The following is a 56,233-nucleotide window of genomic DNA, read 5'->3' as shown; positions in this document are numbered from 1 at the left end:
CCTGCCGATCGGTCTGCAGGGCCCGTGGCTGGACGGCAACGACCCGGACTGGATGGGCGACTACCACAGCGACGTCAACATCCAGATGACCTACTGGCCGGCCGACCGGGCCGGCCTCACCGACACCTTCGACGCGTACGCGGACTACTGCGTGTCGCAGTTGCCGGTCTGGACCGAGGTCACCCAGCGGCTCTTCAACACCTCGACCAACCGGTTCCGCAACACGAGCGGCCGGGTCGCCGGGTGGGCGGTCGCCTTCTCCACCAACCCGTACGGCGGGAGCGGGTGGTGGTGGCACCCGAGCGGCAACGCGTGGCTCTGCCAGAACCTGTTCGAGCACTACGAGTACACCCAGGACCGCGCGTACCTGGCGAAGATCTACCCGGTCGTCAAGGGTGCCGTGGAGTTCTGGGAGACCCGACTCGTCACCACGACCGTCACCGACGCGTCCGGCGTCGAGCGCGAGGTGCTGGTCGCCGACCGGGACTGGTCGGCCGAGCACGGGCCGCAGGACACCCGGGGCAACACCTACTCCCAGGAGCTGGTGTGGAACCTCTTCGAGAACTACCACACCGCCGCCCGGGTGCTCGGCCGCGACGCCGACCACGCCCGGAGCATCGACGCGCTCCGCAAACGCCTCTACCTGCCCGAGGTCAGCCCCACCTCGGGGTGGTTGCAGGAGTGGATGTCACCGGACAACCTCGGTGAGACCACACACCGGCACCTTTCCCCCCTGATCGGTCTCTTCCCCGGTGACCGGATCCGCCCGGACGGCTCCACCCCCGCCGAGATCGTCGCCGGTGCCACAGCCCTGCTCACCGCGCGCGGCATGAACAGCTTCGGCTGGGCCAACGCGTGGCGCAGCCTGTGCTGGGCGCGGCTGAAGGACGCGGAGAAGGCGTACCAACTCGTCGTCAACAACCTGCGGCCGTCGACGAACGGCAGCAACGGCAGCGCCATGAACCTCTTCGACATCTACGAGACGAACCCCGGCCGGGGCATCTTCCAGATCGACGCGAACCTCGGCACGCCCGCCGCGATCGTCGAGATGCTGCTCTACTCCCGGCCCGGTCACGTCGAGTTGCTGCCGGCGCTGCCCGCCGCCTGGGCGTCCGCCGGTTCAGTGGCCGGTGTCGGCGTACGCGGTGGTTTCACCGCCGACCTCAGCTGGCGCGACGGGCGGGTCACCCAGGCGCGCCTGACCAGCGTGGGTGGCCGCACCACGACCGTGCTGGCCAACGGTCGGTCCCGCCAGGTCACCCTGCGCCCCGGCGAGTCGGTCACCCTGGAGAACCTCTGATGCGGGCCGGGTTCGCCCGGCGCGGGGCGGCCGTCGCCGTCGCCGCGCTGCTCTGCGTACCCCTTGTCGCGTCGGCGGGGCAGGCGCGGACGCGGCACGACCCGGCGGCCGGTGACGACCGGCACTTCGCGGTCACCTGGGCCGCCAGTGCCGACCGGCAGGGCGTCGGGCCCGCCGAGCGCAGCTACCGGCTGGTGGTGCGCACCAGCGTCGGCGGGGACGCGCTGCGGATCCGTCTCACCAACGCCTTCGGCGACCACCCGGTGACCTTCACCAGCGCGTACGCCGGGTTGCAGCGGCAGGGTGCCGAGCTGGTCCGGGGCAGCAACCGGCGGCTGACGTTCGGCGGGCAGCCGTCGGTCACCGTCGCGGCCGGGGAGACGATCCTCAGCGACCCGCTGCCCGGCAGGCTGGCCGCCCAGGCCAATCTCGTGGTGAGCCTCCACGTCACCGGCGCGCAGGGCCCGACGAGCGGGCACGGCATGGCCATGCAGACGTCGTACGCGACCGCCGGGGATCACGCCGCCGAGGAGGCGGCGACCAACTGGACCGACTCGATGACCTCCTGGTACTGGTTGGACGCGGTGAGCGTGCGGACGTCCACCGCGACCCGCTCGGTGGTCGCCCTCGGCGACTCCATCACCGACGGGTGGGCCTCCAGCACGGATGCGAACCGGCGCTGGCCCGACTACCTCTCCCGGCGGCTCCAGGCGGCGCCGGACAGCCCGGTCAGGGGCGTGGCCAACGCCGGCATCTCCGGCAACAAGGTGCTCGCCGACGGCGCCGGGGAGGCCGCGCTGCGCCGGTTCGACCGTGACGTGCTCTCCCAGCCCGGGGTCGACACGGTCTTCGTGTTCGAGGGCATCAACGACATCAAAGCCCACAGCGGCGTGACCGTGGACGACCTGACCACCGGTTATCGGCAGCTGGCCGACCGGGCGCACGCGACCGGCAGGTGCGTCGTCGGTGCCACGGTCATGGCGTACAAGGGCTGGCCGGAGTACGACGCCGCAGGTGAGGCCGTGCGGCAGGGGGTCAACGACTGGATCAGGCACAGCGGCGTGTTCGACGCCGTTGTCGACTTCGACCGAATCACCCGCAGCCCGTACGACGGGCAGGCGCTGCTGCCGTTCTTCGACAGCGGAGATCACCTCCACCCGAACGACAAGGGCATGCAGGCGATGGCGGACGGCGTCGACCTGGCCTCGTTGCGCTGCGACCGCTGACCGGTCGGCGTACCTCCGTCCGGCCGGTCACCGGCGTGGCTGGCCGGACGGACGCCGCAGAAGCAATCTTGGGGGCTGACACACCAATGCGGTACCGATAGCGTCCACCCCCGGACGATCGACGTCCGGCCGACATCAGGAGGAGCCGCCGATGTTCGAGGAGTTCATGGGCATCCCCGCCCACCCTCTGCTGCTGCACGCCGCGGTCGTGTTCGTGCCGCTGCTGGCCCTGCTGACGATCGGCTACGCGCTGGTCGCGCCGATCCGGCCGCACACCCGCTGGGTGCTGGGGCTGCTCGCCGTGGGCGCGCCGGTCGCCGCCCTGCTGACGAAGCTCTCCGGCGACGCCTTCCTTGCGCGCATGCGGGCGGCCAACCGGGTCACTCCGGAATTCCTCCCGAGACTTCAGACGCATAAGGACTTCGGCGACCTGACGCTCTACGCGACGATCGGGTTGGCGGTCGTGGCGCTGGCACTGGTCTGGTTCGTGGCGCCCAGGGCCGCCGGGACCAGCGCGGAGGGGCGGCCCGGTCGACCACTGACCCTGGCGTTGCAGGTGTTGTCGGTGGTTGCCGCCGGCGTCGCCGTCTACTACGTGTTCCGCACCGGCGACTCCGGGGCGAAGGCGGTCTGGGAAGGTCAGTGACGGTCAGGCCACCTCGGCGCGCGCGTGCCCACGAACGCGATGACCTGCAACCAGCCCAGGTCACCGAGGGTGAGTGAGCTGACCGCGTGCCGGCGCAGGTCGAATCCGGAGCGGGTGAACGCCTGCCCGAACGACAGGACGGGAAAGAGCAGGCCGGCGACCGTGCCACAGCCCAGCAGGAAACGGGCTCGGCGCAGCGGTGTCTCGGCGACGGACGTCATGGGCGTGCCTCTCGTCGTCGGCGTCACGGTTCACCGTCACGACGAACGAGGTGGGGCCGGATCGACACCGCGACAAAAAACGGTGGTGCGGCCGGCCGGAGCCGCGCCGCACCACCGCGTCGACGGTCAGCCGGCGTGGTACGCCCGGATGATCGTCTGGTCGATTCCGCTGCCGCCGTTGGCGGCGGCCTTCACCCGCAACGACACGGGCTGCCCGGCGGTGGCCTTCGGCAACTCGACCCGGTAGCCGTCGCCGCTGCCGGTGACCCGGGCCGACGTCCAGGTGGCACCGTCGTCCGTCGAGGTCCAGACCTGGAACGACGTCACCTTCTGCGTCTGCACACCGTGCGCCTGCCGGACGGTCAGCTCGGCCGTTCCGTCGACCGGGTGGTTGTCGTGGTCCATCGGCAGGGCGTAGTCGACAGCGAGCAGCGGCAGCGGCACGCTCCCGGTTCCGTCCGGGCCGGCGGACCGGAACGTCCACGAGGTATTGACCCTGGTCGAGATCGGCAGGATCAGGCTCGTGTCGACGTCGAGGGTCACCCGGTAGTCGGCCATCGACTGCGGGACGGTGAAGTCGCCGTACGGGCCGGACCGCTCGTCGACCAGCTTGCCGTTGCGGTACAGCGACAGCTTGCGCTTCACGCCGATCGCCTCGCCCCGCAGGCAGTCGGCCCGCTGGTGCTGGTCGGTCAGCGACACCAGGTCGAGGTGCAGGTTGCCCCGGGTCCGTGACGGCGCGGTGGCGCAACTCCAGTCGGCGCCGGCCGGGTCGTCGTACCAGTCGGAGTGCAGGGGTTGACGTGCCCAGATCTTGGTCTGCCGGCTACCCGGCTGGTAGCTGCGGGGTGCCTCGTCCGCGGCCAGCCCGCCGTAGACGCCCTGGTCGGCCCAGAGGATGTCGGGCGAGAGGTAGTCGGTCCGGTATGGCGGCAGGTTCCCCTCGTGGGTCTGGGTCACCCCCACCCCGTCGCGGGTCATGCCGGTACGGACCAGTTGGGTGAACATCCCCTCCGAGTCGGTCTGGTGGAACCGCTCGTCGATCCGGGCCAGTGTGGCCTGCTCGGCCTCGCTCACTCGGAAGGCCGGGTCGGCCGGTACGCCGCCCGCGTACTCGTGCACCAGGTTGTAGCGGTACGGCTTGGCGGTGCCGGCCGGCGAGTCCAGGTTGACGGCCGCCCAGGTGCGCCGGGAGCCGACGGTGGGCTTGGGCAGCGCTGTGGTGCGGACCGTCGTCTTGGCCCCGTACCCGCTGACCTGGTGCCACCAGGACAGGCCGTTCGGCGCGGTCTGCACGTTTGTGAAGTCGGTCCGGGTGGGCGTGGTGGGCACCCCGTCGACAGTCGCGGTCACCGGCTTGGCCCGCGCCGGGTCGAGCGTCACGCTTCGGGCGCTGCGCACGTCCAGGTCGGCTTCGGCGGCGAGCGTCGTCTCCAGCACGTCACTGTCGACGTAGTAGGCGACCGAGGAGCCGAGGATCGCGTACCGGCCGGCCGGTACCCGCAGCGTGAAGGTGTCTCCGGGCGTACCGCCCGCGCCGTCGTAGTAGATCACCGGGTCGGTGAGGTTGGTGACCATCAGGTTGATCCAGCTCTCCGCGCCGTCCTTCAGGCCCGGCAGCGGCTTCGTCTGGATCGTCAGGTCGTAGCTGGGCTGCTCGACGTAGAAGCTCACCGGGGTGGTCGAGACCAGCTTGCGACCGGAACGGGCGGTGACGGTGGCCAGGTAGAAGCCGGGCCGGGCGGCCAGCGCCGCACGGTTGACCCGGAGGGTCGCCGCCGCGGTGGTGCCGTGCTTGAGCGTCAGCCGGCTCGTCGAGAGCGACGCCGCGCCGCGCGGCACCGGCTGGCCGTCGTGGTTGACGAGCGACACGTCGAGATCGAGGGCGCCAGTCGACTCACCGGTCCAGCGCAGCGTCGTCTCGCTGGTCCCGGACTGCGGGTAGGCGAAGGTGCCGAGGTTGACCACCGGCTGGTTGCTGGTCGGGCCGCCGAGGGCCCGGGCCGCGTTGAGCCGGCCGGCGCCGACGGCGTACGGGTCGATGCCGGCGAGCGGGTCGGCGGCACCGACGAGGGCGGCCTTGAGCCACTCACCGGTCCAGTCCGGGTGGCGCTGGGCAAGCAGCGCGGCGGCGCCCGCCACGTGCGGGCTCGCCATCGAGGTGCCGCTGATCGCCTCGTAGTACCTGTCGATCGGGTCCTGGAGGTTGGTGCCGGCGGCCCGGGCGGCGACGATGTCGACACCGGGGGCGACCAGTTCCGGCTTGGCCACGTGGCTGGTGACCAGCGGCCCACGGCTGGAGAAGTCGGCGAGCTTGTCGTTCCGGTCGACCGCGCCGACGGTCAGCGCGCTGGCGGCCGAGCCGGGCGAGGAGATGGCGCCGCCGCTGTTGCCGGCGGCGATGACGAAGAGCGCGCCGGTGGACTTGCTCAGACCGTCGACGGCGAGCGACATCGGGTCGTTGCCGTCGTCCGGGTCGCTGCCGCCGAGGCTCATGTTGATGACGTCGGCCCGGGTGGCGGCCCACTCCATCGCGGCGATGATGCCGGAGTCGTCGCCGTAGCCGTGGTCGTCGAGGACCTTGCCGATGACCAGTTTGGCGTCCGGCGCCACGCCGCGACGCTGGCCGTGGGCGGCCGCGCCGGTGCCGGCGATTGTCGACGCGACGTGCGTACCGTGGCCGTTGTGGTCGACGGCGTCGCCGCCGTCGGCGGTGAAGTCGGCCCGGTCGGCGACCCGGCCGACCAGGTCCGGGTGGGTGAAGTCCGCGCCGGTGTCGAGCACCGCGACCCGGACGCCCTTGCCGGTGTAGCCGGCCTTCCAGGCGTCCGGCGCGGCGATCTGGCCCAGGTTGCGGTCCAGGCCGGCGGGTCGCCCGCCATCGGTCAGGGCGGTGGCCCGGACCTTGCGGTCGAGCCAGACCTTCTTCGCACCGGCGAGCAGCGAGTTGGTCGCGAGCTTCGCGGTGGCCGGGCTCTTCTTGGGTACGCGGCCGGCGACCGCGCCGATGCTGGCCAGCGGCAGTACGTCACCGAGCGCGGCCACCCGGGCGGACGCGGTGGCGGGCTGCACGATGAGCGGCAGCTCGGCGGAGTTGTCGTCGTCGTAGCCGTCGGCGATCAGCGTGGTGACGTCGAACAGGTCGGGGTCGAGCACCGAGCCGAGCTGGGACGCGACGCGGGCGGGGACGACGTGCAGGTGACCGTCGGGGCCGCAGCTCTGGTGGATCACCGCGTTCTCGTCCGCCGGCCGCACCGTGGCCTGTGGGCAGCCCGATCCGGTGTCCCGTACGGTCACCACGTCCCCGGTCAGCAGGGTGACGGTGTGCGTCTTCGGATCGGCCGAGGCTGCGGGTGCGCCGGTCTGACCGATGTCGTTGGGACCGGCCGTGGCCGCGCCGCCCGGTAGGGCGGTCAGCGTCGTGGCCGTGACGGCGACGGCTAACAGCCACCGCGTTTTCCTGAGCATGTCGCTCCTCGTCTGATGTGGACGAACCCGCCTCTTCGGGCGACTTCCTGCAAGATCATATGCAGGGAAAGGATCATCGGGGCACCCTTCGACGAGGGGTTTTCCGGCCCGCACAATAAGGATTTCGACGCTGTTTCGCCGCCGGGCTCAGTTCGATGTCGGTTCGATTGCCGCCCGCCGGACCGGCGGCGACGGCGTGAACGACAGGTGCCTCCCTGGCCGGAGGGATCGACGGGACGCCGGCCCGGACCTAGCATGGCGACGAATGGATCTTCGAGATCGGCCCCTGCCGACCCCGGCAACCAGCCCAACCGAAGGGAGACGCGCATGCGTCGACCCCGTCATCTGGCACTCCTGAGCGTCGGCGTGTCCGGCGCTCTGGTCCTCAGCGCAGCCCCACCAGCGGCTGCGGCTCCGCCCACGCCCACCACGCCCACCGGCATCGTGGTCAGCGACGGCATGACCCAACCGGTGTTCTCGCTCGCCGACGCGATCGAGGAGCGGGTTTTCGTCCAGACCCCTGTGGACACCGACCACGACGGACGACCCGACCGGGTGGCGATCGACATCTCCCGCCCCCGGGAGACCGCCACGCAGGGCTTCAAGGTGCCGGTCATCTTCGAGCACAGCCCGTACCGCAAGGGCACCTGGGGCGACGTGCCGTACCCGAGCGTGCTTGTCGACGACCTCCCGCAGAACGGCCTGACCGACCGCAACGGACGCCGCGCCCTCGACGCCGGTGCACAGCGGGCCCAGGCCAAGGCCAACCTGCCCGGCTCGCTTGACGACTACTACGTGCCCCGCGGGTACGCGGTGGTGCTCGGCCAGAGCGTCGGCACCGGCGACTCGGACGGCTGCCCGACCAGCGGGGACCAGGCCGAGACGCTCGGCACCAAGGCGGTCATCGACTGGCTCAACGGGCGGGCGAAGGGGTACGACGCGAACGGCGCCCCGGTCACCGCCGGCTGGACCACCGGCGCGGTCGGCATGACCGGTGTCTCCTACAACGGGACGCTGCCCAACCAGGTGGCCACCACGGGCGTCAAGGGGCTCAAGACCATCGTGCCGGTCTCCGCGATCAGCAGCTGGTACGACTACTACCGGGCCAACGGTCTGGTGGTCGCGCCCGGGACGTTTCAGGGCGAGGACCTCGACATCCTGGCCCAGTACACCGCCGGGCAGGCCCGCGCCGAAGGACCCTGTGCCGACGAACTCGCGGAGATCACCGCGAGGCAGGACCGGATCACCGGCGACTACTCGACGTTCTGGCGCGACCGCGACTACCTCGACGCGAGCGACGTCAAGGCCAGCGTCTTCGTCGTGCACGGCCTCAACGACTGGAACGTGAAGACCGAGCACTTCGCCGGCTGGTGGGACGAGCTCGCCAAGCGCGACGTCCCCCGCAAGATCTGGCTGCACCAGGGCGGGCACGGCGGTCCGGGCAGCAGCGCGTCGGTGACCCTGCCCAGCGGGCAGACCTGGACCTACAAGCAGACCGAGAACCGCTGGTTCGACTTCTGGCTGTGGAACGTGCGCAACGGCATCATGGACGAGCCGACGGCGGTGCTCCAGCGCGAGGACCGCGCCTACACCACGTACGCCAACTGGCCCGACCCCGCCGCGCGCGAGGTCGGCCTGCGCTTCGCGGCCACCGACACCACCACCCCCGGCGCGCTCACCACCGGCAAGCCGCCGAAGGCCAGGATCGAGCAGAGTTTCGTCGACGAGGGCCGGACCATCCACCCGGACACGCTGGTGTCCAACCCGGACACCGCGAGCGCCAACCGGCTCGCCTACCGCTCCCCTGAGCTGACCCAGAGCGTACGCATCTCCGGGCGTCCGGAGATGCGACTGCGGATGGCGATCGACAACAAGCCGGACGCGAACCTCACCGCGTACCTGGTCGACTACGGTCCGGCCGGGTCGACCGCCGCTCCGACCGTTGTGACGCGAGGCTGGATGGACCCGCAGAACCGCAAGAGCGCGGCGCGCACCCAGCCGGTCAAGCAGGGCAAGCTGTACGACTACCGGTGGACCATGGAGCCGAAGGACTACATCTTCCCGGCCGGGCACCGGATCGGGGTCGTCGTCTTCTCCAGCGACCAGGAGTACACACTGCTGCCGTTGGGCGGCACCGAACTGCGGGTCGCGCCGAACGACAGCGAGCTGCGACTGCCGGTGGTCGGCGGGCGGAGCGTCCTCGGCTTCTGATCAGCTCTGCGAACGGGTGGGGCGGTCCGACGACTCGTCGGGCCGCCCCACCCGCACGTCTGGACCGCTCTGCCCCCGTGGCACCGCGCGTGCTGCCGAACCGCGCCGGCTTCGTGCGGCGCTGCCTCTGGCCGGTCCCGCCCTGCCCCCGAGTCGGCCCGGTCAGGCGGCGCGAACGACGCAGACCGGCATGATCCACTCGACTTTCATGATGTCGGGGTATCCCCGGCACCCGGACACCGCGACTTCCAGGAAGCCGAGTCGATCACCCAAGCTGGCCGCGGTGTCTGTTTCGCCGCGTCGGCAGGCTGGGAGGATTGTCCGGTTTGCCGTTGGTGTCGAGTGGCCGGGGCCACCCCGGCTGCGGAATCGCGGGCCGGGCACTGTCGTTATACCTGGCAGGCCACCGCGACTGTCCAGGTCGTGGGGCGCGGGGCAGCCGCCGGGAACATCCGGCAGGCCACCCCGGTTACATCCCCCGCAACGCCGAGCAGGTCCCCCGGATCGCCGACGTTGCCGTGAACTTCCCCCGCATCACCGCCCGCCCCCGGGTGTTGTGGTGTGGGCACCCCCGATGCAGAGGAGCACGCCATCATGCGTACCGATCTGATCCGTAAGACCGCTCTGACCGCTGCCGGCCTCGCTTTCACCGGTGGCGCCATCGCCGGGCCGGTGACCGCCGCGTACGCCGCGTCGGACGCCAAGCCGGCCACCCAGACCCAGAGCGACCGCAAGCCCTCCGGTGAGCGTCAGCTCGGCGTGCGCTACGAAGCGCAGCCGAACTTCTACTACTGCGGCCCGGCTGCCACCCGTAACGCCCTGTCCGTGCAGGGCAAGGACATCAGCGTGGATGCCATGGCCAAGGAGATGGGCACCACCGAGGCCGGCACCAACTCGATCAACGACATCACCCCGGTGCTCAACAAGGAGACCGGCAAGAACGACGCCTACCACAGCGTGGAGATCTCCAGCCCCAACGCTGACGGTAAGCAGACCGACCGGCTGCGCGCCGACATCGTGCGCACCGTGGATGACGGCCGGGCCGTGGTCGCGAACATCGCCGGCACCAGCGTCGACACCGACGGTGGAGTGCACTCCTTCGAGGGCGGGCACTACATCAGCGTCGTCGGGTACCGCGACGGCGGGAACGTGGTGAAGATCGCCGACTCCGCCGATCCCAACACCGCCTCCTACGAGGTCACCGTCGAGCACCTCGCCGACTGGATCGCCACCCGCGGCTACGCCACCAGCTGACCCAGCACCACCAGGAAGGGCCGGACCCCACAAGGGTCCGGCCCTTCGTCGTCGTCATTTCCACCAACTGCTGTACGTATTGACAAGTTTCGACGTAGGGGCGAGGCTTGGACTGCTGAGAGCGCTCTCTCGCAATGGCCTCCACCGGCCACCACCAGTCTGGCCAGGACACACTCCGCTGTCTTCGGCGGCGGCGCCGGAGTTGCCCCTGACCCGTCCCCCGACAGGAGTCACGATGGACAGGGCCGCACCCCTCTCCGGCATCCCCCGCCGACTGCGCCTCGCCACGGCGATCGGCGCGCTGCTGGTGCTACTCGGCACGTACCTGGTATCCGCCACCGACCGGGCCGACGCCGCCCCCGGCCGAGCCGGCGCTGACTTCGGCGCCAACGTCATCCGGGTCGCCGAATTCCCCGCCGACTGCACCTACAGCCACCGGCTGCCGGACGACCCGATCGTCTTCCCCGGGCTGCCCGGGGCCTCGCACATGCACAGCTTCTTCGGCAGCACGGTGACGAACGCCAGGACCACGCTCCCCGACCTGGTCAACTCCCCCACCACCTGCAACCCCCAGGTGGACGTCTCCTCGTACTGGGTGCCGACCCTGTACCGGGACAACGTCGCCGTGGAGCCGGCGATCGCCACCTTCTACTACCTGGGTGAGGGCGTACGCGCCGACGTCGTCGCGAACACCCAGCCGTTCCCGCAGGGGTTGCGGCTCGTCGCCGGCAACGCGAAGGCCACCGGGCCGAACGACAGCATCGCCCGCTGGTCCTGCCTGCACGCCGGGCAGGTGCCCCCGTCGAAGGACTTCGTCAACTGCCCGTCCGGCACGATGCTGGAGTCGTACCTGGACTTCCCGCAGTGCTGGAACGGCCGCGACCTCGACTCACCGGACCACAAGAGCCACCTCGCGTACCCGGTGAACCAGGCCTGTCCGAGCACCCACCCGGTGCACGTGCCGAAGTTGCGCCAGGTGCTCCGCTATCCGGTCACCGGTGACCCGTCACGGTTCCGGCTGGCCTCCGGCCCGGGCTACACCATGCACGGCGACTTCTTCAACGCCTGGCCGGTGGCCGAGCTGGCCCGCCGGGTCCAGGACTGCATCCGTCCCGTCATCAAGTGCGGCCACGACGGCCGACCGATCTGAGCGACAGACTCACACCCCGGCGGCGGGTCCGGTTCCCCCGGGCCCGCCGCCCCCGGGCGGAAGGAGGTCGGATGCGTCAGCCCACGGCGTCCACACTGCTCGCTGCCGTGGTGCTTGTCGCCGGCTGCCGCGCCGGGCCACGGGACACGGCCAACACCACCACACCACCCGTGACCGCGCCAGCGGTGACGACCGCAACGACACCCACGGGTACGGCGGGATCGTTCAACCCCACCGACATCGCCTGGCTGCAACTGACGGTGGCGATGACCGAACGCCTGCTGCCCGTACTCGATCTGGTGCCGGCACGGACCACCGACCCGGTCTGGCGGCGGACGGCCACCCAGCTCGCGACCGCCCAGCGCGCTGACCTGGACCACGCCCGCCGGCTGCTGGCCGACGCCGCCGCGCCGACGACGAACCCGCACGAGGGGCACGACATGCCGGGCATGGTCACCGCGCAGGAGATGACCGCGCTGCGAGCGGCCAGCGGACGGCCGTTTCACCGCCTGCTCGCCGGGCACCTGCGGGCGCACCTCGCGCAGGCGGTCCGGATCGCCACCGCGGAGCAGCAGAGCGGAGTTCAGCCGGCCACCGTCGCGCTGGCGGCAGCCGTGGTCCGAAATGGCGCCGCCGACCTCGCACGACTCGATCACCTCGACCCGGTGTGACGGCGGGGGGTGGACCGGGCCGGACTCAGCCGCGAGCGGTGCGCGCGCGACCGGACGGGACACCGCCGGCGAGGCTCAGGCGGCGTAGCGGGCGGCGAGGTCGACGACCCGTCGGGCGGCGGCCACCATCGCACGGTCGGCGAACCGGCCGTCGGGCAGGACAACGGTCCCCGAGTCGCGCTGGTGCGCGTCCGCCACTGCGGCCAGCAGCTCCGTGGCGCGGGCCACCTCCCGCTCGGCCGGCCGGAACGCCTCGACGATCACCGGAAGCTGGCGGGGGTGGATCGCCGCGCGGCCGAGGAAGCCGAGCCGTCGACCCGCCGCGCAGGACGCGGCCAGACCGGCGAGGTCGACGACATCGGCGTAGACCGACATGGCCGGCGGGGCCAGACCGGCCGCGCGGGCCGCGACCACCACCCGGCCGCGCGCCCAGAGCAGCCCGTCGTCGTCGCTCACCCCGAGGTCCGAGCGGAGGTCGGCCTCACCGAGCCCGATCGAGGCCACCGCCGGGTGCGCAGAAGCGATCGGGTACGCGGCCTCCAGCCCGGCCGCCGACTCGATCAGCGGGTGCAGTGGCACGTCGACCCGCTCGGCGAGGGCCGCCAGTGTCACGGCCGACTCGACCTTCGGCAGCCGCAGCCCGGCCAACCCGGGCCGGCCGGCCACCGCCGCCAGGTCGGCGTCGAGGTCCGGGCCGGTCAGCTCGTTGACCCGGACCTGCACAGGCACCGGGTGCGCCTCGGCGAGGAACTCGGCGACCGCGTCCCGGGCGTACGCCTTGCGCCCGGCGACCACGGCGTCCTCCAGGTCGAGGATGACCGCGTCGGCGCCCGAGGCGACCGCCTTGGCGAACCGGTCCGGGCGGTCGCCGGGCACGTAGAGCCAGCTCAACAGCATCAGAGCACCCCCCGTTCGCGCAGCGCGGCCAACTCCTCGGCGCTCAGGCCGAGCGCGCCGAAGACCGCGTCGGTGTCCTGGCCGTGTCGCCGGCCGGCGTGCCGGATCTCGCCCGGTGTCTCGGCGAGCCGGAACGGCACGTTCTGCATCCGTACCTCGCCCAACTCCTCGTCCGGCACGGTGCGCACGGTGCCCAGCGCCGCGTACTGCGGGTCGGCGAGGATGTCGCGCACGTCGTACACGGGCGCGACGGCGGCCTGCGCCTCCTCGAACGCGGCCACCACCTGGTCGCGGTCCCGTTGGGCCACCCAGGCGCTCACCGCCGCGTCCAACTCGTCGGCGTGCGCGGCCCGGCCGCTGCCGGTGGCGAACCACGACTCGTCGATCAGCTCGGGGCGGCCGACCAGCCGCAACACCCGCTCGGCGATGCTCTGCGCGCTGGTGGAGACCGCCACCCAGCGCCCGTCGGCGCACCGGTAGGCGTTGCGGGGGGCGTTGTTGTTGGACCGGTTGCCCAGCCGGGGCTGGACGTAGCCGAGCTGGTCGTACCAGGTGATCTGCGGCCCGAGCATCGCCATGATCGGCTCGATGATGGCGAGGTCGACCACCTGCCCGGTGCCGGTGACGTCGCGGGCCCGCAGGGCGAGCATCACCGCGTACGCGGCGGCCAGCGCGCTCACCGAGTCGGCCAGCCCGAACGGGGGCAGCGTGGGCGGCCCGTCCGGTTCCCCGGTGGCGGCCGCGAACCCGCTCATCGCCTCGGCGAGGGTGCCGAAGCCAGGCCGGCGGGCGTACGGGCCGACCTGCCCGAACCCGCTGATCCGGGTGATCACCAGCCGGGGGTTGACCGCGTGCAGCTCGGCCGGGCCGAGCCCCCACCGCTCCAGTGTTCCGGGGCGGAAGTTCTCCACCAGCACGTCGGCGTCGGTGAGCAGCCGGCGCAGCAACGCCGCGCCGTCCGGGTCGGAGAGGTTGAGGGTGACGGTGCGCTTGTTGCGGCCGAGCACCTTCCACCAGAGCCCGACGCCGTCGCGGGCCGGGCCGTGCCCCCGTGACGGGTCCGGCTTGGCCGGATGCTCCACCTTGATCACGTCGGCGCCGAAGTCACCGAGGAACGCCGCCGCGAGTGGCCCGGCGAAGAGGGTGGCCAGGTCGACGACAGTGACCCCGTCCAGTGGCGCGGTCACCGGGTCACCTCCGGCAGGTCGGCCGCGCAGCGGAAACCCACCTGTTCGGAGCGGGCCAGACCGGCGCCGGTGAGCAGCAGCTTCACCGAGACGTCCGCCGGTTGCGGGCCGCCGTCGAGGTACCAGTCGGAGCCTTCCGCCCGGTACTGGGCGCCGCCCTTGAGGATGGCGAACCGGGTACGTCCGTCGGAGTGCTCGCTCTCGGTCAGGTTCCACACCAGCGGCTCCCGCCGCACCAGCAGCCCTGCCTCGGCGGCGACCTGCCACTCGTCCTCGGTGGGCAGGCGCAGCCCGGCCCACGCCGCGTACGCCCGCGCGTCGGCCAGCTCGACGCCGGTGACCGGGGCGCCGGCCGGACCAGAGCCGGCGGTGAACCGCTCCGGGCGCACCGGGACGTAGCCGCTGGCGCGCAGGAACTCGGCGTACTCGCCGTGGGTGACCTCGTGCACGGCGATGGCGAACCGGCCGAGTCGCACACTGCGCCGCAGCGTGCCGGGGTGGTGCAGCCGCGGCGGCAGCGGCTTCCACTCGTCGACGTAGGGCGCCTCGCCGTACAGCCCGGTCTCCCGTACCCGGTGCCGGACGACCAGGTCGTGCCGGCCGCCCTCGACGGCGACCAGCCCCGGCGGCACCTGCGGTCGGGGTGCCCACGGCGTGCGGAGGCGCACCGCGGCGCGGGCCGGGAAGGACGGGTCGCCGGTCGGCGGTTCGTGCCGGTGCGCGGCGGCGACACCACGCGCCACTGCCGCGATCGCGCCGGCCGGCAGCGGGCCACCCACCGCCAGTCGACCGTCGGCGGTCTCGGTGACGGTCAGCTCGGCACCGGCGACCAGGTCCACGAAGTGTCGGCCGGCGCCCGGGTCGGTGACCAGCCACGGGCCGTCGTGGTCCGCGCCCCGGTTCACCACAGTCCACAGCGGCTCGTCGTCGTGCGTCCAGCGGGACGCGTACACCTGGCCGTCGCCGGGATGGTCGGCGAGCGGCACCCAGTCCTCGGCGCGCAACCACGCCGCGTGGCTGGTCTGCACCCGGCGCATCGCCCGCAGCACCGCGCGGTCCCGCTCGTTCCAGCCCACCCAGACGCCGAAGACGCTCTCCCAGACCAGCACGCCGACCCCGTTGAGCCAGGCGGAGTGCAACTCGTCGAGGTGGTCGCGGTGCCAGCGCCGGGTGTGGTGCAGCACGTGCCGCCGCTCGAACCACTTCGCCCGCAGCACGCCGGGCACCTCGGAGTCGGCGAACCACTGCGCCCAGGACATCGCGTGGTCGGCGATGCGGGCCAACGGAACTCGGCTCTCGCCCTCCAGGACCAGGCCGGGGCGCACCGCGTCCAGCGCGGCCCGCAACTCCCCGGCACCTTCCTTGAGGGTGTCCAGGAAGACCCCGTCGACGCCGAGCTTGCCGGCCAGCGTGGCGACCTCCTCGGCGTCGCTGCCCGACTCGCGCCGGGTGCCGGTGTCCCACGGGTTGTAGTCGACGAAGACCCGCACCCCACGCCGCTGGAACGCGCGCACCACAGCGGGCAGCTCCGGCACGTCCCGGTACCAGTCGAACTGGTTGCGGTCGTCGAGGCCGATCACCGGGTACGCGTGCCACAGCACCACCCCGTCGAAGCCGCCGAAGTCCCGCCCGGCCCCGTCGAGGAACTCGTCGACGGTGAAGACGCCCCGCTCGTGGTCGTAGAGCGTCTCGTCCCAGAGCCAGGCCAGGCAGACGCTGAAGCAGTCAACGGCGATCTCGTCGTAGTGCTCGCCGACGTAGCCGATCCGGTCGCGGGCGTCGACCCGCCACCTGGCGATCTGCTCCCGCCAGGCCGGCCAGTCGGCCGGGTCGGTCGGGGCGGCGAAGATCTTCGCCTCGTCCAGGGTGCTCAGGTCGGCGTGCCCGCCCAACGGCACCTCGGTCGGCCTGTCGATCGGGCGTGGGACGTACGGGTTGAAGCTCACGGTGCACCTCGGTAGGTCGCGTCGTAGAGGGCGTCGATGGCCGGCCGGTCGGGCAGGGCGGTGGACGCTCCGGGCCGCTGGGCGCAGGCCGCACCGGCGGCGCAGGCCCAGCGCAGGCTTGCCGTGACGGTGTCCTCGCTGCTGGCGCCGCCGCGCTCGGCCCAGCCCACTGCGAGCGCGCCGGTGAACGCGTCACCGGCGGCGGTGGTGTCCACCGCGTCGATCCGCGGCGCAGGGACCGTCGCGCGAAGGCCGTGCCGATCGGCGTACGCGGCGCCGCGCGCGCCGAGGGTGAGCACCACCCGGGGCACCAGCTTCAGCAGGGCGTCGAGCAGCACCGGGGGGTCGTCGGAGGCGACCTCGGCGACGACCGCCGCCTCATGCTCGTTGACCACCAGCACGTCGACCAGGTCGAGCAGCGCGGCGGGCAGCGCGGCGGCGGGCGCGGCGTTCAGCACCACTGTGGTGCCGTCGACCCGGGCCCAGCCCGCCGCCTGGATCACGGCGGCCAGCGGCACCTCCAGTTGCAGCAGCAGCACGTCCGCCGCCGCGATGGTCGCCCGGTCGTCCGCGTCCAGCTCGGTCAGCGTGCCGTTGGCGCCGGGCGCGACCACTATGCAGTTCTCCGCGTCCCGGTCGACGGCGATCAACGCGACACCGGAGGGGCCGGCGACGGTCCGCAGGCCGCGTACGTCCACGTTGGCGTCGACGAGGCTCGCCCGCATCCGGGTACCGAACTCGTCGTCGCCGACCGCGCCCACGAAGTCGCAGGCCGCACCGGCCCGGGCGGCGGCGACGGCCTGGTTGGCCCCCTTGCCGCCGGGCACGGTCCGGAAGTTCTCCCCGAGCACCGTCTCACCGGGGCGAGGCAGCCGCGACGCCGTGACCACCAGGTCCAGGTTGCTGCTGCCCACCACCGCCACGCGCGCGCTCATGCCGCACTCCCTTCCGTGCCGCTCCCCGGCTGCGCCAGGGCGAGGGTCCGCTCGGCCAGCTCGTCGAAGCCGATCCCGTCGAAACCGGCGATGCTGCTGGCCAGCCGGTTGCGCAGCGGGGCGACCCAGCGGGCCGGCAGCCCGGACGCGCCGGTGAGCGCTCCGGTCACCGCGCCGACCGTCGCGCCGGTCGAGTCGGTGTCCCAGCCGCCGCTGACCACCGCGGTGATCGACCGCTCCAGGTCCCCCCGCCCGTACGCCAGGGCCGCGGCCACCAGCGCCGCGTTGTTGCGGACGTGCACCCAGTGCAGGTGGCCGTGTCGTGCGTACAGCTCGTCGACCACGCGCTCCCAGTCGTCGGTCTGCGCGCCGAGGGCGCGTGCCTCCCGGACCGTGGCGGCGAACCGGCTTCGCGGCGGCAGCACCGCCTCGGCAGCGTCCAGCACCTCGTCCACCGTGTCGGCCACCGGCGCGGCGGCGGACAGCGCCGCCGCCCAGAGCGCGCCGTGCACCCCACCCCGGACGTGGCTGACAGCGGCGTCCCGCACCGCCAGCTCGGCGGCGCGGTCCGGCCGGCCGGGGTTGACCCAGCCGTACACGTCGGTGCGGATCTGCGCGCCGATCCACTCCCGGAACGGGTTGTGCCGGCGGGCGCTCTGCGGCGGCGCGTACCCGAGCAGCAGGTTGCGGTAGGCCACCCGCTCGGCGGTGAAGACCCGCCCGCCGGGCAGCCAGTCCAGCCACGCCTGCGCCACGTCGGCGCTGGTGAAGCCCCGACCGTGCGTCTCCAGCACGCGCAGGGCCAGCAACGCGTAGTTCAGGTCGTCGTCCTCGGGCATGCCGTCGATGTTCTCGGCGAGGCTGGTCGGCGCGCTGCGCCGGTTCCATGGCCAACGGGCGGCGACGTCGGCCGGGAGCCCCTTCGCGGTGAACCAGTCACGCAGTGGCCACCTGTCGGTCGCGGTGAGGATCTCCCGGATGCCCTCGCGGGGGATCTTCTCCACCGGCTTGCCGAGCAGACACCCGACCGCCCGGCCGAGCCACCCGCCGTGCAGCCGGTCGTACGCCGCCTCGGACGGCAGCGACCAGGTGGCCGGCCAGCCGGCGCGCAGCGTGGCCAGGTCGTCGACCTCGTCGGCGGTGTCGACGGCGGGCACCGCGTCGGCGGCGTCCAGCAGCTCGGTCGCGAGGGCCCGCAGCCGCGGCGACGCCGGGGTGGCCGACGCCCCGCTGACCGGCGGGGTCAGGTCCCCGCCGGCCGTCGTCCACCGTTCGGCGAGGGCGGCGACGTCGCGCCCCTCGTCCCGGCTGGCCGCCAGCTCGTGCGGCAGCAGGTCCTCCGGTTGAACCCAGGTGATCCTCACCGGGTCTCGCCCCCAGCCTCCCGGGTGGCACCGGCGGCCAGCCCGGCGAAACGCTCCGCCCGGCGGGCGAACCGGGCCTGGTCGCGTTCGAAGACCTCGCCGGCCACCGTGGCGAGCACCCGGGCCGGCTCCACCAGGTCGGTCCTGGAGGCGGTGGCGACCACCTCGGACCACTCCGCCGGCACCGCGTCGGCGCCACCGAGCGCCCCGGCGATGGCGGCGGCCATGGTGGCTGTGGAGTCGGCGTCCCGGCCGTAGTTGACCGAACCGAGCACCGCGGCCCGGAAGTCACCGCCGGCCACCACCAGCATGCCGAGAGCCACTGGCAGCTCCTCGATGGCGTGCAGGCGACTGGGCCGCCGCGCGCCGAGGCCAGGGCTGCGGTACTCCTCCCCCACCGTGTCGTAGGGGGCGACGGCGGCCCGCAGCGCCGGGATGGCCTGCTTCCAGTCGTGGTGGCCGCGGGCCTCCTTGACCACCGCGTCGATGGCCGCGCGGGTGCCGTCGCGGGCCAGGTCCAGCGCTGCCGCGACGACGTCCTCGACGCCCGCGCCGGGGGTCGCGGCCGCCGCGACCGAGGCCGCGAAAACGGCTGCGGCTTCCCGCCCGTAGCTGTGCTGGTGCGCGCCGGCGATCTCCACCGCCTCGGCGTACGCCCCGGCCGGGTCGCCCGCGTTGACGATGCCGACCGGGGCCATGTACATGGCCGCGCCACAGTTGACGATGTTGCCGACCCCGGCCTCGCGCGGGTCCGCGTGGGCGTGGTGCAGTCGGGTGACCAACCACCGCTCGGCGGCCGCGAGCCGGTGGAAGGTCACCCCGTCGCGCTCCAGGTCGGGGATGTACACCACCCGCTCGATCAGGTCGGGCACCAGCAGCTCCACCACGTCGTACGCGTCGAGGTGGTCCCGTTTGGCCGCGTACGCGCGGACCAGGGCGTGGGTCATCAACGTGTCGTCGGTGATGTGCCCGTCGCCCTTGTGGTACGGCGCGAGCGGCCGCGCGGTGGCCCAGTCGGCGTGGTACGGGGGCACGATGCCCTCGACCCAGCCGCCGAAGCGGGTGCGGATCTGCTCGGGCAGCGCCGTTTCGGTGGCGCCGCCGAGGGCGTCTCCGACCGCGGCGCCGACCAGGCAACCAACCGATGTGTCGAGCAAGAGTGACATGTCGTTACCTCAGAACCTGCTTGCCACCGTCGACCAGCTGCGTGCCGAGCTGATCGAGGGTGATCTTGTTGGCGAAGTACTGCTGGAGGGCCGGGGTGGCGTACTTGGTCTTCCACTCCGGGTAGCCGTCGGCCTGCTGGAACGGGGCGACGGTCAGGTCCGTGGCGCTGTCCGCGGCGACGTCCCAGCCCTGCTTGCCGGCGGTGAGCTTGACCAGTTCCTCGTTGGCCTGCTTGCCGGTCGGCACCAGCCAGTCGCCCTTGGCCAGGGCGGCCATGTTGGTCGGGTTCAGGAAGTACTCCAGGAACTGCGCGGCCTGCTTCTTGTGCTTGCTGTCCTCGGAGATCGACAGCGTCTGCGGGTTGGCGGCCTGCTTGGTGGAGAGTCCCTTGACCGGGGGCAGGGTGACCCACTCGAAGCCGGCCGGCGCCTGCTCGACCATTTGCTGGCGCAGCGACACCGAGCCGGGCAGCATCGCGTACTTGCCGCCGAAGAAGCCGGGCAGGGTGTCCGCGCCGCTCATGCCGAGCGCCTCCGGGGAGGCGGACTTGGCGGTGTAGAGCATGTCGTGGATCCGCTTCGGGACCTCCTTCTCCGCGTCGCCGACCTTGACCTCGGTGCGCCCGCCGTCGTCGTAGAAGAACTTGCCGTCGTAGTTCAGGGCCAGGTTCAGCACCCGGTTGGTCGGCGACTTCAGCGCCCAGGCGGCGCCGTACTGGCCGGGCTTGGTGAGCTTCTGCGCGTTGGCCTGGAACTCGTCCCAGGTCCAGCCGCCGTCGGCCGGCGGCACCGCGACACCTGCGGCGTCGAGCAGCTTCTTGTTGGCGATGACGACCTGCGACTCCAGCAGGAACGGCACACCGGTGACCTTGCCGTCGACGGTGGCGGTGTCCCAGATGCCCTTGTCGATCTGGCCCTTCAGGTCGTCGGAGACCAGGTCGGAGAGGTCGGCCAGGTAGCCCTGCTTGCTGAACTCGCCGATGGCGGACGCCTCGTAGTGCACGATGTCCGGCGCGTCGCCGCCCTCGAACGAGGTGAGCAGCTGGTCGTGCACCGAGTTCCAGTCACCCTGGACGTACTCGACCTGGATGTCCGGGTGCTCGGCGTTCCACTTGCCGACCAGATCCTTGTTGACCTGCAACGACTCCTTCTGCCAGGCGAGGCTGAGGAAGCGTAGCTTGACCGGGCCGGAGGTGGCCTCGTCGTCGTCGCCGGCACCGCACGCGGTGAGCGCGCCGAGGCCGATGACCGCGACCGCGGCGGCCGCCGCGAGTCGACGGAATCGGGTACGGAGCATGGGGGGTTACCTCCTTGGTGGTGGTGGTTGGGGGACGGGTCAGCCCTTGACCGCGCCCGCGAGCGACCCGGACGAGAGCCGGCGCTGCATGAACGCGAAGAAGATCAGGCTGGGCAGCGTGGCCAGCAGTGAGCCGGCGGCCAGTGGTCCCAGCCGGGCGGTGCCCTCGATGCCGACGAACCGGGCCAACGCCACCGGCAGGGTGGCCAGCTCCGGGGTCTTGATCAGCACCAGGGCGAAGAAGAACTCGTTCCAGGCGGAGATGAAGGAGAACAGCGCGGTCGCGACCAGGCCCGGGGCGAGCAGCGGGAAGACCACCCGCCGCAGGACCTGCACCCGGGTCGCGCCGTCGACCGAGGCGGCCTCCTCCAGCTCCCTCGGGATGTTGCGGACGAAGCCCTGCAGCATCCACAGCGCGAACGGCAGCGCCCAGACCACGTAGATCAGCACCAGCCCGGCGTGCGTGTTGGCCAGGCCGACCTGCCGCAGCACCAGGAAGATCGGGATGATCAGCAGCACGAACGGGAAGAGCTGCGACAGCAGTACCCAGCCCAGCGCGGCGGTGCCGAGCTTGGAGCGGAACCGGGCCAACGCGTACGACGCCGGCATGGCGACCAGCACGGTCAGCACCGCCGAGGCGAGGGAGACCTGGAGGCTGTTGAGCGCCGCCCGGCCCAGTTCCTGCTCGGTGAAGGCCTGGACGAAGTTCTGCACCGTCGGGTTGTCCGGGATCAACGTCGGGTGCAGGCGTACCAGCTCGCGCGGCGGTTTGAACGCCGTGGAGAGCAGCCAGACCAGCGGGAACCCGAGGAAGATCAGGTAACCGGCGAGCGCCAGGTACTGCAGCGTCCTGCTCGTGCGGCTCGGTTTTCCGAACATGTCAGTTCGCCTCCCTGAGCCGGCGACGGAGATAGACCGCGAGCAGCGCGATGATGATCACGACCATGACGTTGCCGAGCGCCGCCGCGTAGCCGTAGTTGCCGTAGCGGAACGCCTCCTCGTACGCGAAGAGCATCGGCAGCATCGTCTTGCCGCCCGGTCCACCCGCGGTGAGCACGTAGACCAGGCCGAACGAGTTGAAGTTCCAGATGAAGTCGAGCGAGGTGATCGCCACGATCACCGGTGCCAGCGCGGGCAACGTGACGTGCCGGAACCGGTGCCAGGTGCTGGCCCCGTCCACCGCGGCGGCCTCGTGCAGCTCGCGACCCACACCCTGCAGACCGGCGAGCAGGACGACTGTGGTCTGCGGCATTCCCGCCCAGACCCCGACGATGATCACGGCGGGCAGGGCGGTGCTGAAGTCGCCCAGCCAGTTCGTCCGCAACCCGTCGGCGCCGATGCGGTGGAAGAACTCGTTGATCAGGCCGGCGTCGGGGTGGTAGACGAGCTTCCACAGGATGCCGACCACGACCGGCGGCATCGCCCACGGCACGACGGCGAGCACCCGCGCCACACCTCGGAACCGCAGCTGCTGGTTGAGCAGCAGCGCCAGCCCGAGGGCGAGCAGGAACTGCAACACCGTCACCCCGACCGCCCAGAGCAGGCCGATCTTGAAGGAGTTCCAGAACAGCTCGTCGCCGAGGAGTTCGCGGTAGTTGGCCAGGCCGGTGAAGCTGACCTCGACGTTGCGTCCGGCGCGGGCGTCGGTGAAGCCGAGGTAGATGCCCCGCAGCAGCGGGAACACCGACAACAGCAGGATCGGCAGCAGCGACGGCAGCAGCAGAAGGTAGATGGTGGTGCGGTCGGAGCGGAACGGGTTCGGCCGGCGGGCCGACTCGGCCCGCTCGACGTCCGGCCGCTCGGCAAGGGTGGTCATGCGGTCACCCCTTCGCTGGACGGGTGGGTGGTCGGTGGGCCGGCCGGTCCGGTGGCGGGTCGGGGGGCCGGCAGCGTCGCGGCGCTGGACGCGCGTACGACGAGGCTTGGCGGCACCTGCTCGCGCCGTGGCGGCAGGGTGGCGTCGGCGATGCGTTGCAGGAGCAGTTCGGCGGCCCGGCGACCACGCTCGGCCGAGCCGAGCGAGACGCTGGAGAGCTGGGGAAACATCATCCGGGCCAGTTCGGTGTCGTCCATGCCGACCACTGCGACGTCCTGCGGGACCCGACGACCGGCGGCCAGCAGGGCGTGCAGCGCGCCGACCGCGATGAGGTCGTTGGCGCAGACCAGGGCGTCCGGGTCGGCGCGGGCGAGCAGTCGCTCGGTGGCGGCGCGGCCGGCCGCGTACTGGAAGTCGCCGACCTCGATCAGCTCGTCGTCGAGCGGGATGCCGTGTCGGGTCAGGGCGGCCCGGAATCCGTCGTCGCGGGCGGCGCCCGGGACGGTGTCGAGGGGGCCGTTGACGAAGCCGATCCGCCGTCGGCCGGTGGCGACGAGATGGTCCACGGCCAGCGCCACACCGTGCCGCGAGTCGGTACGCACGTTGTCGATCGGGGCGTCAGCGCCGAGCTGGCCGACGACCACCACCGGCACCGGGCTGTCCACCAGCGCGGTCAGGTGGTCGTCGGTGACCCGGATCGGCGAGACGATCATGCCGTCCACGTAGCGGTTGGCCAGCCGTCGCAGCAGGGCGGTCTCGTTGTCGATCCGCCCGCCGGTGGCGTGCACCAGCAGTTGCCGCCCGGAGGACGCGACCACGGCCTCGATGGCCCGCATCATCTCGACGTAGACCGGGTTGCCGATGTCCTCCACCGCGAGCGCGACGAGCCCGGTGCGCTGGGACTGCAACGACCGGGCGATCGCGTTGGGCACGTAGCCCACCTCGGCCGCCGCCTCGCGAACCTTGCGGATCGTCTCGGGGCTGCCGCCGACGCCGTTGAGCACCCGCGAGGCGGACGCGATGGAGACGCCGGCGCGGGCGGCGACGGTGTGCACAGTGGGCCGGCCGTCCGCCGGTTCCTGTAAACGTTTACGACCCACGTCCGGCACCTCCACCCGATAGCTGTAAACGTTTCCGGGGAGTCTGCTCCGCAGGTGGCGGAGAGGTCAAGGGCCCGTTACGAAAACGTTTCCAACCCCCGTGCTCCCGGGAGCGAAAGCTCCCGACCTGGCCAGCGGGAGCGGAGTCTGCGGTCGTGGCTGGCCACGACGACGGCACCCGGGCCGGACCCCAGGGCGTCCTCCAGCTCGTCGCAGAGCGTCGGCGAGAGGTGGTTGGTGGGCTCGTCGAGCAGGAGCAGCTCCGGCGGGTCGGCGACGAGCACCGCCAGCGCGAGCCGCCGGCGCTGTCCGACCGACAGGTCGGCCACCGGGCGGTCGAGGTCCACCGGGGCGAGAAGTCCGAGCGACGACAGCGGTACGACAGCGGCCCGCTCCAGCCCGACAGCCGCGTCGAAGACCTGCCGGGCCGTCCGCCGCGCATCCGCGAAGACGCTGTCCTGGGCGAGCAGGCCGACCCGCAGCCCCGGTCGTCGCCAGAGCGCTCCGAGACCGGTCAGGTGGCCGGCGAGCACGGCCAGCAGCGTCGACTTGCCCGCGCCGTTGGGGCCGGTCACCAGGAGCCGGTCACGGGCCTTGATCTCCAGCCGCGCCACCCGCAGTCGGCCCGGAACCTCCAGCCGGTCCGCCGTGACGACGGCCTCGTCGCTGTCGCCGACCGCGAGCGCCCGCGCGTGGAAGCGCATCGGCTCCGCCGGCACCGGAACGGGGTCGCGCTCGATCGTCTCCAGTCGACGGGTGGCGTCGCGGACGCGACGGGAGATCTGGTTCTGGACCCGGCCGGCAGTGTGGCCGTACCCCATCTTCTCGCTGTCGCGCGGGCCGCGGCCGTGGGCGACCTGGTGCCCGGTCACGGCCGCGGCCTCGCGCAGGTCGGCGAGGAGCGCCTGCTCGTCGTCGTAGCGCCGGCGCCACCGTTGCGCCTCGGCGCGCTTCGCCGCGAGGTACGCGCTGTAACCGCCGCCGAAGCGGACCGGCCCGTCGACCGCCGGGTCCAGGTCGATGAGGTCGGTGCAGACCGCGTCCAGGAAGGCCCGGTCGTGACTGGCCACCACGACCACCCCGGGCAGGGCACGGAGCTGGTCCTCGCAGAACGCCGCCGCCGCGTCGTCGAGGTGGTTGGTGGGCTCGTCGAGCAGCAGCGCGCTCGGACGGCGGATCAGCATGGCCGCGAGAGCGAGCCGGCCACGTTGCCCGCCGGAGAGCGCGCCCACCGTCCGATCGTGAGGCAGCCCGCCGAGGCCGAGGCCGTCGAGGACCGTCCCGGCACGCCGGTCGGCGTCCCAGGCGTCGCGGTCCTGCGCCCGCTCCAGCACCTCGCCGTACGCGGCCAGCAGCTGGTCGTGCCGCTCGGTGCCCTCCGGCGAGTCGGCGAGCGCGACGCCGATCCGGTCGAGTTCGGCGAGGTCGGCACGGGCCTCGCGCAGCGCGTCGTCGAGGACCGTGGCGATGGTCGTGGATGGACCGAAGGGCAGCTCCTGGTGCAGGAAGCCGACGTCCGGCGGGCTCGTGACGGTGCCGGAGTCGGGTACGTCGACGCCGGCCAGGACCCGCAGCAGGGTCGTCTTGCCGGTGCCGTTCTCACCGATCAGGCCGATCCGGTGCCCGGGTGCGGCGGTCAGTGAGACGCCGTCGAGCACGCGGCGGTCGCCGCGAACCCGGACCAGGTCATGGGCGATGAGAGCAGGTCGAACAGACATGGGGAACCTCGGAGACGACGACCGGGGCGCACACCGGCACCCCGGCGGGAGCAGGGCATGACGACGGAGGCCGCGGCGACGGAGGCGCGATCACGCGCCCGTCGGCGGCCGGTCCGGGTGCTCACCCGGAGATGTCGTCGTCACCTGCCACGTCTGCTCCGATCTCCGGCAACTCGGGCGCAAGAATAACTCGACGGTTGTCGGCCCGACTCAGCTCCCGCCCGTGCGGGCATCCGCACGCAGCGAGTCGATGGTGAGGTCGAGGACGGCCTCAAGGTGGTCGATCTTTCCGGTGGAGAGCAGCAGCAGCACCCCGCCCTGGATGCCGGCGAGCAGAGCCGCGGCGGCCCGGTCGGCGTCGATGCCCGGGTCGATGTCGCCGGTCGACTGCATGTGCCGGATGCCCTCGGTGATCGCCTTCTGCCAGCGCCACATGAGCCCGGTCACGATTGCCTGCGCGCCGGGCGCCCGCCGGCCGGTCTGGCCGAGCAGACCGTTGAGGGGGCACTTCACCCCCTGCGCGAGGTATCGCTCGATCAGTCGGTCGCGCCAGGCGAGCCAGGCCGGCCAGGACGTCAGGTTGCTGAGCATCGGCTCCTGGTCGCTCAGGACCTGGTCCGCCTCGTGCTGGGCCACCGCGAGCAGCAGACCCTCCTTCCCGTCCGGGAAGTAGTGGAAGAGCTGACCCTTGCTGGTGCCGGTGTGGGCCATCACATCCTCGAGGCGTACCTCGTCGACGCCGCGCTCGCGGATCTCGGAGGCGGCGCCGGCGATGATCCGCGCCCGGGTCGCCTCGCCCTTGCGGGTCAACGCCCGTGTCATGAGACCTCCTGGTCTGGACCTGCGGGTCCAACACTACCTCGGTTTTTGGACTTGCAGGTCCATTTTCGTCGAGCAAGAGTCGGCAACGCGCGGCCCGCAGCGGGCCGACACCACGATCGGGAGGGCACCACGGTGAACCACTACTACCTGCTCGGGCGGTCCGGTCTACGGGTGAGCCGGCTGGCGCTGGGCACGATGAACTTCGGCGTCGACGGGTTCCACGCGGCGTACGGCAAGACCGAGGAGGAGGCCGAGCCGATCTTCCGGAAGTACCTGGAGGCGGGCGGGAACTTCATCGACACGGCGGACTTCTACACCGCCGGCGAGAGCGAGAAGATCCTCGGCCGGCTGATCGACCGGGCCGGCGTACGCGAGCGGCTCGTGCTCACCAGCAAGGCCACCAACACCGTCGACCCGTCCGACCCGAACGCCAGCGGCAACGGCCGCAAGCACATCATGCGGGCCGTGGAGGCGTCGCTGCGCCGGCTCGGCACCGACTACATCGACCTGTACCTGCTGCACACCTGGGACCGGATCACCCCGGTCGAGGAGGTCGTGCACACCTTCGACGACCTGGTCCGCTCAGGCAAGATCCGGTACGCCGGGCTCTCCGACGTACCGGCCTGGTACGCGGCTCGGGCGCAGAGCTACGCCGAGGCGCACGGGCTGGCCCCGATGATCAACGTGCAGCTGCCGTATTCCCTGGTCGGCCGGGGCATCGAGGCGGAGTTCGTGACGATGGCCCAGACCCTGGGGATGGGACTCACCGCGTGGAGCCCGATCGGCGGGGGCTTGCTCAGCGGCAAGTACCGGCGGACCGGCGAGGGCCTGACAGGGACCGGCCGCCTGACGAACCCCGACGCCGCGGGTCGGGAGATCAGCCCCAGCGACTGGCAGGTAATCGAGGCACTGGAGAGCGTGGCCGCCGACCTGGGTCGCAGCATGGCGCAGGTGGCGATCAACTGGGTGGCCACCCAACCCGCCGTCGGTTCGGTGATCATCGGAGCGAGCAGCCCCGAACAGCTCGCCAGCAACTTCGGTGCGCTCGACTTCGAGATCCCGGTCGACGCCCGCCGTCGGCTCGACGAGGCGAGCGCCCCGACGGTCGGGCTGCCGTACGGCATGTTCACCCCGCAGTACCAGTCCTGGGTGGTGAGCCCCGGCCTCGGCATCGGCGACAAGCCGGCCGGCTACGCCCCACCGGTGTTCAACGGCGCCACCTCGCCCGCCAGGTAGGGGTGGCGGTGCTACCGGGAGATCGGCGCGTCGCTCGTCGGCGCCGGCTCACCCTCGTAGAGCGCGACGTACCGTCGACGCCACTCGTCGCCGGCGGTGCCGAGAGCAGCGAGGTTGAGGGTGTTGTGTTCGACGCCCAACGCCGCCGGCAGGGTGCACACCCGCAGCGGGACCGCGTTCGCGTCGGCGATCCGGCCCGGCACGTCGACCGCTGCCCGGAGGTCCACCACACCGTCGAGCGGGCTGATCACGACCGCCGCGGTCCGCAGACCGGTCCGCCGGGGCGGATTCGGCAGCGTACGGGCGATCGTCAGGTACTGGGTGACGGCGGCGAGGGAGTATCCGCGCGACGTGACGCGGTCCCGGAGGACGCGGCGCCCGTACAGCACGATGAGCGGCTTGACCGCGTAGGCCGGCGCCTGTCGCGGGTTCGGGCCGAAGAACGGCGACAGCAACAGCAGGTGCCGTACGACGTTGCCCGGCACCTGGGCCAGCCAGGCGGCCAGCACGGCGCCGCCGGAGATCCCGACGACGCCGACCTCGTCTCCCAGGGCCGCCGCGACGGCCCACCCCTGCGCGGCGTACGTCGTCAGCTCACCGGCCTCGACCCGGTGGTGGGCCCGCCGGTCCACGGTCCCGTGCTGGGGGGCGCGGGGAACCCAGACGTTGTAGCCGTTGTCGAAGAACTCCTCGGCCAGCCCGGCGTACTGCTCGGGCGCGAGGGTGTATCCGTGCAGCAGCAGGACGGCCCGGCCGGTGCGGGAGCCGTGGCTCAGCAACCGACTGCGCGACTCCGGCCGAACCTCCGGATCGGCGGACTCGGCGGCGATGACGGCCTCGGCGGCACGGGTGGCCGTGTCGAAGTCGAGTGGTCGGGCCGGCGCGACCCGGAACCCACGGCGGCCCACCGGCCAGAGATAGAGCCCGGCGACCGCCGCCACGACCAGCGCCAACCCACCGACGAGAAGCGCGATGATCTCCGGCATCCTCAGATGCTGACAGGGGCCGGGGTCGGCGCCGGCTGAGGGGGTGCGCCCGGGTGACCGGGCGCACCCGGTCAGCTATTCCTGGCTGTTCGGCGGCGCGAAGACGACCCGGGAACGCAACTGTCGAAAGCCGGTCCGCTCCAACTCCGCCAGCACCGCCACCCGGTGCGATTCCACATCGGCGATCACCTCGCGGGCACCGCCGGCGGCCAGCACCCGGACCGCCTCGGCCAGCAGCTCGGGCCGGGCCGCCTCGTCGAGGAGGCCGAGGTAGGCGAGCAGGGGGTAGCAGGCGTCCCCGAACGTGCCGACCAGCCCGACCGGTTCCCCGGCTTGCAACGCGATGCGCCATCTGTCGGTGGCGTTCCCCAACCAGGTCAGGGGGTCGGTGGCGAGGTCGACACCGCCGACCGCCCGTGCGATCTCGACGCCGGTCAGCACGTCCGGCTCGGCGATCCTGGCGACCAGGGCGTTGATCTCCGCCACGTCGTGGGGTGGACGGAAGTCGTACCCTTCGGAGGAGGCCGGCAATGGCGTGCCCGCCCAGGAGCAGCGGAGCCGCTCCCCCCGCTCGACCAGCCCGGCGAGGCGGGCGGCCTCCATGGGTGCCCGCACCACGGCCAGCACCTCGGGTCGGCGCCGCCAGTGCGCCGGCAGGGCGGCGTAGTACAGACCGGGACCGCCCAGCGTCTCGTGGGCGGCACGCAACAGCTCGGCGCCCACCTCCGGCTCGGCATCCAGGTCGAACCGGTCCAGCCAGGGGGCACCGACGGCGCCCGGCGGACGGAGCCAGGCGGCCCGGCCCACCAACCGGCCGGCGCGCAGCGCCACCCAGGTGGTCTCGGGACGGTAGCCGCCACCGGCGACCCCGTCGGCGTACGCGACCTGGCGCAGTTGGGGCAGCGGGTCGGGCATGGAGTCGAACAGGTTTTCCTCGCCCGCGACGAGCGGACGGATGACCAGATCAGTCATGGGTTGGTCCTCCGGGAAGCGCGCGCCCCGGGTCAGATCCGCGCGGACGCCGGAGCGCGGAGGGGGCGCAGAACATCGGACATTGTTCTGACCTCCTTCCAGCTCGACGGCGTGCCCGACGACCATACGCACAGCGGCCGCCGGCCCGCAACGGCTCGTCACAGTGTCGGGTTGGTCTCCGACCCACGCTTGTGGGCACGCTGGTCGTACATGGTGATGCCGGCCAGGATGACCGCCGCGACGGCCGCCACGGCGACCGGCGGGAGCAGCACCATCGGCGGGGCCGCCACGACCAGCGCCACCGCGCCGACGTACAGCGCTCGACACCTCGGCGCGGATCGGCTCTCCTTCTCCAGGACGCTCCGGCCAATCAGGAACAGCACCGGGCCGCCGAAGATGATGGCCACCAGAGCCCAGTCGATCGGCGGGTGCGGATCCTCGATGACCTGACCGAAGCCGACGGCGGTGCAGATGATGCCACCGACGATCAGCAACAGGCTGTAGCTCGCCCACCGCGACAGCTGGATCCCCTCCCCGCTCGGGGTCGGGGCATGACCGGACCCGACGTGGTAGAAGTAGATCCGCCAGAACGAGACGACCGTCACGAACGAGGCGACGAGGGCGATGGTTCCCTCGGTGGTGAAGCCCGGGAAGCTGACCGCCGCGCCGGCCTCGAGCACCACCTCGGCGAGAGCGATCATGAAGAACTGGTTGTACCGCTCGGCGAGATGCTCCTGCGAGACGCTGACCCCCGAGCTGGTGAGCTGTCTCCTGCCCATCCGGGGCAGGGGGTAGGTGGTGGCGGCGCCGATCAGCTCGATGGCGAGAGCGAGGGTCCAGAAGACGCCCCGACCGAGACCACCGCTGATGCCGCCACTGATCCAGAGCACGCTGGACGCCAGGTGCCAGGTCAGCACCCGGAGCGCGAACGCCCGACCCTCGTGACCCCGCAGGGCGAACGACAGGAAGAGCGGTCGGCCGACCTGGATGACGACGTAGGTGCAGGCGAAGACGACGCCGCGTTGGCCGAAGGCCTGCGGCAACGTGACCGCCAGCACCAGCGTGCCGAACATCGTCGCCAGCAGGAGGGTCTGCAGATCCGGGCGCCGAGGGTCGTAGGTGCTCGCCAGCAGGGCGTTGAGCGACCAGATCATCCACATCGCCGTGAAGAACAGGACGGTCTGGCCGGCCTCGGACAGCAGCGTGTGCCGGACGATGGTCAGGTCGTCCGCGACCCGCCCGGCGAGGCGGGCCAGCGCGAAGACGTAGACGATGTCGAACAGCAGTTCCAGGACGGTCGCCGAGCGAGGGCTCCTGCTGTCCCCGAGCCCACGGAAGAACTCGGTGCGCGTCAACATGGACGGCGAGACAGCTCAGCCGGCCAGGGCCGCCGGCACTGGCACAGCGCGGTGGTGACCCTGCTGCGCTGCCATCGTCCCCGAGCCTCCCTCGCCGACCGGCCCCGCCTGATCCCTATCTGCGTATTTTATCCATCTTTATCGCGCCTCCGTCGTTGATGGCGGATACCGGGTCGGCGGTACGCCGGATCATCTGCGCCGTCACCCTGCGGTACGAGCCCGGGTCGACGGGGAACAGCCACTGCCGGGCCCGGGTCAGCGGGCCGACGTTGAGCCCCAACTCGTCGAGCACCTCGTCGACGTTGTGCATCGAGAACGGGATGATGTTCGTGCCACGAGCGTGCCGTCCGTTGGTGCGCGTCGTCATCCAGAACAGCCGGGCGCGCACCTCGTCGCGCATCCGGACCTCGGTCGGCAGGGTGATGCCACCCCGCAGGTACGCGGCCGTCCAGACCGCCGCCATCTCCGCGCTGAGCGGGCTGAAGAACGACGAGTTGTAGCCGGCGAACGTCAGCCTCGGCACGCCGATCGGCAGGATCTGCCGGTAGAGCATGAAGTTGCCGGCGTCGTCGTGGAGCCGGGCGTGCAACGCGTCGTCGAAGAACGGCACGTGCTGGCGGAAGCCGGTGCCACAGATCACCAGATCGGCCGGGAGCACCGTGCCGTCGGCCAGGCGGGCGGCGGGCCGACCACCGTCGACCAGCAGCTCGGTGATCACCTGTTCCCGGTGCACGGCGATGCGACCGCCGGTGACCCGCTCGAAGAAGCCCTCCGTGGCGAGGCTGACGGTGCTGCGGGCGATGTCCTCGAAGCTGCCGTTGGGCACGAGACCCAGCTCGCGCAGGTTGAGCTGCCGGGTGGCGACCGAGCCGACGCTGTCGACCATGCGTCGGCGCAGACCGTTCCCCGGGCCGTGCAGGAACCGCTCGAAGCCCCTCAGGTGCAGGTAGCGGAAGAGCGCCTCACCCATCCGGGTGAGCAACAGGTACTTGTAGTTGAGCGCACCACCGAGCTTGCGGGGCATCTTCCAGAGCAGTTCGCGCGCCACCACGTGGGTCTGGGCGGCGACGTCGCTCACCGGGACCGCCACGTCGCAGGACGACTTGCCGTACCCCACCACGAGGACGTTCTTGCCTCGGGCCGCCTCGATGTCGTGGAACTCCCCCGTCGCCAGGACGCGCCCTCCGGCGGCGGCGAAGCTCGCGTGCCCGTCGAAGGACGGGACGACCGGGTCGGAGAAGATGCCGTTGGCCACGATCAGGTGGTCGTACCGTTCCACAGTCAGCGGCTCCTCGGCGCCCGCCGGCCGCGACGTGACCAGCCATCCGGTCTCGTCGTTGACGAGCTCGGCGGAGGCGACCTCCGTGGAGAGGCGCAGCGCGCTGGCCAGCCCGAACTTCTCCACGTAGCTCTCCAGGTACCGCTGGACCTGCTCACCCGACGGCCACTGCGGGTAGTGGGCGGGCATCGGCAGGTCGGAGAGGTGGTAGGTGCCCTTGTCGTTCTGGGTGTGCAGGCCGGGGTACCGGCGGGTGCGACTCCACACCCCACCGACATCGGGCGCCCGCTCGAAGACGGTGACGTCGAATCCGCTCTGCCGCAGCACCTTGGCTGCGCTGACACCGGCGAACCCGGCACCGACGACGGCAATCCTCATGATCTCCTCCAAGGACGTACGAACCGTGCCGGCGCCGACCGCCCGCTGTGGTCGCACGCTAACGAGCAGGCCGGGAAGGTCGCTATCCGCGCGACGCGGGCACTGTCCGCAGTACGCAGCCGGCCCTTTTCCTGTCGGGTCGACGGCTTTCGGGGCTGGTCCGGCCCGCTCACGCCGTACGGTCAGCGCGACGGGACGCCCGGGAGGTGTCGGATGGATGCGGTGACGGTCCGGACGGACGACGTCGACCGGGCTCGCGCCGAGGTCGGCCGGGTCTTCTGTCCACACCGGCTCACCCCACAGCCGGGTGTGCACACCGTGCGACTGCGGATGGCGGCTCGCCGGGCAGGCGGGGTGGGCGTCATCGACCTCGACTACGGGCAGGCGGTCCGCATTCAACCGCCCGCGTTGGAGACCTTCTACCTCGTCCAGATCCCCAGTGCCGGGAGCACGACAATCCGGCACGCCGGTCAAACCGTGACCTCGACCGCCGAGGTGGCCTCGGTCCTGTCCCCGTACGACCCGTCGGACATGCGGTGGTCCGAGGGATCGCCCCACCGGATCTTCTACGCCGACCGGCGCGCCGTCGACCGGGAACTCGCCCGCCTGCTGGGCCACCCGGTGGACGACCCGGTCCGCCTCGACGTCGGCATGCTCATGACCACGCCCACCGCGCAGGCGTGGGCGCGCGGGGTGGCGTTCCTCGCCGACGAGCTGTCGCAGCCGGCGGACGCCTCCCTGTTCGACCACCCGCAGGTCGCCGCCCGTTTCGAACAGGGGCTGATTGGCAAGCTGTTGCTGGCCCACCGGCACAGCCACTCCCACCTGCTGGCCGAGCCGGGCCAGCACGCCCACCCCGGGCGTCTCGTCCGCCGGGCCTGCGCCCTGATCTCCGAGCACCACGGCGAGGCACTCACCGTCGGTGACGTCGCCGAGGCGCTACGGGTGAGCGTACGAACGCTGCAGGACTGTTTCCGCCGTGAGTTGCAGACCACCCCGACGGCGTACCTGCGGGCCTGCCGGCTCGACGCGGCGCACCGCACACTCCGCTCGGCCGCGCCGGGGGTGTCCGTGACGACGGTGGCCCTGCAACACGGCTTCGTGCACCTCGGTCGGTTCGCGACCGAGTATCGGAGCCGGTTCGGCGAGTCGCCGTCGACGACCCTGCGCCGCTGACGATCCTCGCCTCGTCCCGGCGGCCGAACGGCCGGCGTCAGCGCTGCATGTGCACGCGGATCGTGGTGGCGCCGGGCAGGGTGTGCACACGCACGAGGTCACAGAGTTGGTTGACCAGGATGAGTCCTCGACTGCCGGGCTGCTGCGGCGGCGGCGGGATCCGGCCGGCGAGTGGGTTCGTGATGTGCCCGGTATCCCGGAACTGACAGATCAGCCGGGTGGGGTCGGTCCAGACGGCGAGAGTCCCGCCGGCTGCGGTGTGCTTGACCGTGTTGGTGGCCAGTTCGTTGACGGCCAGGGTCAGGTCGGAGACCCGCTCCGGGGAGAGGCCGGCTGCCACGGCCTCGGCGGTCACCACCCGCCGGATCGTCGCAAGGGCGGTCAGGTCGATGGTGATGGTGGTCGCATGGGCGGGTGGGTCCTGCAGCGGCAGGTTGAACCCGGCCGCCACGACGATCGGATCGGCGTAGTGGGGGCTCTGCCGCGCCACGTTGCCCGTCTGCAGGATCGGATGGGTGCGGCGGGCGTCGTCGAGCCAGCTCTGGTCGAGCCGACCGGTGTCGTAGGGGCAGAGGATGGTGGCCGGACGACCGGCGAACGCCGCGTTGATCAGAGCCTCGTGCTGGGCGCAGGCGGGGTATTCGGTCGCCGTGCGACCAGCCCAGATGGGTTCACCGATGATGCGTACCCGCTTGTCGGGGTGGGCAGCGGCGAAGGCGAGCAGGACGCCCGGCAGGATCCGCCCGGGGTTGCGGCCGGCCACGGTCATGTCGTGCAGCTGGACCCTGGCCGCGTCGCTGCCGAGCGCGGCCCGGATGCGGTCGAGGTTGTCCGCCGGCACGGCGACCAGGGCGGGCTCATCAGCTGCGAGGCCGGCCTGGATGAACGGCACCGTGCCGGCCAGGTACTCCTCATCGTCGCGGTAGAAGAGGGCGGGGTGGACAAGACCGTCAGTCCGGGTGGCGACCGCGTTGCTCATGCTGCTGGCTCCGACGGTTCGAAGTCGTTCAAGAGAGCCTTCTGCCGGTTGTGTGGATGGCGAGTAGGGCGATGTCGTCGGTGGTCTGTTCGGCCGCGAGTGTGGTCATGATGCGGGCGCAGACCGTCTCGGCGGGAACCGGTTCGACGGCTGCCCGGAGCCGATCCATGCCGACGTCGATGACTTCGCCACGGCGTTCGATGAGCCCGTCGGTGTAGCAGACCAGCACCGCGTCGGAAGGGAACGCAACCTCGGTGTACCGGCGGGCAGGCTGGCGGGGGCCAACGCCCAACGGAAGATCGACTGGCAGGGTCAGGATCTCGGCCGGGCGTCCCGGTGCGGCCAGGACGGGCGACAGGTGCCCGGCGAGGGACACCTGCATGGTGGTGCGGTCCGGGGAGATCACGGCGTAGAGGACGGTGGCGAGGTTCCCGGTCTCGAAGTGGTGGATCTTGCGATCGAGCAGTGTCAGCGCGCTGGCCGGGTCGTCGCAGACCAACGCGTACGCCCGAAGCGCACTGCGGAGGCGCCCCATCACGACCGCGGCGGGCAACCCGTGCCCGGAGACGTCTCCGATGACGACGCCCAGCCAGCCGGACGGGAGGGTGAACACGTCGTACCAGTCGCCACCGACGCCGGCGTCGTGACCGGGTACGTAGCGGGCGGCCATGTCCACGCCTGGCGCTTGCGGCAGGTGGGTGGGCAGAAGGCTACGTTGCAGTGCGAGCGCGGCGGTGCGGTCGAGGCCGCTGGCCTGCGTCCGGGTGGCAAGGCTTGCCCGGTCGGCGGCGAGTTGCAGGAGTTGCACGTCGGCACCGGTGTACCGGCGCGGCCGGTCACAGCCGACGAGTATGACGCCGATGACCTCGCCGCCGGCCAACATCGGCACACCCAACAGGGCGCGGGCCTGCCGGCCGGAGAGAATCTGGTCGTCACTGTCGGCGGCGACCTCGTCCAGGATGACGGGCTGCATCTCCTGCGCGACCCGGCCGGCGAGGCCGCGACCGACGGGGATCCGAGAACCCGGTCGGACGTCCTCCCCCAGCCCCTTGGAGGCAGCGGTCACGAACTGCTGGGCGTGCACGTCCAGCAGCAGGATCTCCGCGGTCTCGACCCCCAGCACCTCCCGGACACGGTCGAGGAGTTCCTCCAGAAGGTCCGTGACGCCGAGCTGGGACAGTGCGGCGTCGGTGACGAACTCGATGCTGCGCAGCCGCTCGTCGCTCCCGCTTGCCTGCACGTCAATCACATACCGGAGCCTAACTCCTTCCCAACCTGGGACGCGCCATCAGGACCTCGTCCTACCGGGCTACGGGCGGGACGACACGAACCACCACGACAGCCGCGAGGAACGGGTGGCGTACCCAAAACGGGCATCTCTGCCAGCTGCCGCGCCTCGCCCGGTCCTTGCCTTGACGCTGACGACAAGGTTTAGCGTGGTCGCGACGGGCCGATGAAGGAGGTCGGATGCTCATTGGCGAGCTGGCTGAACGGGCCGGCACGAGCCCTCGCACGCTGCGCTACTACGAGGCGCACGGATTGGTACGGGCGCAGCGCTCCGCCAACGGCTACCGCATCTACGACGAGACGGAGCTACGCGTCGTGCGGGAGATCCGGGCGCTGCTCGACGTCGGTTTCGGCCTCGACGATGTCCGCCCGTTCGTCGCCTGCCTGCGGGCCGGCAACACCTCCGGCGATGTCTGCCCGGACTCGGTGGTGGTACTGCGGCGCAAGATCGCCGAGGTCGACGTCGTCCTCGACCGGCTCGGCGCGGTGCGCGAGCAACTGCACAGTCAACTCACCCACGCGATCGCACATCGGGAGAAAACATGCCTCAGAAGGCGGAAGTAGGCTCGCTGGTCACCGTCACCGACGACACGTTCACGGAGCTGGTGCTGGCCAGCGACCGGCCCGTGGTCGTCGACTTCTGGGCGGATTGGTGCCCGCCCTGCAAGGCCATCGAGAAGAGCCTCGCCGAACTGGCCCAGGAGTTCGGTGACCGGATGGTCGTGGCAAAGCTCAACTCCGACGAGAACCCGAGAGCGACCCGTAGCTACCGGGTGATGTCCCTGCCGACGCTGCTGGTGTTCCGTCAGGGCGAGGTGGTCGGCTCGACAGTGGGGTCCAGGCCGAAGACGTACCTGCGACAGACCCTGACCGCACAGGCAGGGTGGTAACAACCAGCAGCGCCTCGTTGGCGCCGTCGGAGAACCAGGTGGTGACCGACGGCCGACATCAGCTGCGGAAATCGTTATCCCGGTCCGGCCGGCCAGTCTCCTGAGGGGAGGCAGGTGGCGATCTTCCGTCATCGCCTGCATCAGGTAGCGGTACGACCACGTGAGGGAGTCGAGACGATGCGCGCAACCGGCCAGGGTGAAGCGGACGACGCGAGGGGAAACCGGGGCGTCCACGCGGAACCCCGACGCGGGATGCTCGGCCATCTCCCGATCGGCGGGCGGGGGCTGCTGTGGCCACTCCTGGTGGCCGCCGCGGTCGCCGTACTGGTAACCGGTGTGATCGTCGTGGTGCAGCCGACCGGGCCGACGCCCGCCCCGGCGGCGACGCAGGCGCTCGACGCGCCACCGCCCCCGAGCCCGCAGCTCGGCGTGCCCAGCGCGACCACGCCCGCCCCCACGACGAGCCCGGCGGGGGCGACCCCGACGCCGACGCCGACGGCGAAGCCGACAACGGGGCGTCCAGTCGCTCCGGCGGCCCCGGCGGCGACCTCGAAGCGCAAGGGCGTCGGGGTGTGGACCTTCGACGGCGTCAGCCAGGCGCTGGCGAACGCCGGGGCGAGTTGGTATTACACCTGGGACGTGGCCCACTCGGGGGTCACCAGCCCGAAGGGCGCCGAGTTCGTCCCGATGATCTGGGGAGCGAAGAGCGTCACCGCCAGCAACCTGCAACAGGCCAGGAGGAACGGCCGCCACCTGCTCGGGTTCAACGAGCCGGACCTGAAGGGTCAGGCCGAGATGACCGTCGAGCAGGCGTTGGAGCTGTGGCCGCAGTTGCAGGCCACCGGTCTTTCGCTGGGCAGCCCGGCGGTGGCCTGGGGCGGTGACCGGCCGGGCGAATGGCTCGACCGGTTCATGGCCGGGGCGAAGCAGCGCGGCTACCGTGTCGACTTCATCGCCCTGCACTGGTACGGCGGCGACTTCACCACGGCCAACGCGGTCAACCAGCTCAAGTCGTACCTCCAGGCCGTGCACGACAGGTACCGGCTGCCGATCTGGCTCACCGAGTTCGCCCTGATCGACTTCTCCAACGGCGTCCGCTTCCCCACCCAGGCACAGCAGGCCGCGTTCCTCACCGCGGCGACCCGGATGCTGGGTGGGCTGTCCTGGCTACAGCGGTACGCGTGGTTCGGCCTGCCCGCCACGGACAAGGACCAGACCGGGCTGTTCCGCACCGGCAGCACGGCCACCGCCGTCGGCCGTGCCTACCAGGCGGCGCGCTGACCTACAGCACGTCGACGTGGTCCCGCCAGGAGTGCTGCGGCTCGTACCCCAGCACCCGGCGGGCCTTGTCGATGCTGAGCAGCGTCTCGTGCTCACCCAGCTCCTTACGGATCTCGACGCCCGGGTAGACCTCGGCCATCAGGCTGGCGCTGGACCTGGTCATCACAGTGTCGGCGTTGGCGATGACGAAGACGTCGGCACCGGGCTGGTCGTGTGCGAGCGCCCGCTCGACCGCCTGGGCTCCGTCCCGAGCGTCGATGTAGCCCCACAGGTTCCACCGGCGCAGCCGCGGGTCGGCGTCGAACGAGGGGAACGGCGCGTAGTCCTCGACGTCCATCACGTTGGAGAAGCGCAGACCCACCATGACCAGCTCCGAATCCCACCGGCAGAAGTGCCGGGCCATCTCCTCCTCCAGGGCCTTGTTCAGCGAGTACGTCGACTCGGGCCGTGGCGCGTACTCCTCGTCGACAGGCGCGTACGGCGGCGGGGTGTCGAACGGCAGCCCGAGCACCGTCTCGCTCGACGCCCACACGACCCGCTTGATTCCGGCCGCCCGGGCCGCGGCGAACACGTTGTACGTGGCCGCGGAATTGTTCGCGAAGGTGGTCGCGTTCGACATCAGCCCGGGGGCCGGGACCGCCGCGAGGTGCACGACCGCGTCGACGCCGCCCGCGTGCTCGTCGGCGCCCCCGGTGAACGCCTCCACCACCTGCCCGTAGTCGGTCAGGTCGACAAGCAGGAACTCGCCGTTCACGTCGCGCGGGTCGCGGCCACCGGCGCGGTCCACGGCCAGCACGTCGACGCCCACGGCGCGCAGGTGGGCGACCACGGCACGGCCGAGCTTGCCGGTGGCACCGGTGACGACGACACGCCTGGGCAGTGTGGATTCGCTCATGACCACATCTTCGCCGCAGGCGGCGTCGGCCCGGCGGCCGGGTGGGCTCGGCCCGCCGCGCCGCGATCGCGATCGCAGCGCGATCGGGCGGGCAGGTGCGTAACGTGCAGGGGTAGACGTTGTCGCGACGAGGAGACTTCATGTCCAAGCCACCGCTTCCCGAGGCCGCGGTCGCCATGCTCCAGAAGCCGAACCCCGCCGTCATGACCACCCTTCGCAACGGTGGCCAGCCGGTCTCCGCCGCCACCTGGTACCTGTGGGAGGACGGCCGGATCCTGGTGAACATGGACGAGAGCCGCCGCCGGCTGGAGCACGTCCGCAACGACCCGCGGGTGTCGCTCACAGTGCTCGACGAGGCCGGCTGGTACACCCACGTCAGCATCATCGGGCACGTCGCCGAGCTGCGGCCCGACGAGGGCCTGGCGGACATCGACCGGCTGTCGGAGCACTACACGGGCAACGCGTACCCACGGCGGGAGCGCGCCCGGGTCAGCGCCCTGATCGAGATCGACCGCTGGCACGGTTGGGGAGCGCAGAAGGACAACAACCAGGTCGGCTGACAGTCGCCGCCCGCCCTGGCGCCCTTGACGACAGTCGTCAGGGCACCAGGGCGTCGGCCGTCAGCGCACCAGCTGTCAGGGCGTCAGAGCGGTGGCGGTCCGGGCGCCGACGCGGGTCACCAGTAGGCCGAAGGCCGCCGCGGTGAAGAACATGACGATGCCGTAGACGGCCCCCGGGATCGCCATCTGGGTGCTCTCGAGCAGCGCCGGGCTGAGCGCGATCGTGATGGCCAGAGTGCTGTTGTGGATGCCGATCTCGAAGCCGGCGGCCGTCGCGGCGCTCCGGTCGACTCCGGCGAGGCGCGGCGCCCCGTACCCGATGGCGAGGCTGACCAGGTTGAAGGCGAGCACGGCCAGGCCGACCGAGACGAGTTAGTCGGCGATGTTCTCCCGCTCGCCGAGCACCGCGCCGGCGATCACCGCGAAGCCGACAGGTTGACCAGGATCGGCAGTGTGGCGGCTCTTGACCCCGGACGGTGACCGGCTTAACTTCATCAATCAGATAAGTCTCTTTACTAATTCTGCTTGATGTCTCGTGGGAGTGTGCCGATGCGACCATTCCGCCACCGCCGTCTCACCGCCGTCGTCGCCCTGGCGACCCTGCTGGCCACCGCCGCCCCACCGACCGCCGCGAACGCGGGCGGCAAACCAGACCGCACCGGCTACCACCGGGTCGGCTACTTCACCCAGTGGGGCATCTACGGCCGGGCCTTCCCGGTCAAGAAACTCGAAACCTCCGGGGCGGCGAGCCGCCTCACCCACCTCAACTACGCCTTCGGCAACGTCAGCGAAGACGGCCGCTGCTATGTGGACGGCGGGCCGGGTGAGGGCGACGCCTGGGCCGACTACCAGCGCCCCGTCCCGGCCGAGGAGAGCGTCGACGGTGTCGCGGACGCCCCGGGTCAGGCGCTCAACGGCAACTTCGGCCAGCTCGCCAAGCTCAAGGCCAAGCACCCCAACCTGAAGGTGCTGATCTCGCTGGGCGGCTGGAGCTGGTCGACGTACTTCTCGAACGCGGCCCGCACCGACGCCTCCCGCAAGGCGTTCGTCACCTCCTGCATCGACCTCTACCTCAAGGGGAACCTGCCCGGCGCTCCCGCTGCCGGCGCCGGCGTCTTCGACGGGATCGACCTCGACTGGGAGTGGCCCAACTGGGACGGTGAGCCGGGCAACGTGATCCGCCCGGAGGACCGGGAGAACTTCACCAAACTGCTCGCCGAGTTCCGCCGGCAGCTCGACGCGTACGGGCGCACGACCCGCGCGCACCACCCGCTGACCGCGTTCCTGCCGGCCAGCCCGGCCACCATGGACGCCGGCTACGAGGGTCGCAAGATCTTCAAGTACCTGGACTTCGCCACCGTGCAGGGGTACGACTTCCACGGCGGCTGGGACGCGCGGGCCAACCAGCAGTCGGCGCTCCGCGTCCCGGCGGGCGCCCCGGACAACCCGGACTTCTCCGTCGAGGTGGCCATCGACGGGTGGATCGCCCGTGGCGCGCCGCGCGACAAGCTCGTGCTCGGCATCCCCTTCTACGGTCGCGGCTGGACCGGCATCACCGGCGGCGGCAACGGCCTGTTCCAGCCGGCCACCGGGCCAGCGCCAGCCACCTTCGAGGCTGGGTACGAGGACTACAAGAAGCTCAAGACGCTTGCCGGTAACGGCTACACCGTGCACCGCGACCTGCGCGCCGGGCACGCCTGGTTGTTCGACGGTACGACGTTGTGGACGTACGACGACCCGGCCGTCGTGTTGCAGAAGACGCTCTACATCCGACGGGCCGGCCTGGCCGGCGCCATGATCTGGTCGCTCGACGGTGACGACGACAACGCCACCCTGACCAAGACGATCGGCCTCGGCCTGACAACCTGGTAGGCGTACCCGATCCATCCGGCCCGCCGCCGGCCGATTCCTCGGCTGGCGGCGGGCCGGCTAGCTCTGCGGGGGTGTCACCGCGCGCACCGCGGCCTCGATGAGCGCGGTCACCTGATCCATGTCCCGAGCCCGGTGGACGTCCACCTCGGCCGACCATCCGTCGGGCCGGCTGAGCGTCACCGTGACATCCTCGCGGCGGTGGGTCAGCCAGCCGGCGACCGCCTGCACCAGCACCATGGCGGTGCCCGGGTCGCTGGCCGCCACCCGCAGGACGTCCGGGCGTTCCGTCGACAGCCCGTCAGCGGGCGCCGTGGTCACCCCCGCCCGCAGCCGCTCCTCAGCGCGCAGCCAGGACGCCAGCGACCGCCGAGCATCGGCGGACGGAAGATCCGGATGGACCGAGAGCGTGATCATCTCCGGCACGTCTCCTCCTCCCAGACGACGACAGGGCCACGCCCCATCCTGCCAGTCAGCATCGGCGCCGGCACGCCGAGTAGTCAGCAATATCGATCAACCCTTGACCGCCGTATCGACGGTTCATAGGCTCCGGCCACTGCGAGGCTGTGCCCGAGAAGGGAAACACGACCCATGGCCCCATCGAAACGTCCGATCCGGATGGTCCCCGCCAGGCGGCTGGCGAGTGCCGCCACGATCGCGCTCCTGCTCGGCATGGTTCCCCTACTCGGCGGCACACCGGCCGCGAGCGCCGCGCCGCCCTCCCGGTGCAGCGACGACCCGACGGCGCGGTTGAGCACGGTGCCCACCCCGGAGAACGTGCTCGGCTTCCCGCTCGGCGCGGGCCAGGAGCGGGTCGTCACCAACGACGAGATCCGCACCTACCTCGGGGCCGTCGACCGCGCCTCCAGCCGGGTCGTCACCGGCGTGGCGACCACAAGTGTGCTCGGCCAGCCGCTGCCCTACGCGGTGGTGTCCAACGAACGCCACGTGCGGCCCGCCGCGCTACGCCAGATCGCCGACGACGTCCGTGACCTGCGCGACCCGCGCCGGACCAGCGCGCGGACGGCCGCCCGGACGGCGAAGGACAGCCCGGCCATCGTCTGGGTCACCGCGAACGTGCACGGCGGCGAGAAGAGCGGCGCCGACGCGGCCCTCAAGACGCTGTACGAGTTGGCGGCCGGCCTGTCCTGCGCGGTCGCCGAGCGCAACGACAGCTTGGTCACCATCATCGTCCCCACCCAGAACCCGGACGGCCGCGACGCCACCCGGCGGCAGAACGAGTTCGGCTTCGACCTGAACCGGGACTGGTTCGCCCGCACCCAGCAGGAGACCGACGGCAAACTCGAACTGCTGCGCCGCTACCCGCCGCAGGTGTTCATCGACGCGCACGAGATGGGTGGGCGGCAGTACTTCTTCCCGCCCAACGCCGACCCGATCCACCACGAGATTGCCGGTGAGGCGGTGGACTGGATCAACCGGATCGGCGAGGCCAACAAGGCCGGCTTCGGCTTCAACGGGGCCTGCGACGAGACCGTCACCACCGAGTGCTACTTCAACTACGACACCTACGACATGTTCTTCATGGGCTACGGCGACACGGTGCCGACCACCGGCTTCGGCGCGGCCGGCATGACGTACGAGAAGGGCAGCGCGTCGGCGGTGGCCGATCGGGTCCAGCAGCAGTTCCACACCCAGTGGTCGACGCTCGGCTGGGCCGCCGCGCACAAGCGTGAGGTGCTGGACGGCTACTTCGACATCTGGACCGACGCGCTCGCCCAGGGCCGGGCGGGCACGCTCGAGCCGAACGAGGTGGTGCAGCCCACGAACGAGGTCCAGTTCCCGGTGCCGGACCTCACCATCCGCTCGTACTTCCTGCTGCCCGACCGGCAGCTTGCCGACGTCCGCCAACTCGTCGAGCGGCTGCGCCGGATGGACGTCGAGGTGTACGAGGTGCAGAAGCCGACCCGGGTGCCCACCGCGCGGGTCTTCGGCGGGCGCAGCGCCACGAACGTGACAGTGCCCAAGGGCGCGTACTGGATCCCGATGGACCAGCCGCAGAAGCACTGGATCCAGGCCATCATGGGCGAGGACCCCTACGTCCCGTTCCCGTACTTCTACGACGTGTCGTCCTGGAGCAACCCGCTGCTGATGGGCATCAACACCATCTACACCGGAGACACCGTCCGGCCGAGGGCCGAGCTGGTCCGCACGGTCTCCGGCGGACGCAGCGGAGCGGCGTGGCCCTGGGGGTCGTACACGTACCCGTTGGACTCGGCCGCCGCAGCGGAGCTCACCTTCACCCTGCTCGGCCGTGGCGTCCCCCTGGTCCGCGACCTCACCACCAGCACTGTCGCCATCCCGGCGGCCAAGCTGAGCCGGACGGTCGACGGGCTGGCCGAATCCCTCGGGGTCACCCTCACCCCGGGCGGTCGACCCGCCGGCACCCGCCTCGACCTGCCCGACGTGGGGTTGTTCCAGGGCACCGGCATCTCCACCACCTCCGGCTCGCACGGCGAGGCCCGCTACGTGCTCGGCAAGCGGTGGGGCCTCGACCTGAAGCCGGTCACCACTGCCGACATCAACGACAACACCGAGGCGTTCACCGGGCGTACCGTGCTGCTGGTGCCGGACGGCAGCAGCGCCACCGGCGGTCTGACCGCCGCCGGGCAGGCCAACCTGCGCGACTGGATTGGCCAGGGCCACACCTACCTCGGGCTGCGCAACGAGGGCACCCGGGTGGCCCGGGCCGCCGGGCTCACCTCGACCACCGAGAAGACCAAGCCGGCGGACTACCTGGTGATCGGCTCGCACCTGCGCGTCGACGTCGACCAGGACAGCCCGGTGGCGCTGGGTCGCCCGGCCGAGGACTTCGAGTTCAACAACAGCGACCCGATCCTCACCCCGAGCACCACCGGGACGAACGTGCTCACGTACCCGACTGGTGACACCTTCTGGGCCAACGGTTACACAGTCGGGGCGGACACGCTGAAGGGCACGGCTGCCGTCGTCGACGAGCCGACCGGCGCCGGTCGGGCGGTGCTGTTCGCGTTCAATCCGCTCTTCCGCGCGTACAACGAAAATGGTCTGCACCTGGTCGCCAACGCGCTGCTCTACCCGGCGAACCCGCCGGGCGCCCGACGCACGCCGGGCACCGACGCGGCGCGCGCCAGCGCCGCCGCCGCGCCGGTGACGCCGGACCTGGGCGGCGGGTGGCGGCCGATCACCATCCAGGTGGCGGCCGGCGACCTACCCCGCACCCGGGCGATCGTCGAACGCTTCACCGCCGACGCGCGGGCGTCCGCGAAGAACGACTCGGCGTACGTCGTGATCCCGAACCCGCAGGGGCTCCAGGTGGACGAACACCCGTTCGCGCGTGATCTGGTACGCGCGCTGAACGCCGCCAAGGTGCCGCTGCGGTCCGTGGTCGGCTGACCAACCCCACACAGCGAAGCGCCCGCCCCCTCGACAGGGGGCGGGCGCTTCGGCGCGTTCGGGGTCCGGTTACGACCGCCTGGCGACCTCGGTGACGAAAGCCCGCCAGGCCACCGGCCCGAAGGCCAGCGCCGGCCCTTCGGGGTCCTTCGAGTCACGCACGCCCACGATGCCGGGCAGGTTGTCCGCGACCTCGACACAGTTGCCGCCGCCGGAGCCGCTGCGGGTGGGTTTGCGCCACGTAGCGCCGATCAGGTCCATGAGGTCACCACTTCTTCCATCAGATCCAGTGACTGCCGGCGGGGCAGCGCCTCGCTGCGAACCATTTCCCACCTCGACATGAGGGTATCCACATCGTCGTCACGGTCGATGACGACGCCACCAAGTTGGTTCTCCATCTCGGCCACCCACTTGTGGTCGGGCAGCCGCGCCAGGCTGAATGGCCCGGTCAGGCCGACGTGCATGCTGACCTCGTCCGGCAACAGGTGGACGCTGATGTTCGGCCGCTCCGCGAGGGTGGTCAACTGCTTGATCTGACCCGCCATGACGTCGCGGAAGTCCGCCCGGGCCCGGCGGAGCACCGCCTCGGCGATGACGGCGATGAAGTGCGGGGCTGTCGCCTTGGTGAGGGTCGTTTGCCGGTCGAGCCCGGTGGGCGAGACGCTTCTCGACCTCGTCGTCGCTCAGCGTGTCGTTGCAGCGGATGACGGCGCGGCCGTAGCTCTCCGTCTGGAGCAGACCCGGGACGAGGCTCGGCTGAAAGCACCTGAGCTGCGTTGCTGTGCGCTCCGCGTCCAACCACGGCAGGAACCACGACGGGGCACCGAGCTTGCCCACCATGCGCTCGAACAGCCCGCCGTTCTTGAATGCCCGGTCACGCCGTTGGCCGGTGTGGAACGCTTCGCTCGACTGGAACCCGCGAACCATTGCCTGAGCGTAGTGGCATCCACAGCGGAGTGTCACCAACGGCGCGGCTGGTGGGGACCCGAAACGCGGCGGCCGCGATCGTGCCGGGGCCCGTGCAGATCTTGGACAGTTTCCGTTACGCCGTAACGGAAACTGTCCAAGATCTGGTGGTGATGCGGGGTTCAACGGCGGAAGTTGTCCGGCGCCGACGGTGGTGGGCCGGCCGGGGTGTCCGTTCGGGACAAGACCGAACACGCCGCTGACCAGAGCGGACATCGGCGTCTTGTGCGGAACAGACCGCAGCGGTGGAAATCCTTTCAGCATCGTCAATACGCTGAGAAAGATTCGTCAAGCCGATACCACCCGGTCATGGAGGTCACGCATGAAGGTCCAGCGTCTTGGGCTCAAGCTGTCGATGGCGTTCGCGGTAACCGCCGCCCTCGTTGCCACAGGTTCACCAGCCTTCGCCGCCCACAACGACAACACCGACATGACGCTCTGGGACGGCAACGCATCGTGCCAGGCTGGTCGCATCCAATTCGTCGACTACGGCGAAGGCGCACCCGGCGGCGGCATGAACGACGACTACTTCATCGTGACGGACACGTGCGCCAATGGCGACGGAGTCCTGGGTCGCGTCTACGTCAATGACGTCCTGATCGACACCCGCTACAACGGTGGCGGATCCGGGTCGTCGGTCATCTGGGATCCGGCTCAAGTCTACGCGAACGACGTGGTCCGGATGGACATCTGCACGGCGGACGGTCCTGAGGACTACCTGGGCTACCCCTGCGCTACCAGGATCTTCCGCAGCGTAGACGGCTGACGGTAGCCGGAGGGCGGGCACCGGATGTGGCAGTGCCCGCCCTCGGGTCGGCTAACGGACATCCACCGGGCCGGATCACGACAGCGCTCCCGGCACCCGTCGGCGCAGGCTGGCCGGGATCTGTGCCGACCGTCGGCACCCGGAGGAGGCTCGCGGCCCATGGGTGTAACCCGCGCAGGGACGGCGGTGCTCGCCGGCGGTCTCGCCCTGTTGCTGCTGGCCACCACTGTCGGGTGCAGACGGTCGCGTCCGTCGCCGGCGCCGACAAGCGGCACAGCGACGGTCGGCCTGACCGTCAGCGCCGGCCAACCGTTGTACCGGGTGGGCGAGCAGATCAGCCTACGACTGAAGCTGGTCAACAACCGCGACGCCGAGTGCCGCCTCAGTCGCGTGCCGGACGGGGCGGTGACGGTCATGTCGTTGACCCGTGACGGCACGGCGGTGGCACCCGCGGTCGGCGGCGCCGCCTACTACCGGGATTTCACCGCGTACCTGGCCGAGAACCTGGTGCGGGTGCCGCCGCGTGGGTCGGTGGAGCTGACGTTGGGCAGCGACCCGCAGAGCCCGGTCGGCGCGGCGCTGACCACCTCCGCGCCGGACGGGCGGGGTGGGGCCAGCATCACCTGGTGGCCGGTCGACCAACCGGGGGCGTACCGGCTGGTGCTGGGCTACCTGCGCGCGCCGCTGCGCGGTGTGCCGGCCGATGCCTGCGCCGCGACGGCCGAGCAGGGCACTGTCGCGTTCGAGGTGAGGGGCGGATGATCGAGATGGGACGCCGAATGCGGCTCGGTCTCGTGTTGGCGGGAGTGCTGGTGCTGCTCGCCCCATCGGCGGCCTCCGCCAAGATCAGCGTTAACAGCGACCTGCAGGCGGAGTACGCGGGTTGTGTCGGCCAGATTCGCAGCTCCGGCAACGGCAGGGTGCTGGAGGAACTGGAACGCTCCGGAAAGACGATCAAGGTCCGTCGGCCCTACTTCGGCTCGGAGAGCAGCATCACAACCCACGTCCCGGGTAGCGACGTTCAGATCAACTGGGTGCCGGAGAACGACGGGCGGAAGCTGGACGACGAGGGTCCCGGCTTCACCGAGGACCAGTGCGCGACCCTCATCCACGAGATGAACCACGCCCTCGACGAGGTGAACGACACCAAGCGGGGCCAGTTCTGCACGCAGGGCGGCCAACAGGCGAGCACCGTGGACCCCTCCGAGGTGCACGCGGTGTTGGCGGAGAACGCGTACCGCAAGGCGGTCGGCGTGCCGCTGCGCCCGTCGTACGGTGGGATGAAGCTGCCGTCCAACGGCAAGGACTGCGACCAGCCCAAGCCCCGACCACCCGGTGGTGGTGGTTGTTCGATCTCGGTGATCGGTAAGGGCTACCGGTGCGCGAACAGCAACGGCGACCCGCACCTGCTCACCTACGACGGTCTCCGGTACGACTTCCAGGCCGCCGGGGAGTTCGTGCTGACCCGTTCGACGTCCGACGACTTCGAGGTCCAGGTACGACAGACGATGTTCCCGGCCAGCTCGGTGGTGGCCGTCAACTCGGCGGTCGCGGTGCGGGTGGCCGGCGACCGGGTCGGCGTGTACGTCACACCCGACGGTCCGGCGGTCCGGGTGAACGGCGCCGCCCCGGTGTCCGCGCCCGACGGGGTGAAGCTGCCGCGCGGTGGCACCGTCACCACCTGGGGAGACGGCACGGTGACAGTCCAGTGGCCGGACGGCGCTCGGCTGACCGCGCAGCCGATCGGGGTGTGGGGGCTGAGCGTGAGCGTCAGCGCGCCCACCGCCCGGGCCGGAAATCTGGAGGGTCTGCTCGGCGACCACGACGGTGATCCCGGCGACGACCTGACCGTGCGCAACGGGAAGAGGGTGCCGCAGCCGCCCACGTTCGACGCGTTGTACCCCGGCTTTGCCGACAGTTGGCGCGTCGAGGCCCAGCGGTCGCTGTTCGACTACGAGCCGGGCCAGAACACCGGCACGTTCACCGACCGGCGCTTCCCGGACCGGCTGCTCACCGTCGGGGACCTGCCCAACCGGGCCACCGCCGAACTCGTCTGCCGGCGGGCCGGCGTCACCGATCCGCAGATCCTCGCCGACTGTGTGCTCGACGTCGGCCTCACCGGACAGGTGGTGTTCGCCGAGGACGCCGCCCGCGCTCAGCGTGACGTGCCCGCTGCCGGTGATGTCGACCTGGCGGTGACCCGGGCCGGCGCCACGGCCGCGATGAAGGTGCCGGGCCGGGCCGGTCAGAAGATCTTCGTGGAGGTGCCCGCCGCCACCGTGCCGGATCGCTGCGGCGTGTTGCTGTTGCTCGACCCGCAGGGCCGTCAACTGGCGACTGGCTGCGTCATCTCCGGTGTCGGCTTCATCGACACGACCACGTTGACCGCCACCGGGGACCATCAGGTGGTGCTCGACCCGTGGGATGCCGACCTTGGCCGGGCGACGGTACGGGTCGTTGCGGTGACCGACGAGGAGAAGACGCTCACGCTGGACGGGCCCGCGGTCCGGGCGACGCTCGCCCAACCGGGCGCGGTCAGCCGCCTGGCCTTCGACGGGCGCGCCGGTCAGAAGGTCTTCCTCCAGGTCACCGACGCCACACTGCCCGACCGCTGTGGCCTGCTGCGCCTGCGCGATCCGGCCGGCGAAGAGCTGACCAGCGGCTGCGTGATCGGCGGTCAGGGGCATGTCGACGGGTTCGTCCTGCCGGCCAGCGGCCGGTACGTGCTGGAGGTCGACGGGGCCTCCACCGACACCGGGACGGCCGACGTGCGGCTGCGCGACGCCAGCGACGAGCAGCGTGACATCGTCGCGGACGGACGGGCGAACACGCTGTCGGTCAGCAGGCCCGGTGTGGTGAGCCGCCTGCGGTTTCCCGTCGACAGCGGTAAGCGCCTCACCGTCGAGGTGAGCGCCGCCAGCATTCCCGACCGGTGCGCGGTTCTGACCGTCACCGGCCCGGGCGGCGAGGCGGTGGGCAGTGGCTGCGTCATCGGTGGTGCCGGGCGCTTCGAGGTGGGCCCGCTGCCCATTGGCGGCACGTACTCCCTCGTGCTCGACCCGTGGGCGGACGAGACCGGGTCGGCCACGGTGACGGTCCGGCAGGTCGGTTGACCGGGCGACCGACTGGCCCGAAGGGAACGGGCCAGCCGGTCGCTGCGGCGTCAGCCGGTGGCGCAGACGGTGCCGTTGAGCGTGAACGCCGTGGGCAGCACGTTTGGCCCTCCGTACGCGCCGACGAAGCCGGCGCTCACGGTGCCGCCGGCGGCGATCTGCCGGTTGTCGGTGGTGGGCGTGACCCGCACCGAGGTGCCGACCTGTTCCCAGGTGGCGCTCCAACCGCTGCTCACCTGCTGCCAGCCGGTGGGCCAGGTCCAGGTGAGCGTCCAGCCGTTGATCGGGCTGGACCCGTTGTTGATGATCTCGACGCCGCCGATGTAGCCGTTGCCCCAGTCGTTGCTGGTGGTGAAGCGGACGGTGCAGGTGCTGGCGGCGGGGCTGCCGGTGGCGAAGGTGAGCGGCGGTGAGGCCCAGGAGACCCGTCCGGCGGTGTCGCGGGCCAACACGTTGACGGTGTACCTGCTGCCCGGCACGAGGTTGTCGACAGTGAACGAGGTGGTCGTCGTCTCGCCGAGCTGCTCGCTGACCGCGCCGTGCTGCCGGTGCACCTCGTACTTGGCGATCGGGCTGCCGCCCGGGTTGGCCGCCGGCCAGGTGATCGTCGCGGCGCGGTCGGTGACGCCGCTCGCGGTCGGCTGGCCCGGTGCCGCCGGCCGTCCGGCGCTCGCGGTGGCCGGGCGCAGCACGAGCGTGGTCAACGAGTACGCCGGCAGCGTCCGGCTGGTCGCCGAGCCGGACTGGCTGGTGGCGATGCTGGTGGCGCCGTTGGTGAGGGTGGAGACCGTCGGCGCGACGGTCGACGGGGTGAACCCGGCGTAGTCGATGGTGACCGGGTGGGCGTTGTCCGGGTCCTTGTTCACCAGCAGCACGGCGAGGTCACCGTTGCCCCGGCGGACGGCGTGGGCGGTGACCAGTGGCTCGTCGGTGCTGGCGCGAACGAACTGGTCGCCGGTCTTCGCGAAGAGCTTCATCATGCTCAGCCCGTGGTACGGCGCGAACGGTGTGTTCAGCGGCGGCTGGCAGACCGAGCCGTCCTCGGTGCAGGCGCCGCTGGAGAGCATCCCGAAGTCGCCGTAGTCGGTCTGGCCGGCCACTTGCGTCACGGTGCCCATGCCGTTGTGCACGTTCCACCAGTGGACGGTGAAGACGCCGTTCTCCAACAGTCCGCTGTAGACGTCGGCCAGGAAGAGCGCGGCCGGTTGGGTGTTCCGGCCGGCGTCGACGTTCAGCTCGGTGAAGCTGATGCCGATGCGGTCGGCGTTCGGGCCGGCGTACCGGGCGAGTTGCTGCCGCAGCAGGTAGGTGGCGTCGGGGAGGTGGTTGACGCGGGCCAGCGACTCGGCGGCGGTGCCGCCCGGGTACCAGTGCACGTCCACAAAGTCGATCTTGGGGCCGGCGATGGAGAGCACCGTCTGGTTCCACGGGCCCGGGTCGCTGCCGGCGGTGATTCCGTCCGGCCAGTTGCCCGGCATGGTCAGCACCGCCCCCACCTTGATGGTCGGGTCGACCGCCTTCATCGCGTCGGCGTACTCGACGACCAGCCTCGCGTACTGCGTCGCGCTCTTGTCCGGGTGGTCGTCGGCCTCCCACGCGGACCCGTAGTGGCCGTTGCCATAGTTCTCGTTGCCAACGGTCCAGTAGCGCGCGTCGTAGCCCTTTGTCACGTTGGCGTACCGCACCCAGTCGGCGGCTTCGGCGGGCGTGCCGGTGCCGTAGTTCGCGATGATCATCGGTTGGGCGCCGACGCGCCGGACCGCCGCCATGAAGGTGTCGAAGTCGGTGCCCGGGGCGACGTAACCGCCGGGCGCGGTGTGGTCCTTCCAGTGGTAGATGTCGGCGTACGAGCCGCCGGGGTAGCGCATCATCTGCACGCCGGCATCTTTGAGCAGGTCCGACGTCTCGGCGGTGCCGAGGTTCGAGTCCCAGATGGCGTGGTTGACGCCGAGAGCGGTGTCCGGCACGGTCGCCAGACCCGCGCGGGTGTTGACGGTCACGGTGACCGGGTCGGCCGCCGCGCTGGCGGTTGGTGGGTTGACGCCCGCGAGCGCGCTCGCGGCGAGCAGCAGGCCCGCCAGGAGTGCTGTGCGGGTCTTCGGTTTACGCATGGGCGGGATTCCTTCGCGCAGATGAATCGCCCGCCGGTCAGGGTGCGACCCGGTGACTGGCGAACTCGTGGACGGGTGACTCTCGTTGGTCCATCGCTTGTGTCACCGTCCCCCGGGATCACATCTGGATCCCGGCTGCCCAGTGGACGGACGTCAGCCCCACGCGCGGCTCTTCATCGACGTACCACAATGGCACTGTCGGTTCGACAATCTCAAGGTGCGTCAGGCGTCGTCTTCGCCGCGCTCGTGGCGCCCCGAACGACGCCCACGGACACTGACGGCAGCCAGCAGAGTGACGACAGCGGCGGCCAGTTGCAGCACGCCGACGAGCAGATCGACCACGCCGGAGACGGCGGTGGCGTCTGGCAGATGGGTCATGAGACGGCCTCCGGGTTCGTGCCCACCGTCCGCTTCCTGCGGAAGGCCCTCCCCCGGGCCCAGCGGTAACCGCTTGAGCGCCGCCGTCATTGTGGCATCCACTCTCCACCGAGCGGAAGACGTCAACGCCCGACATGAGATCGACAAACGTCATACGTTACAGCTTGACGAACGACATGTTATCGCTCACAGTCGATGCGAGGCGATCAGCGTCCATGGCTCACCGGGAGGGCCGTCGCTGGTGGGCCTCGGTGGTCAGGACGTCCCTGGGCAGGCGAACGTCGCATCAGGATCTGTCAGCAGCCGCCGGTGACGCGCGGCGGACGTCGTGCGCCTCGGGACCGCCCGGGCGCTGCCGTCGACCGCCTCCGCCGGGCCGCCATGCTGCCGCCGGGTCCCCGACTCACGACAAGAGGAACCGCCGATGAGATCAAGGATCACACTGCTGGCCGCCGCGCTGGCGACGGCCCTGGCGACGATGACGGCAGTGGTCACGGCCGCCACCCCGGCGTCGGCCGCGACGCTCACCCAGGTCACCAACTTCGGCACCAACCCGACGAACCTCCAGATGCACCTGTACGTGCCGGACCGGGTCGCGGCCCAGCCGGCACTGCTCCTCGCCCTGCACTACTGCACCGGCAGTGGTCCGGCGGTGCACAGCGGCTTCGGGCTCAGCGCCCTCGCCGACCGCTACGGCTTCATAGTGATCTACCCGTCGGTGACCCGGAGCAGCAAGTGTTGGGACGTCTCGTCACCGCAGGCCCTGCGACGTGACGGCGGCAGCGACCCGGTCGGCCTCAAGTCCATGGTCGACTACGTCCGGAGCCGCTACCCGGTCGACGCCAACCGGATCGGCGTGGGTGGCTTCTCCTCCGGCGCCATGATGACCAACGTCATGGTCGGCCTCTACCCGGACCTGTTCAATGCCGGGTTCAGCTCCTCCGGGGTCCCGTTCGGGTGTTTCGCCACCTCCAACGGCGCGGAGTGGAACAGCGAGTGCGCCGGCGGACGGATCGTCAAAACCGCGCAGCAGTGGGGTGACCTCGTCCGCAACGCCTACCCCGGCTACTCGGGCAAGCGTCCCCGGTTCCAGATCTGGCACGGCACCACGGACACCACGCTGAGCTACGTCAACTTCGGCGAGCAGATCAAGCAGTGGACGAACGTGCAGGGTGTGTCGCAGACCCCCAGCTTCACCGACTCCCCGCAGGCCAGCGCCACCCGGACCCGGTACGGGGGCACCGGCGGCACGGCGCCCGTGGAAGCGATCAGCTTCCAGGGGTACGGCCACTCCATCCCGTTCGACGCCGCGCAGGCCGTCCGGTTCCTCGGCTTCGACACCACCAGCCCGACCACCCCGCCGCCCGGCGGCGCGGCGGCGCCGCTGCGCAACACCGCCGCCAACCGTTGCCTGGACGTCCCGTCCCGGTCGCAGACCAACGGCACCCAGCTGGCGTTGTGGGACTGCAACGGCGGCACCAACCAGCAGTGGACGTCGACGGCCACGAAACAACTCCAGGTGTACGGCACGAAGTGCCTGGACGCCGAGGGCGCCGGGACCTCGCCGGGCACCCGGGTGATCATCTGGGACTGCAATGGCGGCACCAACCAGCAGTGGAACGTCAACACCGATGGCACGGTCACCGGCGTGCCGTCCGGGCTGTGCCTGACACCCAACGCCGCCGGAACCGCCAATGGCACCCCCGCGGTCCTGTCGAGCTGCAACGGCTCGAACAGTCAGCGGTGGACCCGAAGCTGACGCGGTGACCGACGTCGGTGCCGCTTCGGCGTACCCCGTCGGTTGCTGGTGCGACGTGTGGCCCGGCTCGGACAGGCTCCCGAGCCGGGCCACCGGTCGGATCGGGCGGCCACCCCTGCTCAGCGGTGGCCGGCGCGGTGCTGCCACGGCCGACGATGATGGCGCGTGGCTCGGGCCAGGTGGCGTCCCGCTGCTCGGGCCCGGACTCCGAACAGCGGGACGCGACCCGGGGGCCAGGCTGGGACCGACGGTCGTCATCAGGGCGGCCCGGGTGTGGGCCGCTGCTCAGCGGTGTGCGCTGGGCAGGTGAGCAGACCGGTCGTCGTCGCAAGACTGTCCCGGCTGCTGCGGTGCCCTGGAATCCCGGTGGCCGTTCATGCCTCGGCCGCGTGGCGCGCGGGTCGCCCGGTGGTGGTCTCGGGCCGTCTCGCGCCGGCCACGTGCCACCCGCCCCACGCCACGATCGTCGTCCGTCACGCCCAGGGCCAACGGCGACAGCTCCGTCACGGCGGCCCGAGGTCGTTCGAGTATCGACAACTGTCCGTCACGTTAGCGCTAACAGTGAGCGATTGTCCATAGACAACAGGCTTCCTTTGCCTGCTACGGAGTGGTTCGCGTGTACGCCGATGACAGTCGTGCGCGCGGGCGGAATAGCCTTGCCGCATGCGGGGACGATTCGGTGCGGCCAGGCGGTGGTACGGGGAGCACCGGCGGTTGGTCCGCGGCACGGTCCTCGCGCTCGTGGTGGGGGCGGTGGCGCTGACCGGGGGCACGGTGGCCAGCGTGAACTGGATCCGCGACACCGCGGAGGGCCACCTCTACGGCGAGGCCGAGGTGCCGGACGCGCCGGTCGCCCTGGTGCTGGGCACCAAGGTGGACGCGGACGGCACGCCCTCACCTGTCCTCGCGGCCCGGTTGGAGATCGCGCGGCGACTGTTCGACGCCGGCAAGGTTCGGGCGATCCTCGTGTCCGGCGACAACATGAACGCCGATTACAACGAGCCCGCCGCGATGCGGAGTTGGCTGGTGGAGCGGGGTGTGCCAGCCCACAAGGTGGTGCCGGACTACGCCGGCTTCGACACGTACGACTCGTGTGCGCGGGCCGAGCGGATCTTCGGGGTACGGCGAGCCACTGTGGTGACCCAGACCTTCCATCTCCCGCGCGCCGTGGCGCTGTGCCGGCGCCTGGGCATCGACGCCAACGGCGTGGGTGACGACAGCGCGAAGCGGTACGCCCAGACCTGGTGGTTCAGTTCGTCCCGGGAGAACGGCGCCTGCCTGAAGGCCGCGCTGGATCTGCTCTCCGGTCGGGATCCGGCGCACCTCGGCCGCCGGGAGACGGGCGTCGACGACGCGTTGCGCGTCGGCTGAACGCAGGCGCGGCTTCTCGTCGACGGACAACACTGGCATTGTCGGCCCGAAGAGATCTCCAGGGGGCTGAAGCAATCCGGGGACAACACGCAACGCCACCGATTGGTAGCGTGGCGATGACTAGGCGGTGGTGGCCGTCGATGTCATCGGGAGTCAGCATGTGGGCGGACGAAGCCGCGTTGGACGCCGTAGGGCGCCGCCTCGATGAGTGGGAAACATCGATGGCTGATCGGGCCGCCCGCGCCAAGGCTCTGTCCACACAGGGGCAGGCACTCACCGGCACCGCCACCAGCTCTGATCGTTTGGTCGAGGTAAATGTCAACGCGAGCGGCTTGCTGATTGGCCTGCGGCTCGATGAATGCATCCGGCAATACTCCTCGGCCCAGACCGCCCGTCATATCATGGCGACCACCAGAGCCGCCCACGCCGATCTGCTGAAGAGGCTCACCGAGGCGACCACCGAGACCCTTGGTGACGGCGACCCTACCGGCCAGGCCATTATCGACTCCTACCAGCGCCGCCTGGGCCCGGACGAAGGCCCGCCAGATGCCGAATGATGATGGCTTCCAGGTCGACCCAGACGACCTGACCTCCCACGCCGCTCACATCGAGCGCAACGCTGACGGCCTGGACACCGCGCGCCAGGCCGGTCAACACGTCCAGTTGAGCGCCGACGCATACGGGCAGCTCTGCGCGATCATGCCCCTCCTTCTCGATGGCCTGCAACGCACCCTGGTCGACTGGGCCTGCCCCGTTTTGACGGACATCCGAGATCAGGGGACCTGGGGTCTCCGGGAGGATGTCCATCATCATGGAGAGCATGGGGAAGAAGCGG

At 71.2% G+C, this 56,233-nt stretch carries 48 protein-coding genes and 2 pseudogenes (1 of these 50 cut by a window edge); 22 read left to right on the top strand and 28 right to left on the bottom strand.

The genetic code is table 11. The features are described from left to right. The 3 genes from ABZU74_RS25505 to ABZU74_RS25495 all read left to right on the top strand — a co-directional run. Positions 1 to 1,300, top strand: partial view of a glycoside hydrolase N-terminal domain-containing protein gene (locus tag ABZU74_RS25505; protein ID WP_355428616.1) — the 3' portion only. Its footprint begins 1,109 nt before the window's first position; the window shows 1,300 of its 2,409 coding nt (coding positions 1,110-2,409); the start codon falls outside the window, past its left edge; its stop codon occupies positions 1,298 to 1,300. Further along, positions 1,300 to 2,526: an SGNH/GDSL hydrolase family protein gene (locus ABZU74_RS25500; RefSeq protein ID WP_355428613.1), complete on the top strand. Its 1,227-nt coding sequence runs from the start codon at positions 1,300 to 1,302 to the stop codon at positions 2,524 to 2,526. Before ABZU74_RS25505 ends, ABZU74_RS25500 begins: the two co-directional genes overlap by 1 nt. A 151-nt stretch (positions 2,527 to 2,677) precedes the next feature. After that, positions 2,678 to 3,172, top strand: a complete 495-nt coding sequence (locus ABZU74_RS25495) for a DUF2231 domain-containing protein (protein ID WP_355428610.1) — start codon at positions 2,678 to 2,680, stop codon at positions 3,170 to 3,172. Here ABZU74_RS25495 and ABZU74_RS25490 read toward each other — a convergent pair. Both ABZU74_RS25490 and ABZU74_RS25485 read right to left on the bottom strand, forming a co-directional pair. Beyond that, positions 3,166 to 3,393, bottom strand: coding sequence for a DUF998 domain-containing protein (locus tag ABZU74_RS25490; RefSeq protein WP_355428607.1), 228 nt, complete (start codon positions 3,391 to 3,393; stop codon positions 3,166 to 3,168). The genes ABZU74_RS25495 and ABZU74_RS25490 overlap by 7 nt on opposite strands. Positions 3,394 to 3,519: 126 nt before the next feature. After that, positions 3,520 to 6,861: a S8 family peptidase gene (locus tag ABZU74_RS25485; protein ID WP_355428604.1), complete on the bottom strand. Its 3,342-nt coding sequence runs from the start codon at positions 6,859 to 6,861 to the stop codon at positions 3,520 to 3,522. A gap of 327 nt (positions 6,862 to 7,188) precedes the next feature. Between ABZU74_RS25485 and ABZU74_RS25480 the strand changes: the two genes are divergently transcribed. The 4 genes from ABZU74_RS25480 to ABZU74_RS25465 all read left to right on the top strand — a co-directional run bounded on the left by ABZU74_RS25480 (position 7,189) and on the right by ABZU74_RS25465 (position 12,147). Continuing rightward, entirely contained in the window at positions 7,189 to 9,072 is a 1,884-nt protein-coding gene (locus ABZU74_RS25480) for a Xaa-Pro dipeptidyl-peptidase (protein ID WP_355428602.1), read from the top strand. A 594-nt stretch (positions 9,073 to 9,666) separates the two neighbouring features. Then, positions 9,667 to 10,326 (top strand): C39 family peptidase, encoded by a 660-nt coding sequence (locus tag ABZU74_RS25475; protein WP_355428599.1) that lies wholly within the window; start codon positions 9,667 to 9,669, stop codon positions 10,324 to 10,326. Positions 10,327 to 10,561: 235 nt separating this feature from the next. Beyond that, positions 10,562 to 11,476, top strand: a complete 915-nt coding sequence (locus tag ABZU74_RS25470) for a DUF1996 domain-containing protein (RefSeq protein WP_355428596.1) — start codon at positions 10,562 to 10,564, stop codon at positions 11,474 to 11,476. Between the two features lie 71 nt (positions 11,477 to 11,547). Then, positions 11,548 to 12,147, top strand: coding sequence for a DUF305 domain-containing protein (locus ABZU74_RS25465; protein ID WP_355428593.1), 600 nt, complete (start codon positions 11,548 to 11,550; stop codon positions 12,145 to 12,147). A gap of 75 nt (positions 12,148 to 12,222) precedes the next feature. Here ABZU74_RS25465 and ABZU74_RS25460 read toward each other — a convergent pair whose 3' ends face one another. The 12 genes from ABZU74_RS25460 to ABZU74_RS25405 form a co-directional block, all read right to left on the bottom strand. Continuing rightward, positions 12,223 to 13,044, bottom strand: coding sequence for a CoA ester lyase (locus ABZU74_RS25460; RefSeq protein WP_355428590.1), 822 nt, complete (start codon positions 13,042 to 13,044; stop codon positions 12,223 to 12,225). Next, complete coding sequence (locus tag ABZU74_RS25455) at positions 13,044 to 14,231, bottom strand: CoA transferase (protein WP_355428587.1); 1,188 nt, start codon at positions 14,229 to 14,231, stop codon at positions 13,044 to 13,046. Before ABZU74_RS25455 ends, ABZU74_RS25460 begins: the two co-directional genes overlap by 1 nt. After that, complete coding sequence (locus ABZU74_RS25450; protein ID WP_355428584.1) at positions 14,228 to 16,177, bottom strand: SUMF1/EgtB/PvdO family nonheme iron enzyme; 1,950 nt, start codon at positions 16,175 to 16,177, stop codon at positions 14,228 to 14,230. The genes ABZU74_RS25455 and ABZU74_RS25450 overlap by 4 nt, the downstream gene beginning before the upstream one ends. Further along, positions 16,174 to 17,112 carry a ribokinase gene (locus ABZU74_RS25445; protein ID WP_355428581.1) on the bottom strand — a complete coding sequence of 313 codons (939 nt, stop codon included), beginning with the start codon at positions 17,110 to 17,112 and terminating at the stop codon, positions 16,174 to 16,176. Before ABZU74_RS25445 ends, ABZU74_RS25450 begins: the two co-directional genes overlap by 4 nt. Continuing rightward, positions 17,109 to 18,476, bottom strand: a complete 1,368-nt coding sequence (locus ABZU74_RS25440; RefSeq protein WP_355428579.1) for an ADP-ribosylglycohydrolase family protein — start codon at positions 18,474 to 18,476, stop codon at positions 17,109 to 17,111. Before ABZU74_RS25440 ends, ABZU74_RS25445 begins: the two co-directional genes overlap by 4 nt. Beyond that, entirely contained in the window at positions 18,473 to 19,642 is a 1,170-nt protein-coding gene (locus ABZU74_RS25435) for an ADP-ribosylglycohydrolase family protein (protein ID WP_355428576.1), read from the bottom strand. The genes ABZU74_RS25440 and ABZU74_RS25435 overlap by 4 nt, the downstream gene beginning before the upstream one ends. 4 nt (positions 19,643 to 19,646) lie before the next feature. Then, on the bottom strand, positions 19,647 to 20,939 hold the full coding sequence (locus ABZU74_RS25430) for a sugar ABC transporter substrate-binding protein (protein WP_355428573.1): 1,293 nt from the start codon (positions 20,937 to 20,939) through the stop codon (positions 19,647 to 19,649). A 39-nt stretch (positions 20,940 to 20,978) separates the two neighbouring features. Beyond that, on the bottom strand, positions 20,979 to 21,818 hold the full coding sequence (locus ABZU74_RS25425; protein ID WP_196923637.1) for a carbohydrate ABC transporter permease: 840 nt from the start codon (positions 21,816 to 21,818) through the stop codon (positions 20,979 to 20,981). 1 nt (position 21,819) lies between these two features. Then, on the bottom strand, positions 21,820 to 22,755 hold the full coding sequence (locus ABZU74_RS25420; RefSeq protein ID WP_355428570.1) for a sugar ABC transporter permease: 936 nt from the start codon (positions 22,753 to 22,755) through the stop codon (positions 21,820 to 21,822). Next, positions 22,752 to 23,855 carry a LacI family DNA-binding transcriptional regulator gene (locus tag ABZU74_RS25415; protein WP_355428567.1) on the bottom strand — a complete coding sequence of 368 codons (1,104 nt, stop codon included), beginning with the start codon at positions 23,853 to 23,855 and terminating at the stop codon, positions 22,752 to 22,754. The genes ABZU74_RS25420 and ABZU74_RS25415 overlap by 4 nt, the downstream gene beginning before the upstream one ends. Before the next feature lie 77 nt (positions 23,856 to 23,932). Beyond that, on the bottom strand, positions 23,933 to 25,573 hold the full coding sequence (locus ABZU74_RS25410; RefSeq protein WP_355428564.1) for an ABC-F family ATP-binding cassette domain-containing protein: 1,641 nt from the start codon (positions 25,571 to 25,573) through the stop codon (positions 23,933 to 23,935). Between the two features lie 210 nt (positions 25,574 to 25,783). Continuing rightward, positions 25,784 to 26,395 carry a TetR/AcrR family transcriptional regulator gene (locus tag ABZU74_RS25405; RefSeq protein WP_355428562.1) on the bottom strand — a complete coding sequence of 204 codons (612 nt, stop codon included), beginning with the start codon at positions 26,393 to 26,395 and terminating at the stop codon, positions 25,784 to 25,786. A gap of 132 nt (positions 26,396 to 26,527) precedes the next feature. Between ABZU74_RS25405 and ABZU74_RS25400 the strand changes: the two genes are divergently transcribed. Beyond that, positions 26,528 to 27,631, top strand: a complete 1,104-nt coding sequence (locus ABZU74_RS25400) for an aldo/keto reductase (RefSeq protein WP_355428559.1) — start codon at positions 26,528 to 26,530, stop codon at positions 27,629 to 27,631. 11 nt (positions 27,632 to 27,642) lie between these two features. Here the strand turns inward: ABZU74_RS25400 and ABZU74_RS25395 are convergent, their stop codons facing one another. From ABZU74_RS25395 to ABZU74_RS25380, 4 genes are all read right to left on the bottom strand, one after another. Then, positions 27,643 to 28,617: an alpha/beta fold hydrolase gene (locus ABZU74_RS25395; RefSeq protein ID WP_355428557.1), complete on the bottom strand. Its 975-nt coding sequence runs from the start codon at positions 28,615 to 28,617 to the stop codon at positions 27,643 to 27,645. A gap of 75 nt (positions 28,618 to 28,692) precedes the next feature. After that, positions 28,693 to 29,589 carry an acetyltransferase gene (locus tag ABZU74_RS25390; RefSeq protein ID WP_355428554.1) on the bottom strand — a complete coding sequence of 299 codons (897 nt, stop codon included), beginning with the start codon at positions 29,587 to 29,589 and terminating at the stop codon, positions 28,693 to 28,695. Positions 29,590 to 29,747: 158 nt separating this feature from the next. Then, positions 29,748 to 30,947 carry a low temperature requirement protein A gene (locus tag ABZU74_RS25385; RefSeq protein WP_355428552.1) on the bottom strand — a complete coding sequence of 400 codons (1,200 nt, stop codon included), beginning with the start codon at positions 30,945 to 30,947 and terminating at the stop codon, positions 29,748 to 29,750. 115 nt (positions 30,948 to 31,062) lie between these two features. Beyond that, entirely contained in the window at positions 31,063 to 32,604 is a 1,542-nt protein-coding gene (locus ABZU74_RS25380) for an NAD(P)/FAD-dependent oxidoreductase (protein ID WP_355428549.1), read from the bottom strand. Between the two features lie 213 nt (positions 32,605 to 32,817). On the opposite strand from ABZU74_RS25380, the gene ABZU74_RS25375 reads away from it, so the two are divergent. Beyond that, positions 32,818 to 33,780, top strand: a complete 963-nt coding sequence (locus ABZU74_RS25375) for an AraC family transcriptional regulator (RefSeq protein WP_355428547.1) — start codon at positions 32,818 to 32,820, stop codon at positions 33,778 to 33,780. A gap of 37 nt (positions 33,781 to 33,817) precedes the next feature. Here the strand turns inward: ABZU74_RS25375 and ABZU74_RS25370 are convergent, their stop codons facing one another. Both ABZU74_RS25370 and ABZU74_RS25365 read right to left on the bottom strand, forming a co-directional pair. Beyond that, on the bottom strand, positions 33,818 to 34,759 hold the full coding sequence (locus ABZU74_RS25370; RefSeq protein WP_355428545.1) for a sensor histidine kinase: 942 nt from the start codon (positions 34,757 to 34,759) through the stop codon (positions 33,818 to 33,820). A gap of 28 nt (positions 34,760 to 34,787) precedes the next feature. Further along, positions 34,788 to 36,008, bottom strand: coding sequence for a GAF domain-containing SpoIIE family protein phosphatase (locus tag ABZU74_RS25365; protein ID WP_355428543.1), 1,221 nt, complete (start codon positions 36,006 to 36,008; stop codon positions 34,788 to 34,790). A gap of 218 nt (positions 36,009 to 36,226) precedes the next feature. Between ABZU74_RS25365 and ABZU74_RS25360 the strand changes: the two genes are divergently transcribed. The 3 genes from ABZU74_RS25360 (at position 36,227) to ABZU74_RS25350 (ending at position 38,217) form a co-directional block, all read left to right on the top strand. Then, positions 36,227 to 36,610 carry a MerR family transcriptional regulator gene (locus ABZU74_RS25360; protein ID WP_355428540.1) on the top strand — a complete coding sequence of 128 codons (384 nt, stop codon included), beginning with the start codon at positions 36,227 to 36,229 and terminating at the stop codon, positions 36,608 to 36,610. After that, the gene (gene trxA / locus ABZU74_RS25355; protein WP_355428538.1) at positions 36,589 to 36,936 is read left to right on the top strand and encodes a thioredoxin; all 348 of its coding nucleotides are present in this window, start codon (positions 36,589 to 36,591) and stop codon (positions 36,934 to 36,936) included. The genes ABZU74_RS25360 and trxA overlap by 22 nt, the downstream gene beginning before the upstream one ends. A gap of 177 nt (positions 36,937 to 37,113) precedes the next feature. Further along, positions 37,114 to 38,217, top strand: coding sequence for a glycoside hydrolase family protein (locus ABZU74_RS25350; RefSeq protein ID WP_355428535.1), 1,104 nt, complete (start codon positions 37,114 to 37,116; stop codon positions 38,215 to 38,217). A 1-nt stretch (position 38,218) separates the two neighbouring features. Here ABZU74_RS25350 and ABZU74_RS25345 read toward each other — a convergent pair whose 3' ends face one another. Continuing rightward, on the bottom strand, positions 38,219 to 39,112 hold the full coding sequence (locus tag ABZU74_RS25345) for an NAD(P)-dependent oxidoreductase (RefSeq protein ID WP_355428532.1): 894 nt from the start codon (positions 39,110 to 39,112) through the stop codon (positions 38,219 to 38,221). Between the two features lie 140 nt (positions 39,113 to 39,252). Between ABZU74_RS25345 and ABZU74_RS25340 the strand changes: the two genes are divergently transcribed. Beyond that, on the top strand, positions 39,253 to 39,672 hold the full coding sequence (locus tag ABZU74_RS25340) for a PPOX class F420-dependent oxidoreductase (RefSeq protein WP_355428529.1): 420 nt from the start codon (positions 39,253 to 39,255) through the stop codon (positions 39,670 to 39,672). 75 nt (positions 39,673 to 39,747) lie between these two features. Here ABZU74_RS25340 and ABZU74_RS25335 read toward each other — a convergent pair. Beyond that, a pseudogene (locus ABZU74_RS25335) lies at positions 39,748 to 40,095 on the bottom strand (bile acid:sodium symporter family protein); the annotation flags it as partial. A gap of 126 nt (positions 40,096 to 40,221) precedes the next feature. Here ABZU74_RS25335 and ABZU74_RS25330 point away from each other — a divergent pair. Beyond that, a complete protein-coding gene (locus ABZU74_RS25330) occupies positions 40,222 to 41,544 on the top strand; it encodes a glycoside hydrolase family 18 protein (protein WP_355428526.1) in 1,323 nt (440 codons plus the stop codon). 57 nt (positions 41,545 to 41,601) lie between these two features. Here the strand turns inward: ABZU74_RS25330 and ABZU74_RS25325 are convergent, their stop codons facing one another. Then, positions 41,602 to 41,958 (bottom strand): hypothetical protein, encoded by a 357-nt coding sequence (locus tag ABZU74_RS25325; RefSeq protein ID WP_355428664.1) that lies wholly within the window; start codon positions 41,956 to 41,958, stop codon positions 41,602 to 41,604. Between the two features lie 201 nt (positions 41,959 to 42,159). Between ABZU74_RS25325 and ABZU74_RS25320 the strand changes: the two genes are divergently transcribed. After that, complete coding sequence (locus tag ABZU74_RS25320; protein ID WP_355428524.1) at positions 42,160 to 44,934, top strand: M14 family zinc carboxypeptidase; 2,775 nt, start codon at positions 42,160 to 42,162, stop codon at positions 44,932 to 44,934. 69 nt (positions 44,935 to 45,003) lie between these two features. On the opposite strand, the gene ABZU74_RS25315 is transcribed toward ABZU74_RS25320, so the two are convergent. From ABZU74_RS25315 to ABZU74_RS25305, 3 genes and pseudogenes are all read right to left on the bottom strand, one after another. Then, the gene (locus ABZU74_RS25315; RefSeq protein ID WP_355428521.1) at positions 45,004 to 45,195 is read right to left on the bottom strand and encodes a DUF397 domain-containing protein; all 192 of its coding nucleotides are present in this window, start codon (positions 45,193 to 45,195) and stop codon (positions 45,004 to 45,006) included. Beyond that, on the bottom strand, positions 45,186 to 45,527 hold the full coding sequence (locus ABZU74_RS25310; RefSeq protein WP_355428661.1) for a Scr1 family TA system antitoxin-like transcriptional regulator: 342 nt from the start codon (positions 45,525 to 45,527) through the stop codon (positions 45,186 to 45,188). Before ABZU74_RS25310 ends, ABZU74_RS25315 begins: the two co-directional genes overlap by 10 nt. 115 nt (positions 45,528 to 45,642) lie before the next feature. Next, positions 45,643 to 45,774, bottom strand: a pseudogene (locus ABZU74_RS25305) (Scr1 family TA system antitoxin-like transcriptional regulator); the annotation flags it as partial. A 448-nt stretch (positions 45,775 to 46,222) separates the two neighbouring features. On the opposite strand from ABZU74_RS25305, the gene ABZU74_RS25300 reads away from it, so the two are divergent. The 3 genes from ABZU74_RS25300 (at position 46,223) to ABZU74_RS25290 (ending at position 49,779) form a co-directional block, all read left to right on the top strand. Next, positions 46,223 to 46,666, top strand: a complete 444-nt coding sequence (locus ABZU74_RS25300; protein ID WP_355428518.1) for a hypothetical protein — start codon at positions 46,223 to 46,225, stop codon at positions 46,664 to 46,666. A 159-nt stretch (positions 46,667 to 46,825) separates the two neighbouring features. Further along, positions 46,826 to 47,428: a hypothetical protein gene (locus ABZU74_RS25295; protein WP_355428515.1), complete on the top strand. Its 603-nt coding sequence runs from the start codon at positions 46,826 to 46,828 to the stop codon at positions 47,426 to 47,428. Continuing rightward, complete coding sequence (locus ABZU74_RS25290; protein WP_355428512.1) at positions 47,425 to 49,779, top strand: VWD domain-containing protein; 2,355 nt, start codon at positions 47,425 to 47,427, stop codon at positions 49,777 to 49,779. The genes ABZU74_RS25295 and ABZU74_RS25290 overlap by 4 nt, the downstream gene beginning before the upstream one ends. Positions 49,780 to 49,829: 50 nt before the next feature. Here ABZU74_RS25290 and ABZU74_RS25285 read toward each other — a convergent pair whose 3' ends face one another. Both ABZU74_RS25285 and ABZU74_RS25280 read right to left on the bottom strand, forming a co-directional pair. Continuing rightward, entirely contained in the window at positions 49,830 to 51,890 is a 2,061-nt protein-coding gene (locus tag ABZU74_RS25285; RefSeq protein WP_355428509.1) for a cellulose binding domain-containing protein, read from the bottom strand. A 222-nt stretch (positions 51,891 to 52,112) separates the two neighbouring features. Then, positions 52,113 to 52,268 carry a hypothetical protein gene (locus ABZU74_RS25280; RefSeq protein WP_355428507.1) on the bottom strand — a complete coding sequence of 52 codons (156 nt, stop codon included), beginning with the start codon at positions 52,266 to 52,268 and terminating at the stop codon, positions 52,113 to 52,115. A gap of 424 nt (positions 52,269 to 52,692) precedes the next feature. Here ABZU74_RS25280 and ABZU74_RS25275 point away from each other — a divergent pair, with 424 nt between their 5' ends. From ABZU74_RS25275 to ABZU74_RS25260, 4 genes are all read left to right on the top strand, one after another. Then, positions 52,693 to 54,027, top strand: a complete 1,335-nt coding sequence (locus ABZU74_RS25275) for a PHB depolymerase family esterase (RefSeq protein WP_355428504.1) — start codon at positions 52,693 to 52,695, stop codon at positions 54,025 to 54,027. A gap of 663 nt (positions 54,028 to 54,690) precedes the next feature. Continuing rightward, the gene (locus ABZU74_RS25270; protein WP_355428501.1) at positions 54,691 to 55,398 is read left to right on the top strand and encodes an ElyC/SanA/YdcF family protein; all 708 of its coding nucleotides are present in this window, start codon (positions 54,691 to 54,693) and stop codon (positions 55,396 to 55,398) included. Between the two features lie 158 nt (positions 55,399 to 55,556). After that, positions 55,557 to 55,955: a YbaB/EbfC family DNA-binding protein gene (locus tag ABZU74_RS25265; protein ID WP_355428499.1), complete on the top strand. Its 399-nt coding sequence runs from the start codon at positions 55,557 to 55,559 to the stop codon at positions 55,953 to 55,955. Next, the coding region (locus ABZU74_RS25260; protein WP_355428496.1) for a hypothetical protein at positions 55,945 to 56,233 on the top strand (289 nt) is incomplete at its 3' end. The genes ABZU74_RS25265 and ABZU74_RS25260, both read left to right, overlap by 11 nt.

The sequence above is a fragment of the Micromonospora sp. NPDC005171 genome, assembly GCF_040608575.1.
Classification (GTDB): Bacteria; Actinomycetota; Actinomycetes; order Mycobacteriales; family Micromonosporaceae; genus Micromonospora.
This window is presented reverse-complemented; position numbering and strand designations above follow the sequence as displayed.

Excerpts from the sequence above, each read along its gene's own strand:
- ABZU74_RS25380 (WP_355428549.1), bottom strand. The coding sequence starts at position 32,604 with ATGAGGATTGCCGTCGTCGGTGCCGGGTTCGCCGGTGTCAGCGCAGCC.
- ABZU74_RS25350 (WP_355428535.1), top strand. The coding sequence starts at position 37,114 with ATGCGCGCAACCGGCCAGGGTGAAGCGGACGACGCGAGGGGAAACCGG.
- ABZU74_RS25265 (WP_355428499.1), top strand. The coding sequence starts at position 55,557 with ATGTGGGCGGACGAAGCCGCGTTGGACGCCGTAGGGCGCCGCCTCGAT.
- ABZU74_RS25340 (WP_355428529.1), top strand. The coding sequence starts at position 39,253 with ATGTCCAAGCCACCGCTTCCCGAGGCCGCGGTCGCCATGCTCCAGAAG.
- ABZU74_RS25430 (WP_355428573.1), bottom strand. The coding sequence starts at position 20,939 with ATGCTCCGTACCCGATTCCGTCGACTCGCGGCGGCCGCCGCGGTCGCG.
- ABZU74_RS25330 (WP_355428526.1), top strand. The coding sequence starts at position 40,222 with ATGCGACCATTCCGCCACCGCCGTCTCACCGCCGTCGTCGCCCTGGCG.
- ABZU74_RS25495 (WP_355428610.1), top strand. The coding sequence starts at position 2,678 with ATGTTCGAGGAGTTCATGGGCATCCCCGCCCACCCTCTGCTGCTGCAC.
- ABZU74_RS25485 (WP_355428604.1), bottom strand. The coding sequence starts at position 6,861 with ATGCTCAGGAAAACGCGGTGGCTGTTAGCCGTCGCCGTCACGGCCACG.
- ABZU74_RS25395 (WP_355428557.1), bottom strand. The coding sequence starts at position 28,617 with ATGCCGGAGATCATCGCGCTTCTCGTCGGTGGGTTGGCGCTGGTCGTG.
- ABZU74_RS25475 (WP_355428599.1), top strand. The coding sequence starts at position 9,667 with ATGCGTACCGATCTGATCCGTAAGACCGCTCTGACCGCTGCCGGCCTC.
- ABZU74_RS25490 (WP_355428607.1), bottom strand. The coding sequence starts at position 3,393 with ATGACGTCCGTCGCCGAGACACCGCTGCGCCGAGCCCGTTTCCTGCTG.
- ABZU74_RS25480 (WP_355428602.1), top strand. The coding sequence starts at position 7,189 with ATGCGTCGACCCCGTCATCTGGCACTCCTGAGCGTCGGCGTGTCCGGC.
- ABZU74_RS25295 (WP_355428515.1), top strand. The coding sequence starts at position 46,826 with ATGGGTGTAACCCGCGCAGGGACGGCGGTGCTCGCCGGCGGTCTCGCC.
- ABZU74_RS25290 (WP_355428512.1), top strand. The coding sequence starts at position 47,425 with ATGATCGAGATGGGACGCCGAATGCGGCTCGGTCTCGTGTTGGCGGGA.
- ABZU74_RS25460 (WP_355428590.1), bottom strand. The coding sequence starts at position 13,044 with ATGCTGTTGAGCTGGCTCTACGTGCCCGGCGACCGCCCGGACCGGTTC.
- ABZU74_RS25325 (WP_355428664.1), bottom strand. The coding sequence starts at position 41,958 with ATGATCACGCTCTCGGTCCATCCGGATCTTCCGTCCGCCGATGCTCGG.
- ABZU74_RS25435 (WP_355428576.1), bottom strand. The coding sequence starts at position 19,642 with ATGTCACTCTTGCTCGACACATCGGTTGGTTGCCTGGTCGGCGCCGCG.
- ABZU74_RS25270 (WP_355428501.1), top strand. The coding sequence starts at position 54,691 with ATGCGGGGACGATTCGGTGCGGCCAGGCGGTGGTACGGGGAGCACCGG.
- ABZU74_RS25280 (WP_355428507.1), bottom strand. The coding sequence starts at position 52,268 with ATGACCCATCTGCCAGACGCCACCGCCGTCTCCGGCGTGGTCGATCTG.
- ABZU74_RS25405 (WP_355428562.1), bottom strand. The coding sequence starts at position 26,395 with ATGACACGGGCGTTGACCCGCAAGGGCGAGGCGACCCGGGCGCGGATC.
- ABZU74_RS25315 (WP_355428521.1), bottom strand. The coding sequence starts at position 45,195 with ATGGACCTGATCGGCGCTACGTGGCGCAAACCCACCCGCAGCGGCTCC.
- ABZU74_RS25385 (WP_355428552.1), bottom strand. The coding sequence starts at position 30,947 with ATGTTGACGCGCACCGAGTTCTTCCGTGGGCTCGGGGACAGCAGGAGC.
- ABZU74_RS25465 (WP_355428593.1), top strand. The coding sequence starts at position 11,548 with ATGCGTCAGCCCACGGCGTCCACACTGCTCGCTGCCGTGGTGCTTGTC.
- ABZU74_RS25420 (WP_355428570.1), bottom strand. The coding sequence starts at position 22,755 with ATGACCACCCTTGCCGAGCGGCCGGACGTCGAGCGGGCCGAGTCGGCC.
- ABZU74_RS25320 (WP_355428524.1), top strand. The coding sequence starts at position 42,160 with ATGGTCCCCGCCAGGCGGCTGGCGAGTGCCGCCACGATCGCGCTCCTG.
- ABZU74_RS25425 (WP_196923637.1), bottom strand. The coding sequence starts at position 21,818 with ATGTTCGGAAAACCGAGCCGCACGAGCAGGACGCTGCAGTACCTGGCG.
- ABZU74_RS25370 (WP_355428545.1), bottom strand. The coding sequence starts at position 34,759 with ATGAGCAACGCGGTCGCCACCCGGACTGACGGTCTTGTCCACCCCGCC.
- ABZU74_RS25470 (WP_355428596.1), top strand. The coding sequence starts at position 10,562 with ATGGACAGGGCCGCACCCCTCTCCGGCATCCCCCGCCGACTGCGCCTC.
- ABZU74_RS25500 (WP_355428613.1), top strand. The coding sequence starts at position 1,300 with ATGCGGGCCGGGTTCGCCCGGCGCGGGGCGGCCGTCGCCGTCGCCGCG.
- ABZU74_RS25275 (WP_355428504.1), top strand. The coding sequence starts at position 52,693 with ATGAGATCAAGGATCACACTGCTGGCCGCCGCGCTGGCGACGGCCCTG.
- ABZU74_RS25410 (WP_355428564.1), bottom strand. The coding sequence starts at position 25,573 with ATGTCTGTTCGACCTGCTCTCATCGCCCATGACCTGGTCCGGGTTCGC.
- trxA (WP_355428538.1), top strand. The coding sequence starts at position 36,589 with ATGCCTCAGAAGGCGGAAGTAGGCTCGCTGGTCACCGTCACCGACGAC.
- ABZU74_RS25375 (WP_355428547.1), top strand. The coding sequence starts at position 32,818 with ATGGATGCGGTGACGGTCCGGACGGACGACGTCGACCGGGCTCGCGCC.
- ABZU74_RS25445 (WP_355428581.1), bottom strand. The coding sequence starts at position 17,112 with ATGAGCGCGCGCGTGGCGGTGGTGGGCAGCAGCAACCTGGACCTGGTG.
- ABZU74_RS25390 (WP_355428554.1), bottom strand. The coding sequence starts at position 29,589 with ATGACTGATCTGGTCATCCGTCCGCTCGTCGCGGGCGAGGAAAACCTG.
- ABZU74_RS25345 (WP_355428532.1), bottom strand. The coding sequence starts at position 39,112 with ATGAGCGAATCCACACTGCCCAGGCGTGTCGTCGTCACCGGTGCCACC.
- ABZU74_RS25300 (WP_355428518.1), top strand. The coding sequence starts at position 46,223 with ATGAAGGTCCAGCGTCTTGGGCTCAAGCTGTCGATGGCGTTCGCGGTA.
- ABZU74_RS25360 (WP_355428540.1), top strand. The coding sequence starts at position 36,227 with ATGCTCATTGGCGAGCTGGCTGAACGGGCCGGCACGAGCCCTCGCACG.
- ABZU74_RS25285 (WP_355428509.1), bottom strand. The coding sequence starts at position 51,890 with ATGCGTAAACCGAAGACCCGCACAGCACTCCTGGCGGGCCTGCTGCTC.